The sequence below is a fragment of the Caulobacter sp. FWC26 genome (genome assembly GCF_002742645.2).
GTDB lineage: Bacteria > Pseudomonadota > Alphaproteobacteria > Caulobacterales > Caulobacteraceae > Caulobacter.
The window spans coordinates 1,191,350-1,248,506 of record NZ_CP033875.1; the positions used below are offsets into that span (position 1 = coordinate 1,191,350).

The 57,157-nt window shown below is 67.3% G+C and carries 46 protein-coding genes and 4 pseudogenes (1 of these 50 only partly in view); 23 read left to right on the top strand and 27 right to left on the bottom strand.

Annotation, left to right across the window (positions count from 1 at the left end):
• Window positions 1–503 carry the final stretch of a methyl-accepting chemotaxis protein gene (locus tag CSW63_RS07175; RefSeq protein WP_062095635.1) on the top strand. The gene continues 1,702 nt to the left of window position 1, outside the view, so only the last 503 of its 2,205 coding nucleotides appear in the window; its start codon lies off the left edge, out of view; it ends in the stop codon at window positions 501–503.
• 18 nt (window positions 504–521) lie between these two features.
• On the opposite strand, the gene CSW63_RS07180 is transcribed toward CSW63_RS07175, so the two are convergent.
• Together CSW63_RS07180 and CSW63_RS07185 are read right to left on the bottom strand one after the other, a co-directional pair.
• Window positions 522–1,172 (bottom strand): DUF998 domain-containing protein, encoded by a 651-nt coding sequence (locus CSW63_RS07180; RefSeq protein WP_062095633.1) that lies wholly within the window; start codon window positions 1,170–1,172, stop codon window positions 522–524.
• A 192-nt stretch (window positions 1,173–1,364) separates the two neighbouring features.
• The gene (locus tag CSW63_RS07185) at window positions 1,365–3,080 is read right to left on the bottom strand and encodes a M20/M25/M40 family metallo-hydrolase (RefSeq protein WP_099503856.1); all 1,716 of its coding nucleotides are present in this window, start codon (window positions 3,078–3,080) and stop codon (window positions 1,365–1,367) included.
• Between the two features lie 412 nt (window positions 3,081–3,492).
• Between CSW63_RS07185 and CSW63_RS07190 the strand changes: the two genes are divergently transcribed.
• Both CSW63_RS07190 and CSW63_RS07195 read left to right on the top strand, forming a co-directional pair.
• Window positions 3,493–3,732, top strand: coding sequence for a flagellar basal body rod C-terminal domain-containing protein (locus CSW63_RS07190; protein WP_062095629.1), 240 nt, complete (start codon window positions 3,493–3,495; stop codon window positions 3,730–3,732).
• 24 nt (window positions 3,733–3,756) lie between these two features.
• A pseudogene (locus CSW63_RS07195) lies at window positions 3,757–4,287 on the top strand (DUF559 domain-containing protein); the annotation flags it as partial.
• 92 nt (window positions 4,288–4,379) lie between these two features.
• Here the strand turns inward: CSW63_RS07195 and CSW63_RS07200 are convergent.
• The 3 genes from CSW63_RS07200 to carA form a co-directional block, all read right to left on the bottom strand.
• Window positions 4,380–5,420: an alcohol dehydrogenase family protein gene (locus CSW63_RS07200; protein ID WP_062095625.1), complete on the bottom strand. Its 1,041-nt coding sequence runs from the start codon at window positions 5,418–5,420 to the stop codon at window positions 4,380–4,382.
• Between the two features lie 16 nt (window positions 5,421–5,436).
• Window positions 5,437–6,171, bottom strand: coding sequence for an SDR family NAD(P)-dependent oxidoreductase (locus CSW63_RS07205; RefSeq protein ID WP_062095623.1), 735 nt, complete (start codon window positions 6,169–6,171; stop codon window positions 5,437–5,439).
• 184 nt (window positions 6,172–6,355) lie between these two features.
• Window positions 6,356–7,525, bottom strand: coding sequence for a glutamine-hydrolyzing carbamoyl-phosphate synthase small subunit (gene carA, locus CSW63_RS07210; RefSeq protein ID WP_062095621.1), 1,170 nt, complete (start codon window positions 7,523–7,525; stop codon window positions 6,356–6,358).
• Window positions 7,526–7,854: 329 nt separating this feature from the next.
• On the opposite strand from carA, the gene CSW63_RS07215 reads away from it, so the two are divergent.
• The 3 genes from CSW63_RS07215 to CSW63_RS07225 all read left to right on the top strand — a co-directional run bounded on the left by CSW63_RS07215 (window position 7,855) and on the right by CSW63_RS07225 (window position 11,975).
• The gene (locus CSW63_RS07215) at window positions 7,855–8,133 is read left to right on the top strand and encodes a DUF1272 domain-containing protein (protein WP_062095619.1); all 279 of its coding nucleotides are present in this window, start codon (window positions 7,855–7,857) and stop codon (window positions 8,131–8,133) included.
• A 384-nt stretch (window positions 8,134–8,517) separates the two neighbouring features.
• Window positions 8,518–11,586, top strand: a complete 3,069-nt coding sequence (locus CSW63_RS07220; protein WP_062095617.1) for a TonB-dependent receptor — start codon at window positions 8,518–8,520, stop codon at window positions 11,584–11,586.
• A 245-nt stretch (window positions 11,587–11,831) separates the two neighbouring features.
• Window positions 11,832–11,975 carry a hypothetical protein gene (locus CSW63_RS07225; RefSeq protein WP_127846947.1) on the top strand — a complete coding sequence of 48 codons (144 nt, stop codon included), beginning with the start codon at window positions 11,832–11,834 and terminating at the stop codon, window positions 11,973–11,975.
• Window positions 11,976–11,979: 4 nt separating this feature from the next.
• On the opposite strand, the gene CSW63_RS07230 is transcribed toward CSW63_RS07225, so the two are convergent.
• The 10 genes from CSW63_RS07230 to CSW63_RS07275 all read right to left on the bottom strand — a co-directional run bounded on the left by CSW63_RS07230 (window position 11,980) and on the right by CSW63_RS07275 (window position 24,283).
• Entirely contained in the window at window positions 11,980–13,704 is a 1,725-nt protein-coding gene (locus CSW63_RS07230; protein WP_099503854.1) for a hypothetical protein, read from the bottom strand.
• Window positions 13,701–15,863, bottom strand: a complete 2,163-nt coding sequence (locus CSW63_RS07235) for a DUF4175 family protein (RefSeq protein WP_099503852.1) — start codon at window positions 15,861–15,863, stop codon at window positions 13,701–13,703. The genes CSW63_RS07230 and CSW63_RS07235 overlap by 4 nt, the downstream gene beginning before the upstream one ends.
• Window positions 15,860–17,014 (bottom strand): BatA domain-containing protein, encoded by a 1,155-nt coding sequence (locus CSW63_RS07240; protein WP_062093800.1) that lies wholly within the window; start codon window positions 17,012–17,014, stop codon window positions 15,860–15,862. Before CSW63_RS07240 ends, CSW63_RS07235 begins: the two co-directional genes overlap by 4 nt.
• Window positions 17,011–17,898 (bottom strand): DUF58 domain-containing protein, encoded by an 888-nt coding sequence (locus tag CSW63_RS07245; protein ID WP_062093799.1) that lies wholly within the window; start codon window positions 17,896–17,898, stop codon window positions 17,011–17,013. The genes CSW63_RS07240 and CSW63_RS07245 overlap by 4 nt, the downstream gene beginning before the upstream one ends.
• 8 nt (window positions 17,899–17,906) lie before the next feature.
• Complete coding sequence (locus CSW63_RS07250; protein WP_168193621.1) at window positions 17,907–18,914, bottom strand: MoxR family ATPase; 1,008 nt, start codon at window positions 18,912–18,914, stop codon at window positions 17,907–17,909.
• A 21-nt stretch (window positions 18,915–18,935) separates the two neighbouring features.
• The gene (locus tag CSW63_RS07255; protein WP_062093798.1) at window positions 18,936–19,667 is read right to left on the bottom strand and encodes a DUF4159 domain-containing protein; all 732 of its coding nucleotides are present in this window, start codon (window positions 19,665–19,667) and stop codon (window positions 18,936–18,938) included.
• Window positions 19,668–19,676: 9 nt separating this feature from the next.
• Window positions 19,677–21,008: a TldD/PmbA family protein gene (locus CSW63_RS07260; RefSeq protein WP_062093797.1), complete on the bottom strand. Its 1,332-nt coding sequence runs from the start codon at window positions 21,006–21,008 to the stop codon at window positions 19,677–19,679.
• Window positions 21,009–21,029: 21 nt separating this feature from the next.
• Window positions 21,030–22,661: a TldD/PmbA family protein gene (locus tag CSW63_RS07265; RefSeq protein ID WP_062093796.1), complete on the bottom strand. Its 1,632-nt coding sequence runs from the start codon at window positions 22,659–22,661 to the stop codon at window positions 21,030–21,032.
• 348 nt (window positions 22,662–23,009) lie between these two features.
• Complete coding sequence (locus tag CSW63_RS07270) at window positions 23,010–23,552, bottom strand: hypothetical protein (RefSeq protein WP_062093795.1); 543 nt, start codon at window positions 23,550–23,552, stop codon at window positions 23,010–23,012.
• Window positions 23,549–24,283: a 2OG-Fe(II) oxygenase family protein gene (locus CSW63_RS07275; RefSeq protein WP_099503850.1), complete on the bottom strand. Its 735-nt coding sequence runs from the start codon at window positions 24,281–24,283 to the stop codon at window positions 23,549–23,551. Before CSW63_RS07275 ends, CSW63_RS07270 begins: the two co-directional genes overlap by 4 nt.
• 586 nt (window positions 24,284–24,869) lie before the next feature.
• Here CSW63_RS07275 and CSW63_RS07280 point away from each other — a divergent pair.
• Complete coding sequence (locus tag CSW63_RS07280; protein WP_082749327.1) at window positions 24,870–27,791, top strand: TonB-dependent receptor domain-containing protein; 2,922 nt, start codon at window positions 24,870–24,872, stop codon at window positions 27,789–27,791.
• 98 nt (window positions 27,792–27,889) lie between these two features.
• Here CSW63_RS07280 and CSW63_RS07285 read toward each other — a convergent pair whose 3' ends face one another.
• Complete coding sequence (locus CSW63_RS07285; protein WP_082749326.1) at window positions 27,890–29,383, bottom strand: putative 2OG-Fe(II) oxygenase; 1,494 nt, start codon at window positions 29,381–29,383, stop codon at window positions 27,890–27,892.
• Between the two features lie 115 nt (window positions 29,384–29,498).
• Here CSW63_RS07285 and CSW63_RS07290 point away from each other — a divergent pair, with 115 nt between their 5' ends.
• Window positions 29,499–30,200: an HAD family hydrolase gene (locus CSW63_RS07290; protein WP_082749331.1), complete on the top strand. Its 702-nt coding sequence runs from the start codon at window positions 29,499–29,501 to the stop codon at window positions 30,198–30,200.
• Window positions 30,201–30,316: 116 nt separating this feature from the next.
• On the opposite strand, the gene CSW63_RS07295 is transcribed toward CSW63_RS07290, so the two are convergent.
• Window positions 30,317–31,399 carry an acyltransferase gene (locus CSW63_RS07295; RefSeq protein WP_099503848.1) on the bottom strand — a complete coding sequence of 361 codons (1,083 nt, stop codon included), beginning with the start codon at window positions 31,397–31,399 and terminating at the stop codon, window positions 30,317–30,319.
• Window positions 31,400–31,455: 56 nt separating this feature from the next.
• Between CSW63_RS07295 and CSW63_RS07300 the strand changes: the two are divergent.
• Window positions 31,456–31,560, top strand: a pseudogene (locus CSW63_RS07300) (hypothetical protein); the annotation flags it as partial.
• 13 nt (window positions 31,561–31,573) lie between these two features.
• Here the strand turns inward: CSW63_RS07300 and CSW63_RS07305 are convergent.
• Together CSW63_RS07305 and manD are read right to left on the bottom strand one after the other, a co-directional pair.
• Window positions 31,574–32,323 carry a FadR/GntR family transcriptional regulator gene (locus CSW63_RS07305; RefSeq protein WP_062093790.1) on the bottom strand — a complete coding sequence of 250 codons (750 nt, stop codon included), beginning with the start codon at window positions 32,321–32,323 and terminating at the stop codon, window positions 31,574–31,576.
• Between the two features lie 128 nt (window positions 32,324–32,451).
• On the bottom strand, window positions 32,452–33,663 hold the full coding sequence (manD, locus tag CSW63_RS07310; RefSeq protein WP_062093789.1) for a D-mannonate dehydratase ManD: 1,212 nt from the start codon (window positions 33,661–33,663) through the stop codon (window positions 32,452–32,454).
• Between the two features lie 217 nt (window positions 33,664–33,880).
• Here manD and CSW63_RS07315 point away from each other — a divergent pair, with 217 nt between their 5' ends.
• The 6 genes from CSW63_RS07315 (at window position 33,881) to CSW63_RS07340 (ending at window position 43,147) form a co-directional block, all read left to right on the top strand.
• The gene (locus CSW63_RS07315; RefSeq protein WP_062093788.1) at window positions 33,881–36,025 is read left to right on the top strand and encodes an alpha-glucuronidase family glycosyl hydrolase; all 2,145 of its coding nucleotides are present in this window, start codon (window positions 33,881–33,883) and stop codon (window positions 36,023–36,025) included.
• 277 nt (window positions 36,026–36,302) lie between these two features.
• On the top strand, window positions 36,303–38,762 hold the full coding sequence (locus tag CSW63_RS07320) for a S9 family peptidase (RefSeq protein WP_062093787.1): 2,460 nt from the start codon (window positions 36,303–36,305) through the stop codon (window positions 38,760–38,762).
• Between the two features lie 134 nt (window positions 38,763–38,896).
• The gene (locus tag CSW63_RS07325) at window positions 38,897–40,969 is read left to right on the top strand and encodes an ATP-binding protein (RefSeq protein WP_062093786.1); all 2,073 of its coding nucleotides are present in this window, start codon (window positions 38,897–38,899) and stop codon (window positions 40,967–40,969) included.
• A gap of 104 nt (window positions 40,970–41,073) precedes the next feature.
• On the top strand, window positions 41,074–42,072 hold the full coding sequence (locus CSW63_RS07330) for a methionine ABC transporter ATP-binding protein (protein ID WP_062093785.1): 999 nt from the start codon (window positions 41,074–41,076) through the stop codon (window positions 42,070–42,072).
• Window positions 42,069–42,743: a methionine ABC transporter permease gene (locus CSW63_RS07335; protein ID WP_062093784.1), complete on the top strand. Its 675-nt coding sequence runs from the start codon at window positions 42,069–42,071 to the stop codon at window positions 42,741–42,743. The genes CSW63_RS07330 and CSW63_RS07335 overlap by 4 nt, the downstream gene beginning before the upstream one ends.
• A gap of 53 nt (window positions 42,744–42,796) precedes the next feature.
• Window positions 42,797–43,147: a hypothetical protein gene (locus CSW63_RS07340; protein ID WP_062093783.1), complete on the top strand. Its 351-nt coding sequence runs from the start codon at window positions 42,797–42,799 to the stop codon at window positions 43,145–43,147.
• A 63-nt stretch (window positions 43,148–43,210) separates the two neighbouring features.
• Here CSW63_RS07340 and CSW63_RS07345 read toward each other — a convergent pair whose 3' ends face one another.
• On the bottom strand, window positions 43,211–43,459 hold the full coding sequence (locus CSW63_RS07345; protein ID WP_010920516.1) for a hypothetical protein: 249 nt from the start codon (window positions 43,457–43,459) through the stop codon (window positions 43,211–43,213).
• A 134-nt stretch (window positions 43,460–43,593) separates the two neighbouring features.
• Between CSW63_RS07345 and CSW63_RS07355 the strand changes: the two genes are divergently transcribed.
• On the top strand, window positions 43,594–44,406 hold the full coding sequence (locus CSW63_RS07355; protein ID WP_168193735.1) for a MetQ/NlpA family ABC transporter substrate-binding protein: 813 nt from the start codon (window positions 43,594–43,596) through the stop codon (window positions 44,404–44,406).
• 332 nt (window positions 44,407–44,738) lie between these two features.
• On the opposite strand, the gene CSW63_RS23340 is transcribed toward CSW63_RS07355, so the two are convergent.
• From CSW63_RS23340 to CSW63_RS07370, 3 genes are read right to left on the bottom strand one after another with little or no spacing between them, the layout of a single operon-like run.
• Entirely contained in the window at window positions 44,739–45,467 is a 729-nt protein-coding gene (locus CSW63_RS23340; protein WP_168193622.1) for a hypothetical protein, read from the bottom strand.
• A 50-nt stretch (window positions 45,468–45,517) separates the two neighbouring features.
• The gene (locus CSW63_RS07365; protein ID WP_127846950.1) at window positions 45,518–45,946 is read right to left on the bottom strand and encodes a hypothetical protein; all 429 of its coding nucleotides are present in this window, start codon (window positions 45,944–45,946) and stop codon (window positions 45,518–45,520) included.
• 6 nt (window positions 45,947–45,952) lie between these two features.
• A complete protein-coding gene (locus CSW63_RS07370; protein ID WP_062093781.1) occupies window positions 45,953–46,321 on the bottom strand; it encodes a hypothetical protein in 369 nt (122 codons plus the stop codon).
• 169 nt (window positions 46,322–46,490) lie between these two features.
• Between CSW63_RS07370 and CSW63_RS07375 the strand changes: the two genes are divergently transcribed.
• From CSW63_RS07375 to CSW63_RS07385, 3 genes are all read left to right on the top strand, one after another.
• On the top strand, window positions 46,491–47,207 hold the full coding sequence (locus CSW63_RS07375; protein ID WP_062093780.1) for a GntR family transcriptional regulator: 717 nt from the start codon (window positions 46,491–46,493) through the stop codon (window positions 47,205–47,207).
• A 172-nt stretch (window positions 47,208–47,379) separates the two neighbouring features.
• Window positions 47,380–49,788 carry a TonB-dependent siderophore receptor gene (locus tag CSW63_RS07380; protein ID WP_062093779.1) on the top strand — a complete coding sequence of 803 codons (2,409 nt, stop codon included), beginning with the start codon at window positions 47,380–47,382 and terminating at the stop codon, window positions 49,786–49,788.
• A gap of 166 nt (window positions 49,789–49,954) precedes the next feature.
• Window positions 49,955–51,232, top strand: coding sequence for a CynX/NimT family MFS transporter (locus tag CSW63_RS07385; protein ID WP_062093804.1), 1,278 nt, complete (start codon window positions 49,955–49,957; stop codon window positions 51,230–51,232).
• A gap of 69 nt (window positions 51,233–51,301) precedes the next feature.
• On the opposite strand, the gene CSW63_RS07390 is transcribed toward CSW63_RS07385, so the two are convergent.
• Both CSW63_RS07390 and CSW63_RS07395 read right to left on the bottom strand, forming a co-directional pair.
• A complete protein-coding gene (locus tag CSW63_RS07390) occupies window positions 51,302–51,994 on the bottom strand; it encodes a TorF family putative porin (RefSeq protein ID WP_062093778.1) in 693 nt (230 codons plus the stop codon).
• 245 nt (window positions 51,995–52,239) lie between these two features.
• Window positions 52,240–53,060: pseudogene (locus CSW63_RS07395) on the bottom strand (SDR family NAD(P)-dependent oxidoreductase).
• Window positions 53,061–53,128: 68 nt separating this feature from the next.
• Here CSW63_RS07395 and queF point away from each other — a divergent pair.
• Window positions 53,129–53,584 (top strand): preQ(1) synthase, encoded by a 456-nt coding sequence (gene queF, locus CSW63_RS07400; RefSeq protein WP_062093776.1) that lies wholly within the window; start codon window positions 53,129–53,131, stop codon window positions 53,582–53,584.
• Between the two features lie 6 nt (window positions 53,585–53,590).
• Here queF and CSW63_RS07405 read toward each other — a convergent pair whose 3' ends face one another.
• On the bottom strand, window positions 53,591–53,881 hold the full coding sequence (locus CSW63_RS07405) for a hypothetical protein (protein WP_062093775.1): 291 nt from the start codon (window positions 53,879–53,881) through the stop codon (window positions 53,591–53,593).
• Between the two features lie 36 nt (window positions 53,882–53,917).
• Window positions 53,918–54,535: a nitroreductase gene (locus CSW63_RS07410; protein WP_062093774.1), complete on the bottom strand. Its 618-nt coding sequence runs from the start codon at window positions 54,533–54,535 to the stop codon at window positions 53,918–53,920.
• A 4-nt stretch (window positions 54,536–54,539) separates the two neighbouring features.
• Between CSW63_RS07410 and CSW63_RS07415 the strand changes: the two are divergent.
• The 3 genes and pseudogenes from CSW63_RS07415 to CSW63_RS07425 all read left to right on the top strand — a co-directional run bounded on the left by CSW63_RS07415 (window position 54,540) and on the right by CSW63_RS07425 (window position 56,926).
• Window positions 54,540–55,227 (top strand): annotated as a pseudogene (locus CSW63_RS07415) (NUDIX domain-containing protein).
• Between the two features lie 76 nt (window positions 55,228–55,303).
• Window positions 55,304–56,143, top strand: coding sequence for a serine O-acetyltransferase (cysE, locus tag CSW63_RS07420; RefSeq protein ID WP_062093803.1), 840 nt, complete (start codon window positions 55,304–55,306; stop codon window positions 56,141–56,143).
• Window positions 56,144–56,926 carry a glutaminyl-peptide cyclotransferase gene (locus tag CSW63_RS07425; RefSeq protein ID WP_062093772.1) on the top strand — a complete coding sequence of 261 codons (783 nt, stop codon included), beginning with the start codon at window positions 56,144–56,146 and terminating at the stop codon, window positions 56,924–56,926.
• The last annotated feature ends 231 nt before the right edge of the window (window positions 56,927–57,157 follow it).

The following is a 57,157-nucleotide window of genomic DNA, read 5'->3' on the forward strand; positions in this document are numbered from 1 at the left end:
GCCGGATCAGCGATATCGTGGGGCTGATCGACGATATCGCCTTCCAGACCAACCTTCTGGCGTTGAACGCCGGGGTCGAGGCGGCGCGGGCCGGTGAGGCCGGACGCGGCTTTGCGGTGGTGGCCCAGGAGGTCCGCGCCCTGGCCCAGCGCTCGGCGGAGTCCGCGCGGCAGATCAAGGGGCTGATCGGCGAGTCCGGCGCCAGTGTCGAGGCCGGGGTGGCCTTGGTCGAGCGCACCGGCGCGGCGCTCCACGGGGTGGCCGGTCGGATCGCCGGCATCGACGCTGCGGCCAGCCGCATCGCCGAGGCGTTGCGGGATCAGGCCCGCGACCTCAGCGCCGTCAACACCGAGGTCTCGGAGATCGAACGCTTCACTCAGGAAAACCTGGCCATGGTCGAGAAGGCCCGCGTGGCCGACGAGGCCCTGGCCGGCCAGGGCGCGCGTCTGATGTCTCTGGTGGGACGCTTCCGTCTCGGCGCGACCCGCCGCCGCGCGGCTTAGTTCGGGGGGGGGGCAGGCTCAGGCCGACGCCGTCTCGATCTCGTCCATGATGGCTGCCCGCCAGCCGCGCTCGAGGGTCCACGCCGCGATGCCCAACCACAGCAGGCCCAGGAACGCGTGGCCGCGCTGCCAGTAGCCGACGTCATGGCCTGTGCGGACGTTCCAGACACCGGTCAGCAGCGCGAAGACCAGCAAGAGGCCGAAGAACCAGCCGAGGGAAAAGTGCGCCAAGCGCCGGTAGCCCGGCTGGCCCCACAACGCCCAGGCGGCGAACAGCGGGGCGAACTGGATGCCCAAGCCCACGCCGCAGGCGCGGTGCATCGGGTCGGGCCAATGGAAGATGCCGGCGAACACCGCGCCGAGGCCCGTCAAGGCCACGAACAGGCCGGCGAAGGCCGAGACGACCCGGCGTCCGCCGGCGTGTTCCAGCGCGTGGGTGAACCCTGCGCCGGCGAACAGGCCCGCGATCCCGGCGACGACCATGCCGTAGTTGAAGATTTCGGGCATTGGCGCGGCCGGTCCGCCCAGCTCGCTAATGAACTGAGCGCCGGCGTCAAAGCCTGGAAACAGCCGCTGCGCCAGCCAGACGTCGGCCACCATCAGGGCCGGCGCGATCACGCCGATCTTCAGGTAGGCGCCGGTGCGGGCGGTCAACAGATCAGTCCTGATTGAAGAGACGACTAGAAATCGCGCGGGGCGGCGGCGGGGTCAATCCAGCGCGTCCACCAAAACACCATGTCATCCCGGCCGGACCCCGGCGAAAGCCGGGGGAGAGCCGGGACCCAGGGGCAAGCGGCCGTGCGTTGGCCCCTGGGTCCCGGATAGCCTTTGCGAGGCTTCCGGGATGACAAGCTGAGGCGCCTACTTCGCCGCCGACGGGTGACCGGCCGGAGCGAAGGCGGCGCCGAAGAAGTCGCCCTTCTTCCAGGTCGGGCGGGCCGGCGCATTGGCCAGTTCGCGGGCGATCTCGTAGTTCACCAGGGCGAACTTGGCGGCGGCCTGATAGTCGATCGGCTGCTTCAGGTCGTCGGCCGGGTGGTGATAGTTGGTCTTCAGGAAGGTCGTGAAGGCCTTCTCGCCCCCGTTCTGGAAGCCCGTCATCAGGAACACCGACGGCACGCCCTGTTCGACGAAGCGGTAGTGGTCCGAGCGGGTGAACAGGCCTTCTTCCGGCAGCGGGTCGCCCGACAGGCCGATGCCCAGGCGGTCGGCGGCGTGCTTGACGGCGTCGCCGACGGTCGAGCGGTTGGCGCCGAACGCGATCACGTCGGTGAACGGATACAGCAGGACCGGCATGTCCAGGTTCACGTTGGCGGCGATGTCGGCCTTCGTCACCGTCGGGTTGTTGGCGAAGTAGTCCGAGCCGACCAGGCCCTTTTCCTCGGCGGTCACCGCCAGCAGGATGATCGAGCGCTTGGGGCGCACCTTGCTGTTCTTGAAGCCGCGCGCGACCTCCAGCAGGGTGGCGATGCCCGAGGCGTTGTCCAGCGCGCCGTTGTTGATGGCGTCTTCGCCGGGCTTGGCGTTCGGCTTGATCCCGATGTGGTCCAGGTGCGCCGACAGGATGATCGTCTGGGCCTTCAGGGTCGGATCCGAACCCTCGATGACGCCGACGACGTTGCTGCTCTCGCGCTTCTCGACCGCGGTCTTCAGCTCGATCTTGACCTTGGTGGCCAGCGGGAAGCCCTTGACGGCGCCTTCCGGCTTCTCGGCCTCGGCCATGGCGGTTTCCAGCGAGCCCGCCGCGCCGGCGAACAGCTTGGCCGCGCCGGCCTGGCTCAGCGACGCAAGCGCCGGGGCGCCCGGGGCGCGGATGGAGCCGACGTCTTGGGCGTTGCGCCACACCACGCGCCAAGCCTTCATGCCGGCCACGCCCGCCTTGAACGGACGGCGCTTTTCGCCGCTCGGGGTCGACAGGGTGATGACGCCGACGGCGCCGCGCTTCTCGGCTTCCGCCCGCTTGGTGTTCGGGCTGCTCAGGTGCGCGCGCTCTTCGGTCTGGATCGAGGCCGGGGCGCCGCCCAGCATGACGACGATCTTGCCCTTCACGTCCAGGCCCGCATAGTCGTCGCGGTTACGGGTGGGGTCGACCACGCCGTAGCCGACGAACACCACCGGCGCCTCGACCGTCAGGTCGGTGGCCTGGGCCTGCGGCGTGGGCAGGAAGTCTTCGCCGAACGTGAGGGCCACGGCTTTGCCGTCGGCGCCCGTAACGGTCATCGCGCCTTCGCCCGCCGGGCGGAACGAGATCAGCGGCACGCGCTGGAGGTAGCCGCCGTTGTCGCCGGCCGGCTTGACGCCGAGCAGGGCGTACTGGGCGGCCACATAGTTGGCGGCGATGTCATAGCCACGCGTTCCGGCTTCTCGCCCTTCCAGCAGGTCGTCGGCCAGGAAAGTCATATGGGTCTTGATGATGTCCGCCGACGGGGTGAAGTCAGAGACCGGGCCGGTCTTCTTGGGCGCCTTCGGGGCGACCTTTTGGACGGCGGCGGGCTTGGCCGGCGCCTGCGCCAGGACCGGTTGCGCGACCATCAGCAGGGCGGCGCTGGCGAGCGCGGCGCGACGGATAAACGACATGACTTGAGACGCTCCTCGGGCGTGTAGCCAAAATTATGATTGGTTTTGGAGGCGCGACCGCCCCAATCCCCCGCGGCGCGGACCCCCAAGTCCGCGACGGCGGCGAACCATGTCGACCCTGTGACAGCTTGTCGAGACGGGGGAGTCTGAACGTTTTGTAATCTTGGGCAGGTTTTGGCGTGAAGCGCGGCGTTAGGGTCAGGCGGTTCCGCCCTCGCCCCAACACGCGCACGCCGTGCCCGTGAGCGGTCCGAGGGGCGGAAGATCGCACCTCATCCGAGGGGCTGATCAAACCCGTTGCGGGTTAACGGGCGTCAAAAATCGTCACCGAGCCGTGAATTTTACCATCTCTCCTCGCCAGGGCTTAACCCAACCTATCGGATAACCCCAGGCAAGCAGAGAGGACACTGTCATGCAGGCCCTATCCATTGCCGCCTCGGGGATGCTCGCCGCCGCCGATCGGCTCAGCGCCAGCGCCCAGCGCGTGGCGGCCGGCGAACAGCAGGCCGAGAAGAACGCCGAGCCCCGCGACGTCGACTACGTCAAGGAGCGCGTCGAGCAGATCGGCGCCTCCACCGACTTCAAGGCCAATGCGGCGGTGGTCCGTACGGCCGACAAGATGACCGGCGCCCTCCTCGACATGAAGGTCTGAGCCCGTCCATCCCTTCCGGACTCGTGTCCGGGCGATGGGCTCCCCCGCCGGACGCCTGGCAGCGCCCCCCATTGCCGCGGGCGTCCGGCCGCCGCCTCCCGCTTTGCCCCCTAGTCTTGCGGGAGGCGGCTCCCACTATTTTCAGGCTGAGATTGTTCCTGTATTGTTCTGATCGTGATGGAGCGATCTCGACAACTCGACTTCGCGCGGCGTCTGCGTCGCGACGCGCCTGCGATGGAGCGGGTGCTTTGGCGGCTTTTGCGAGATCGTCGCCTGGATAGCCTCAAGTTCCGCCGCCAACTGCCTATCGGCCGCTATGTCGTCGACTTCGCCCGCCTGCGCCATCGGCTGATCATTGAGGCCGACGGGCCATTTCACGATGCGGCGCGTGACGCCGAGCGTGATGCTTGGTTGTCCGCACAGGGCTTCCGCGTGCTCAGATTCAAGAACGAAGAACTCAACACCCCCGACCGCGTCCTGGGGCTTATCTTGGAAGCTTGCGCCGTTCCCCCTTCTCCCCTTGCGGGAGAAGGTGTCGGCGAAGCCGACGGATGAGGGGTTGATAGACCTCTCCGGAGAGCGCGGCGCGACCCCTCACCCGGCCCTTCGGGCCACCCTCTCCCGCAAGGGGAGAGGGCAGCAGGTCTTCACCCCGGCGTCAGCACCATTTTCAGCGCGCCCGCCTCGCGGCTCTCGAACAGGCGGTAGGCCTCGGCGCCGTCGCTGAGCGCCATGCGGTGGCTGATGTACTTCTCGGGCCGCAGGCGTCCTGAGCGGACCAGCGGGAAGAGCGCCGGCAGTTCCTCGGGCACCGAGCAGGTGCCGACCCGGAAGGTCAGGCCCGCCCCGAAGGCGCGTTCCAGCGGGAAGGCGAAGCGCTTGGCCTGCTGCACGCCGATCACCGACACCACGCCCCGCGGCCGCACCAGACGCAGGGCCGCGTCGACCGTCGCCTCGCCGCCGACCGCCTCGATCACGCAATCCAGGCCGCGACCCTTGGTGTCTTCGCGCACGCGCGCCAGGGCCTCGTCGGGATGCAGGGCGATCGCGCCGGCCTCTTGCGCCAGGGTCCGCCGGGCGGGCAGGGGATCGATGGCGTAGACGACGTGCGCGCCCATCACATAGGCGCTCTCCACCGCCATCAGGCCGATGGGGCCAAGGCCGATCACCGCCACGCTTGAGCCCGGCCGCACCTCGGCGTTGCGGGCCCCGAACCAGGCTGTCGCCAGAGCGTCGGTCATCATCAGCGCCTGGTCCATCGAGACGCCGTCGGGCACCGGCACGGCGTTCATGTCGGCGGCCGGCACGCGCACGGCCTCGGCCTGCGAGCCCTGCAGCCGCGCCGACAGGCCATAGCAGGCGCCTTCGGCGTTCTCGCAGGTCTGGATCACGCCCGACAGGCACGAGCGGCAGCGTCCGCAGCCCACGGCGGCCGGCAGCATCACCTTGTCGCCGACCTTCAGCCGCTGGACGCCGCGCCCGACCTCGACCACCTCGCCGACCGCCTCGTGACCGACGCAGAACCCTAGGTCCTCCGAGAAGCCATGGCCGTGATAGATGTGCAGGTCCGAGCCGCAGATCGAGCAGGCGGTGACCTTGACGATCGCGTCGCGGTCCGACTGGGGCGTTGGATCGTCCATGCTCTCGTAGCGGACGTCACGGGCGCCGTGGTAGCGCAGGGCTTTCATCGTCTCTCTCCCCCCCCTAAAGCGACAGGCCGCCGTCGACCACGAGGGTGTGGCCGGTGACGTAAGATGCGAGCGGCGAGGCCAGGAACAGCGCCGCCCCGGCCATGTCGGCGGGCGTGCCCATCCGGCGCTGCGGGATGGTTGCGAGCGCCCCGGCCAGACGTTCGGGATTGGCGGTGGTGACCTTGGTCAGCTTGGTCTCGACGAGGCCCGGCGCCAGGCCGTTGACCCGCACCCCCTCGGGCGCCCAGGCCTGGCCCAGGGTCTTGGTCAGGCTGATGGCTCCCGCCTTGGACGCCGCATAGGCCGGGTTGCCGATATTGGCCTTCAGGCCCGAGATCGAGCTGACGATGATCACGCTGCCCTGGCTGGTCGTCAGGGCCGGCTTGAAGCGGCGGGCGCAGGCCATCAGGCTGTCGAGATTGACCGCCATCACCCGGTCCCAGCCGGGCCGCTCGAACTCGCCGCGCTTGTAGACGACGGTCCCCTGGCAGAGGACCAGGACGTCCAGCGTCTGGAACGGGGCGGGGGCGGCGTCGATGGCGTCGGGATCGCCGACATCGACCTGGGCGTAGGAAAGGCCCGTCAGGTCAGAGCCCTCGGCGGGGTCATAGTCTTCCGCGCTGGCCCGCGTGCCCCAGACGGCGACTTCTGCGCCCCGCGCCTTGAACGCGTGCGCGATCCCGTTGCCGATCCCGCTGGATCCGCCCACGACCAGCACGCGCTTGCCGGTGAAATCGGTGTCGTTCATCCCCGCGTCCTCCCTTTTTCAAAGGATAGGCGCGGGTGACGTAGGGGAGGTCAAAACCCTTCCTGATGACAACGCGCGTGTCAGCAGGTCCAGGTTTCGTAGAGGCCGCAGCAATCACCCTCGTCATCCCGGGTCGGCTTCGCTGCGGCCGGGATGACGAGGAATGGTTGTCTCGAGAAGTCTCTTACGCCTTCGCCTGATCCATCAGGCCCGCAAACCGCTCGAACAGGTACAAGCTGTCGGTCGGGCCCGGAGACGCTTCGGGGTGGTGCTGGACCGAGAACACCGGCTTGTCCTTCAGGGCGATGCCGGCGTTGGTGCCGTCGAACAGCGAGACGTGGGTCTCCTGCACGGGGGCGGGCAGGGAGCTGCTGTCGACCGTGAAGCCGTGGTTCATCGAGACGATCTCGACCTTGCCGGTGGTCAGGTCCTTCACCGGATGGTTGGCGCCGTGGTGGCCCTGTTCCATCTTCACAGTCTTGGCGCCCAGGGCCAGGGCCAGCATCTGGTGGCCGAGGCAAATGCCGAAGATCGGCTTGCCGCTGGCGACCAGCTTCTGGATCTCGGGCACCGAGTACTGGCCGGTGGCGGCCGGGTCGCCGGGGCCGTTGCTCAGCATCACGCCGTCGGGGTTACGGGCCAGGATGTCCTCGGCCGAGGTGTTCGCCGGCACCACCGTGGCGCGGGCGCCGACGTGGGCCAGCGCGCGCAGGATGTTGCGCTTGACGCCGTAGTCGACGACCACGACCTCGTATTTGGGCTTGTCGAGCTTGGCGTAGCCTTCCGGCCAAGACCACAGGCCCTCGTCCCAGGTGAAGGTCTGGGTGGTCGAGGCGTCCTTGGCCAAATCGAGGCCTTCCAGGCCGGCCCAGGCCTTGGCCTTGGCGACCAGGGCGGCGAGGTCGAACTTGCCCTCGGGCGAGTGGGCGATGACGCCGTGCGGCATGCCGGTCTCGCGGATCTTGCGGGTCAGGGCGCGGGTGTCGATCCCGGCCAGGCCGATGACGCCACGGTTCTTCATCCAAGCGTCGAAGTCGCCATTGGCGCGCCAGTTGGCCTGCGCGGTCGGGACGTCGCGGAACAGGGCGCCGCGGGCGGCCGTCTCGGCCACGCCGGTGATCTGCTCGACGTCCTCGATGTTCGTGCCGACATTGCCCACGTGCGGGAAGGTGAAGGCCACGATCTGGGCCATATAGGACGGGTCGGTCAGGATCTCCTGATAGCCCGTCATGGCGGTGTTGAAGCACACCTCGCCGACCGCGTCGCCGACCGCGCCGCAGCCCACGCCTTGCAGGATCGTGCCGTCGGCCAGGGCCAACACGCCAGTCACGCCGGGGAGAAGGTCTTGGGACATTCTATGCAGCGCTCCTGAACGCGGTTAGGCCCGGAATTGGGCGGACAATTTCGCAAAAAGGCGGACCCGGGGTAACCCCCATCCGGCCCCCGCGCGGCGGGGCGTCTCCTTGCAAGAAAGCGGACGGGCTTTGGGCCCGTCCGCCGCGCAAACGGCGCGGTGTCTAGGGGCTATGGGGGAGGGGGTCAACCCCTGTCGATCACGCGCTTTCGTCGCGCCGCCACATTCCCGTGATCGGTGAACGCCGGGCCTCGCCTCGAGGTGTCAGAAACCCTTATGGTGCAAGGCTTCCAAGCCATCGAAGCGCGACGATCACGGGAGGACGACCCATGCTCGAGTTGCGTCCTAATTGCGAGTGCTGTGACCGCGATCTGCCGCCGTGCAGCCCGGCGGCTCGAATCTGCACCTTCGAGCACACCTTCTGCGCCGCGTGCGCCGAGGCCTACGACGACCGCTGTCCCGATTGCGGCGGTGGTCTGGTGGCGCGGCCGATCCGGCCAGAGAGCCAACTCCACCGCTATCCGGCGTCGCTGCGGCGCGTGACGCGCGGACGCCTCATAAACCGAACGCCGCGCGGGCTTGGCGATCAACCTGCCGGGCGCGCCTGAACGGTCCTTGAGGGGCGATACTCGTTGCCGTCCCTCAAATGGCCTGGACACTGGGTGGAATATACCCGGCGAACCTCGTCAATTGGTCAGGACGATTGGCCCGATCTCCAGCCTGATCGCCGCGCTCAGGCGCCGGCCACAGAAAACGGAAAGTGCGGCTCGCGGGCGGAAACTCCGTCGATAGTGCCCACAAAATCGCTGTAACTGGACGTGTGACGTCGGCCTTCGATGTCTGCTCCCGGTGTCAAAAGGTCTGACCTCGATGTCAGATGTGTTGACGAACGCGTCGTTTTGCGAGAGGGTCTGGTAGCGCTACCAAAATGTGAGCGCCAAAAAGCAAGGCTGCTCGTCTTCAAGCGGGCTTTCGGGAGGAAGGGGATCTCAATGCGGAAATTCGCTATGGGCGCGCGTCTGCGCCGCGCCGCGCTTCTGGGCGCTACGATGCTGTCGGGCATGATCGCTGTTGAAGCACATGCCCAGACCGCGCCGGCCGCCGACGACGCCGTCGACGCGATCGTCGTCACGGGCTATCGCAAGAGCCTGGCGCAATCGACGGTCGCCAAGCGCGAAACTACCGGCTTCGCCGACGCCATCTTCGCCGAGGACATCGGCAAGTTCCCCGACTCCAACATCGCCGAGTCGTTCAACCGCGTTCCCGGCATCACCATCACCCGCGACATCACCGGCGAAGGCGTCAACGTCGCCATCCGGGGTCTGGGCAGCAACTTCACCAATGTGACGCTGAACGGCGCCTCGATCGCCGTGGCCTCGTCGGGCGCGACCGACGCGCAAGGCACCGACCGCTCGGTCGACCTCAGCTTCTTCCCGACGGACCTTTTCACCAAGCTGACGGTGAACAAGAGCTATTCGGCCAGCCTGCTGGAAGGTGGCGCTGCGGGTAACATCGACATGCGCTCGGCGCGTCCGTTCGATCGTCCCGGCCAGCACCTGAGCATGAACGTTCAGGGCGTGAAGGCCGACGGCGCCAAGCTGGGCGGCAAGGGCTCGCTGATCGCCAGCAAGACTTGGGACAATTTCGGCGTCCTGTTCGGGATCTCGGGCCAGCGCCTGAAGACCGACACCCGCGGTTACGAAACCATCGGCTACACCAATCCGAACCTGTCGGCCGCCCAGTGCGGCGCGACCAGCGGCTGTAATCCCACCGGCGGCGGCAACTGGACAATCCCGGGCACGGTTCCGGTCGGCGCGGGCGGGGGTCTGGTGGCCGGCACGGTGATCGACCGCGACTTCCTGCTGTCCAAGAACCCCGGCGCGACCATCCAGCAGATCGACAACGGCCTGTTGCCGCGCATCGGCCGCCCGTCGGCCTCTTACGGTAACCGCGACCGCATCAATCTGGTCGGCAGCCTGGAGTGGCGTCCGAACGACGACGTCAACTTCTATGTCGACGGCATGTACGGCTACAAGAAGACCGACCTGATCCGCGAAGACATCATGTGGATCGTCCGCAACGGCGCGGTCATTCCGCTGAACACCAAGTACGACAAGGCCGACTGCTCGACCGGTTGCACGGTGACGCAGGGCACCTACGCCAACTCGAATTTCTTCCTGGAATTCCGTCCCTATCTCGAAAAGACCGAGCTGTGGGGGATCAATCCGGGCGGCGAATGGCGCATCAACGACAAGCTGAAGTTCGAGGCCCAGGCCAACTACACCAAGAGCAACTTCCACCGCGAAAGCCCGACGTTCGGTCCGGTCACCGCGCTGGGCGTGGGCACGACGGTGGAATACACCGCCAACCCGACCGGCGTCCCGACCATCAAGAGTAGTGTCGACCTGAACAACCCGGCCAACTTCGTCTGGACCGGCGGTCGCGTGAACATGCAGGACGAAAAGCGCTGGTACGAGACCAAGGGCGCGCGCGCCGCGCTCACCTGGGGCGACCAGGCTCTGAACCTGAAGGTGGGCGCCAACTACGACGACATCTCGCGCACCATTCGTGGCTACGATAACAGCCAAGCCTGGCAGAACGCGACCTGCGGCAACAATCCGAACATCTTCCTGCCCTCGCCGAACGGGCAGCCGCCCTGTCAGGGCCTGAACCAGCCAGGCGCCGCGCCGGCCGGCTATCCGACCTATCCGGGCTACGGCACGGGCTACACGGCCGGCCAGACGACGCCGCTCAGCTATGGCGGCTCGCTGATCCCGACCACGGCGATCGCCAGCTACCTGAAGCCCGGTCCCGCCGGCTTCGTCACGGTCGACTGGGACAAGGTCAAGCAGGCGTCCAAGTACGACCAATTCCACGACAACACACCTGAGACCGGCGGCTCCAACACGGGCGCCAGCGGCGGCTACATCAACGAGAAGAACAGCGCGGCCTTCACCGAACTCAACGGCGTGACCCAGGTGCTGGACAGCGACCTGCGCTTCAATGTCGGCGTCCGCTATGTCCGCACCAAGCAGACGATCGGTGGCCGTGTCTCGGTGGCCGATCCGCGCAACGCGCCGGCTTCGGGCGCGCTCGCCGATGGCGCGCGCTACCCGAACATCACCAACTTCGTCTACACCGAGAACACCTACTCGAAGTGGCTCCCGGCCGCGAGCATCGCCTATGATGTCAGCGAGCGCGCCGTTGCCCGCGCGGCGGTGTCGGAGACGATGACCCGCCCGGACCCGGCCGCCCAGCTACCGGGCGTCAGCTTCGGCGCGCCGTCGGCTGACCAGGCCACGATCGGCAACTCGGCCCTCAAGCCGTACTTCTCGAAGAACATCGACCTTGGCTTCGAGTTCTACACCGGCCAGGAAGGCCTGATCGCGGTCAACGCGTTCCGCAAGTCGATCACCGGCTTTACCCAGAACCAGGTGACCACCCAGCCGTTCGCGGCCCTGGCGCAATACGGCATCACTTACGACACCCTGAACGACACGCAGAAGACGGCCATCAACTCGCGCGGTGGCCCGACCCAGGCCCAGGTTCAGGTCCAGTCGCAGATCAACGTGCCCAACAAGCTCACGATCAACGGCCTGGAGTTCCAGTGGGTGCAACCGCTCGACTTCCTGACCAGCCGCTTCGGCGTCGAAGGTCTGGGCGTCAACGCCAACGCCACCATCGTCGACCAGACCAGCAACGGTCCGGCCACCGCGCTGGGCGTGGCCAAGTACACCTACAACCTGACGGGCTACTACGAGCACAACGGCGTCAGCCTGCGTCTGAGCCATGTGTTCCGGAAGGGCTCGCAAGTCAGCGGCCTGAACCAGAACGGCATCGCCGCCGCCGCCCTGTTCTCGGACGACTACAAGCAGACCGACTTCTCCTCGACCTACGACCTGGCGAAGATCTTCGGCCTGAACAACGCGCCGCAGGTGACCTTCAACATCACCAACCTGACCAACGAGTCGCTGCGCTCGTACTTCCAGTACGACAACGCGACCTTCACCTACTACAAGCCCGGCCGCCAGTACGTGCTGGGTCTGCGGATGAGCTTCTAACTTTCTAACCCCCCGCCCGGCGGCGCCGGCCTTTCCCGGCGCCGGCGGGTCTACTTCTCGACTGCTCGGCCCTTCTCCTCCGGGCTGTTGCGGTGTTCCACGGCGCGCTTCCCCGCGAAGCGCGCCGCTCTTTTTTTGGGGGAGCGGGGCGTCGCGCGGACAACTTGTCGCAATCGGTTAGGGCTTCCCGATTCAGCTTCGTTAACACCTTCCGGGCAAGCTCCACCGTGCAAGGAGCAACGTCCATGGCCACCGCCGCCAACCCATCCCCGGTCAAGGTTTCACCCCCCGCTCGCTCGGCTCTCACGCTTGGCGAAACCCTTCTGCACATGGCGCTTTCGGCGGCGATTCCCATCAGCGCGGTGGTCTTCGTGGCGCTGACCTTCTAGGTCGTCACCGGCGCGTCGCGCGCCGTTCCAGCCACCATAGCATCCCCAGTACCGCCAGCAGGCCAAGGGCCCAGGGCCAGGGCGAACCCGGCGTCTGACGCGCGGCGCGCATCGGTCCTGCGGCCGACGTCTCTATCAGCCTTTGCGTCGCCGCCCGCGCCTCCGCCTGCGCTAGCGAGGGCGCGGCTTCGGCGGGCTGTACGTAGAGCGCGCTGCGGCGATCCCCGTCGACGACCGTCCGCCAGCCCGGGCCCGCCGGCCAGTAGGCCGCGCACGCCCCTGGCGTTGCGCGTGGATCGATCAGCGGCCGCCGCGTCGCGCCGTCGGATTCGACCACGCTGAGCGCCGCTTTCGCCCCGCACAGGGCGACCCGTTGGCCCGCCCGCGCCAGACCCGCGACATGGACCCCCGCCGCGTCGCCGGGACGGGCCACGGCCGAGAACAGCTCGCTCCACAGCTCGCCATGGCGGTCGGCGCGGCCGGTCAGCACCAGGGCGTAGCTGTCGGCCACGGTCCATAGCGCCACCCGGCCCTGGCCGCGCGCGCGCCAGGCGGCCAGCGGCTGGCCGTCTTTGGTCACCGCCAGGGGAACGCCGCCCGAGGTGGTGGGCAGGATGTCATGCCGGTTCACGTCGGAGTTCGGGCCGTTCAGCCGCACGGCGCGGAGGCCGTCGGCCTCAGCGGTCGGCAGGCCAAGCATCGCCCAGTCGCGGCGCACGGCGTCGGACAGCGGACCGCTGGGCCGCAAGACCAGGCCAAGGCCCCCGCGCACGGCGCCTTCGATGGCGGCGCGGTCCTGGCGGTCCAGGGACTCCCAGCGGCGGTCGTCGATGACCAGCAGGTCCACCGCATCCAGTGTGGCGCGGGTCAGGGCAACCGGCGCGTCGCCCAACTGCACGCCGCCGCCCAGCGAGACCTCGAGGTTCAGGGCGATCCCGGCGTCCTGGGCCCAGCGGCGCAGGTACTTGGTCTCGGCGCTCGGCGCCCCGGCCAGGACCAGGACGCGCGGGCTGACCGGCGCGCGGGCCTCGACCGGGATCTCGACATGCTCGACCTGGCGGCCGGCGGCGTCGCGCAGGCGCAGGTCGAACAGCACCGGCCCCGCCGCCCGGGCTGCGCCTGACAGGCTGAAGCGCGCGCCGGCCTTGACCTCGGCCTTGTCGACCACGGCCCCAGCGGGATCCAGCAGCTCGACCACGCCGGCCTTCAGCGCGCCGATCTCGCCGCCCACGCTGAAGCGGGCGCCGGGCGCGACGGGGGCGGGCAGGGCCAGGGCGACGATCCCCTTGGGCGGGGCGGGCGGGGCGAAGGTCGCGGGGCGGTCCAGCGGGATGCGGTCGCGCGGCGACAGGCCATGGCCCTCGATCCGCAGACGGCCAGGCTCGGGATAGAGCCGCAAGGCCGTGGCCAGGTCCGGAACCCGGATCGCGCCGGCCGCGCGCGCCGCTTCGGGCAGGGCCACGACGACGTCGCCCGAGGCGGGCAGGCGGGCGCTCGCCCCCTCCGTCAGCACCACCAGCCGTCCGGGCGCGGTCAGCACGTGCGGCGGGAACAGGGTCAGCCACAGGAGAGCGCCGGCGGCGACCTGCAATCCCGCCAAGGCGACAAGGCGCCAGGTGGGACCCCGCTCGGCTGCAGCGGCGGCGCGGCGGCGCAGGGCCAGGCGCGTCAGGCTGGCGACCAGCGCGCCGATGATCACGGCCAGGGCCAGGAGCGAAAGACCGGTCATCGCAGGGCGTCCAGATACAGCCGGCCGCGCGGGTCGACGGGCGCACGGCGCTGCACGCTCGGCGTCGGGCGCTCCAGCGCGGTCCACAAGAGGGCGCGCAGCTTGCGCCGGCAGTCCTGGCATTGGGGCTCGTTGCGGACCGTGTCGATGGCGGCGCTCAGCGACAGGGCGTCGGGTAGGCGGGCCGCATTGGTGCCGACCCAGCGAGCCAGGGCGTCCAGGTTCGGCGGTGCGGCGGCGCCCGTTTGGCCCAGGGCCCGCCAGGCCTCGACAGCGGGACTGTCGGCCGGATCGCGGACCAGCGGCGCCAGACGCCCGGCGACAATGCCGTCGCGCTTGCCGCTCATCCGCCGCGACAGGTCGATCGGCGGCAGCTTGGGCGGCGTGCGGGCCAGATAGATCCGCGTCGCCTGCTGGGCGGTCTTCAGCAGGACGAGGGCCCGGTTGGCGTGCGGCAGGGCCGCCTTGACCTCGCCCTGACGCAGGGCGCGCTCGGAGTCCCACATGGCGTCCAGCGCCTGGGCCAGGGTCGCGCGGGCGCTCGGTGAGAACAGCGTGGCCGCATCGCCCGTGTCGTGGGCGTGGCCGAACTGGGCCAGCAGCTTGTCCATGTCGCCCAGCGGGGAGCCGTCGCTTTCCGCGCCATGGTCGTGGCCGTCACCCGGACTATGGTCATGGTCGTCATGCGCCTCGGCCTTGGCCGCCGGGGCGGCGGGGCCGTCATTGGTCGGCAGGTCCAGAGCCGGGGCGTCGCTGGTGGGCAGGGCCAGGCCCACCCCGCCGCCGCCGCCTTCGGCCTCCTCGCCCATGAACTGGCCATAGCGCAGGCGCAGCTGGGCCTGGTCCTCGCCAAGGCCGTTGGCGCTGTCCATGAACTTGTCGGCCGAGATCCGGGACTTGCGGGCGAGGAGGGCTTCCGCGTCGATGATGATCTGGCGCTGGCTGCGGAAATAGACCGGCAGGATCTTGCGGGCCATGCCCTCCAGGCCGTCGACCGGCGGCGGGTCGTTGGGCCAGCGCAGGATGACGCTGGGCCCCTCGACCGTCTGGGCGGCGGGCTGGCGGTTGTCGCGGACGATCAACTGGACGATCAGGTCGCCGCCACGCTCCAGGCCTTCGCGGGCCAGGTCCAGCGACACCGGGAAGCGCTTGAGCCGCGCGTCGCCGAGGCCGACGACCGAGAGGATCCGCTCGGTGGTGGTGATGTTCTCGCCTTCGCCCTTGGTGACGGTGATCTTCAGGGTGGCATTGGCGGCGACGCCGTAGTCGTCGCGCGCCTCGAACACCGGGGTCCAGCGGGTTTGGCCCGGTTCGACGAAGGTCAGGGCGGTGGTCGGGGTGACGACGCGGACCACCGGCGGGGCGTCGGGGATCATCTCCAGCCGGTGCAGCCGCTGGCGGGGCAGGCCCGGCGCTTCGATCCGATAGAGGGCCGAGCGCTCGAAGCTTCGCGCGCCGGTCCAGCGGCCGCCGTCGCGGCGCAGGGGCAGGCCGGCCTCGCCCGGGAAGGTCAGAGTCGTGGCGTCGGGCTGAGGCAGGAAGCCCAGGCTCCAGACGACCTGTGAGCCTGCGGGCGCTCTGACGTCGAGGCTGCTCTGCTCGAACGGGCGCTGGCCGGTATAGGCCGGCGGGGTAATCCGTAGCCGCGCGCCGGTCAGGTGCGGGGCGGCCAGAGGCGCGGGCGCGGCGGCGCCTTGGCCTTGTCCGGTCTCGCCCGGCGCGGGCCACAGGGCGGCGGCCGCGATGACGAGCGCGCTGAGGCCGACCGAGACGGCGATGGCGCGGGTCGACCAGGCCGGACGCAGGTCGAGGGCGGCGGCCTCTTTCAGCCGGTCGCGAAGCCGCGCCTGCTGCAGGGCCGCCAGGCCCGTCAGGGTCTCGGGCGGCGTGAAGAGAAGGTCGCTGCTGTCCTCAAGCCCCGGCGCCTGGGCGTCGAGGGCGGTGGTCAGCCAGGCGCGGTCAAAGCGCTGCGTGCGCCGCCAGCCGGTCCAGGCGAGAGCCCCCAGGCCCGCCGCGCCGACGGCAAGAGTCCCCAACGGTCCGGCCAGACGCCATGCCGCGACGCCACCGGCCAGAACGGCGGGCGCGCCGACCGCCAGGGTGTCGAGCACCACGCGCAGGCGGGCGGCGCGGGGCAGATGGGCCAGGACGGCGATCATGCCAGCACCGCGCGGTTTCGGCGCGTGGCGAGCCAGCGCTCACCAGCGAACAGCGCCGCGATCAGCACCGCCAGCCAGGGGCGCAGGTCGAGCGGATGCGGATTGAAGGCCAGAGCCGGAACCGTTTCGCCAAGCGCCGGCGCATAGTCCTGGGCGGCGACGCGGGCGGGCGCGGGCGGCGGGTCCAGCAGGGTCCACAGGCGGTCCGGGAAGTCGGGCTCGACCAGGGCGGGCAGGTTCTTGGGGGCCAGCGGGCGGGTCAGTTGCAGCACGCGGCCCTGGCCATAGCGGCCTTCGACGGCCAGCGGCTCCGCCAGAGGGTCGCGCCAGACCACGGTCTTGGGCCCCTCGACGGGGGAGGGCGCGTCGTTGGCTAGCAGCACGACGCCGCCGCGCTCGATCCAGGACAGCGCGGCGTCCGACAGCGGCGCGCCCGACAGCCAGATCAGGGTCTGGGCGCCGCTGGGAAGAGGCTGGTCGACGGGCGCGGCGTCGAAGGCGGGCGCTTGGTCTGGCCCGGCATAGGCGCTCGCTGCAGCGCGGAAGAACTGGACCGCCTCGGCCCGCTCGGCGGCGTAGCGAACCACCAGGGCCGGCGGCGGGCGCTCAGGCTTGGCGGTTGGCGTCGCGGTCGCTGGCGCGACCTTCCAGGTGACCTTGCGCGACAGCACGAGCCGCCCGCCGTCGGCGTCGAAGACCGGGGGGACGACCAGGGTCAGCGGCGCGCCCTCCGGGAGCTCGGCGTCGAGCTGGCGGATCAGGCTTGTGAGGTCGGCGGTGGCGGGCGGTGCGGCGCGGTCGGCGCCGGGGAAGCCGGGCGCCAGCCAGACGCGGCGCGCGCCGTCATCCGGGACCTGAGCGGCGTCGATCCCCGGAGCGAGGGCGACCACGGGACGCTCATCGCCGGTCGGCCGCAGCACCGGGCGGGCCAGGGCGATAGCGACGGCCACGATCAGCGCGATCCGCACCGCCAGCAGCAGGCGCTCGTCCAGCCGCAGGCGCTGGACGGGCTTGGGATTGGGGTTCAGCCAGCGCAGGGCGGCGAAGTCGATGGTCTTGGTCTCGGTGCGCCGGGCGATATGGATCGCCAGCGGAACCGCGACGGCCAGCAGGGCGGCGAGCGCGGCGGGCAGCAGCAGGGCGGGGATCATCGGACCGCCGCCGCGCGGGCCAGGGCCTGGATCGGCCCGTCAGGATCCTGGTCGGCGAAGTGTTCGGCGAAGCGCACGCCCCGGCTTTCCAGACGGGCGCGCAGGGCCGCGCGGGCCTCGCCAAAGCGCTTGAGGAAGTCGGCGCGCAGCGATCGGCCGTCGCCGGGCAGCTCGGCGAAGCTCTCTGGATCGCGGAACCGAAGCGAGCTGTCGAACGGAAAGTCGCGCTCGTCGCCGGTCAGGAGCTGGACGAACGACACGTCGCGGCCCGAGGCGGCCAAGCGCTCGGCGGCGGCGACGCAGGCCTCGTCGAAGCCGTCGGTGATGAAGATGACGAGGTCGCCGGGCGCGATGCGCTCGCCCAGGGTCTTAAGGTCACGCTCCCAGTGCGGCGCGCCGCCGGGCTGGAGCGGGCTGATCTCCAGGCGGATGCGGTCGCGCTGGCGCTTGTCGCCTGACGGCGCCAGCACCAGCGGCCCCTTGTCCTGGGCGACGACGAGGCCGAAACGGTCGCCTTGCAGCAGGGCGATCTCAATCAAGGCCGCAGTCAGGCGGCGGGCGGCGTCGAAGCGGGTCCAGGTGGGGCGCGCCAGATCGGCCTGGGCCATCGAGGCGCTGGCGTCCAGCACGATCCAGATCGCCACCGGACTCTCGCGCTCGGCGTCGCGGACGAAGAACTTGTCGGACCGCGAATAGAGCTTCCAGTCGATGCGTCGCAGGTCATCGCCGCGCTCATAGGCGCGGTACTGGGCGAACTCCATCGCCCCGCCGCGATTGCGGCTGGCGTGCGCGCCGTCGCCGACCAGCACGGCGGCCGCGCGGGGCGCCAAGGACAGGCGTCGCAGGCGGGTGCGCAGGTCCGGAGGCAGGTCGAACGGCGACATACGCAGGTTCAGTCGCGGGCGGGGGCGGGCAGGGCGGCCAGCAGGGCGGCGACCACGTCGTCGGTCGTCTTGCGCTCGGCCTCGGCGGCGAAGGACAACAGGATGCGGTGGCGCAGCACCGGCGCGGCCAGGGCCACGACGTCCTCGCGGGTGGCGGCCAGGCGTCCGTGCAACAGCGCGCGGGCCTTGGCGGCCAGCACCAGGGCCTGACCGGCGCGAGGACCGGCGCCCCAGCGGACATAGTCCTGGATGGCGGGCGGGGCGTCCGGGCCCGGACGCGTGGCGCGGATCAGGCTGGTGATCCAGGTCAGCAGGCCGTCGCTGACATGGGCCTGGCGCACCCACGTCTGCAGCTCGACGATATCGGCGCCGGTCATCACCGCCTTTGGGGCCTCAATCGCGCCGCCCGTGGTCAAGGCGAGGATCGCCCGCTCCTCCTCGGCGGTGGGATAGCCCACGCGGATGTTCAGCAGGAAGCGGTCCAGCTGGGCCTCGGGCAGGGGATAGGTGCCGGCCTGCTCCAGTGGGTTCTGGGTGGCCAGCACGAAGAACGGCTCGGACAGGGCGTGGGTGACGCCGGCGTAGCTGACCTGGTGCTCCTGCATGGCTTCCAGCAGGGCGGCTTGGGTCTTGGGCGGGGTGCGGTTCAGCTCGTCGGCCAGGAACAGGTTGGTGAACACCGGGCCCTGCTGGAAGCGGAAGTGGCGATGGCCTGTGCCGTGGTCTTCCTCCAGCACCTCGGTGCCCAGGATGTCGCTGGGCATCAGGTCGGGCGTGAACTGCACGCGGCGGAAATCCAGCGACAGGGCCTGGCCTAGGGTGCGGACCAAGAGGGTCTTGCCCAGGCCCGGCACGCCCTCGATCAGGCAGTGGCCGCCGGCCAAGAGGCCAATCAGGAGCTGCTCGACCACCTCGTCCTGGCCGACGATGGCCTGGCCGATGGCGGCGCGCAGCTGCGACAGACGCTGAAGCTTGCCCGCGATCTCGGCTTCGGTAGGGGTCATGGTCATAGGCAATCCGAACAGAGAAGGAGGCGATCAGGCGGTGAGGGCGTAGAGGACGATGTTGACCGCGAACTTGGTGTTGTCATCGGCCAGGAAGCGCTTGTTGCGCCAGTCGTAATCCCACTCGCAGCCGTAATCCTTGTTGCTGTAGAGCACCCCGAGGCGCCCGCCGACCTCGATGCCCTTCAGATAGTCGTGGACGAGATCATCGCCCCAGCCGTTCAGCTCGAAGCTGGTGGCGGGCGGTCCGTCGAACTTGAAGAAGTTGCGGTAGATCAGGTGGTCGTTGGGCAGCTTCCTCAGGGCGTTCGCCCCAAACAGCTTCGCCATCTGGCGCTCGAACGACTTGGCGAACAGGCCGTCGATGTCGTGGTTGCAGTCGTCGACGAAGACGAAGCCGCCGTTGCGGACATAGGTCTTGAAGTTCTCGGCCTCGGCCGGGCTGAACTCCACCAGCTTGTGGCCCGCCAGATAGCAAAACGGTGCGGTCAGCATGGCCGGGTCGGAGAGCCGAACGACGCGTTCCTCGGGATCGACCCGCAGGGTGGTGTAGTCGACCAGCGAGGTCAGGATGTTGGCCGGCATGCGCTGGTCGACGTCCCAGTCGCCGCTGTCATAGCGCAGGCGCGTGAACCAGAAATCATAGGCCGGAGCGGCCCCAATTGCGGCCTTGGGAGACGATGGGAGGCTGGCCAGCCAACCTCCCATCGCACCGCCCGCCAGCAGACGCAGACACTCTGAACGGGTTACGCGACTGCTGGCCATGGGTGTGTGTCAGACGGCGTCCGACAGCGAGGTGAAGGTGAAGTCCCGCACCCGCATCGGCGGGATCATGTACTTCATGCCGCCGCCTTCGCTGACGCGGACCGGACGGCCCAGGTCGTCGATGTTGTTCAGCATGATCACCGGCGACTCGTTGAAGCGGAAGTTCTTCACCGGGTACTTCAGCTGGCCGTTCTCGATGTAGAAGGTGCCGTCGCGGGTCAGGCCCGTCAGCAGCACGGTCTGCGGATCGACCATCCGGATGTACCAGGTGCGGGTCACCAGGATGCCGCGCTCGGTCTCGCGCACCAGGTCGGCGGTCGACTTGGTTCCGCCCGACATGATGATGTTACCCGGGCGGCCGACGACCTTCTTGCCCTGCTTCTGCGCCCAGTAGGGCGAGTACATCAGGTTGGCGATCTTGCCGTTCTCGACCATGGCCATCTTCTCGCGGGCGCGGCCCGAGCCATCCCACGGCAGGACGGCGAGGTCCGGATGCCACGGGTCGGAGATGAAGCTGACGCGCGGGTCATAGACCTGCTCGCCCAGCTTGTTGCCGCCGCCCTTCTTGGACAGGAAGCTGCGGCCTTCGTCCGCCGAGCGGGCGTCGAAGAAGTTGAACATGAACGAAATCAGGCCCGAGGCGGCGGCCGGCTCGAGGATGACCGTGTACTTGCCCGGCTCCAGGGCCTGGGCCTCGGCCGAGGCGCTGGCCTTGCGCATGGCGATCTCGATGTCGCTGGCCGGCTTGAAGGGCGTGGAGTCCTGTAGGTTGCGGGCGACCCAGCCGGAGCCCTTGCCGTCAGCGGTGCGGACGGTGCAGGTGTAGTCCATCTCGGTCGAGCGCTGATAGCCGAACGCGCCCTTGCTGTTGGCGAAGGCCACGAAGTTCTGCTCGTCGTTCAGGAACCCGGCCGCGATCAGGTTCTTGGACCGGCAGGGCGCGATCGACGCCATGGCGATGTCGGCGCGCTGCTCGGGCGTAATGGCCGCCGTGGCCGCGCTGAAGGTCGAGCTGGGCTTGTAGACCTGCTTCTCGACCGCCGGGACGAACTCGGGGTTCTCTGGCGCCAGGCGGGCCAGCTCCTCGGCGCGCTTGACCGCGCGGGCCAGGGACGCATCGGAGAAGTCGTTGGTCGACGACGTGCCCACCCGACGGCCGAAGGCCACCGAGACGCCCAGATTGGTGTCGCTGACCACGCCGCTGGTCGAGACGTTGTTCAGCGCGAAGCGGATATTGCCTTCGATCGAGCCCGTCAGCTGGGCGGTGCATTCGTCCGCCGTCGAGAGCTTGATCACCTTGTCGAGGATCGTCTTGGCCTCGGCTTCCGTCATGATACCCATGATGTGTCTCCCTCGATCCGCTTAACCGAGCGAGCGCGCGGTATTGATGACGTTGATGCCGTCGAACCGGGTGGTCGACGAACCGTGGCTGACGGCCGAAACCTGGCTAGGCTGGCCCTTACCGTCGAAGAACGAGCCGAACAGGCGGTAGTCCCGCTCGTCGCAGATCGCCGAGCAGGCGTTCCAGAATTCGGGCGTGCGCATCTGATAGGCGACGTCTTCCAGCGGCTGGGTGATCTTGCCGTCCTTGATCTCGTAGAACAGCGTGCCGCCGAACTGGGCGTTGTAGCGCTGCTGGTCGATCGAGAACGAGCCGCGGCCCAGGATGTAGATGCCGTTCTCGACGTTGCCGATCATGTCGGCGAGGCTGAGCGGCTTCTTGCCGGGCTCCAGCGAGACGTTGGGCATGCGCTGGAACTGCACGGTCGACCAGGAGTCGGCGTACGAGCAGCCGTCGCTCTCGGTCTTGCCCAGGATGTGGGCCTGATCGCGGGTGGCCTGATAGTCGACCAGCTTGCCGTTCTGGATCAGCGGCCAGCTCTTGGTCTTGATGCCTTCGTCGTCATAGCCGACGGCGCCCAGGCTGCCCGGCTGAACCTTGTCGGCGACGACGTTGACGATCTCGTTGCCGTACTGGAAGCGGTCACGGCGCTTGTCCAGTGTGGCGAAGCTGGTGCCGGCGTAGTTGGCCTCGTAGCCCAGCACGCGGTCGAGCTCGAGCGGGTGGCCGATCGACTCGTGAATGGTCAGGCCAAGGTGGTTGGGGTCCAGCACCAGATCGTAACGGCCCGGCTTCACCGACTTGGCGGTCAGCTTCTCGCGCGCCTGGACGGCGGCGGCTTGAGCGTCCTCGACCATGTCGTAGGACTTGTTGTAGCTGATAATGCCGTTGGGCGAGAGGACCTTATCCTCGGCCTTGGGGTCCAGATACTCATAGCCCATGCCCATCGGGGCCGAGAGGCCTTCGCGCGAGCGGAACTTGCCGGTGGCCTTGTCGATCGCAGTGACCGTGAACGGCGCCCAGACGCGGTGGATGTCCTGGTCGATGAAGGAGCCGTCGCTGCTGGCGAAGTACTTCTGCTCGTTGATCAGGAACAGGCTGGAATTGACGAAGTTGGCGCCGGCCTTCAGGGCCGCGCCGTTGACCCGCATCAGCAGGTCGACCTTCTCCTGCAGCGACACTTCCATGCCGTTGCGGCGGATGGGCGTGGCCCATTTCACCTCGCCGACGCCCTTGGTCGGGGCCAGCTGGACCGGCGCGGTCTGGTTCTTGGCGTTCGCCTTGGCGATGGCGACAGCCAGGCGGGCCGTCTGGGCCACCGACTCCGGCGACATGTTGTTCGTGGCGGCGAAGCCCCAGGCGCCGCCGGCGATGACGCGCACGCCCACGCCGCTGGACTCGGTGTTGGTCACGCCCTGGACGTTGGCCTCGCGCGTCAGGATGAACTGACGCAGGTAGCGGCCCACGCGGACGTCGCAATAGGTGGCGCCGGCGGCCTTGGCCGCGGTCAGGGCGGCGTCGGCCAAGCGCTTCTTGACCGCCACGTCCATGGTCTCGATCAGCTGTTCGGCGGCGATGGCCTGGCCAAAGCCCGGCAGCAGCACGCCTCCGGCGCCGATGCCGCAGGCCGCGAGGAACTGTCGTCTATCCAAGGTGTCTCCTCCCAGGTGGCCCACGATCTGGGCACGCTATCGCCCTGTTCCGGGCGCGCCGGAATCTCACGCGGGAGAAGTTCTGTGCTGACTAGCGTCAGAGGTCAAATATTTCTCAAATGTAATGTTTCGGCGCGCTTAGTTTGCACGCGTGAAGTAATTGTTCGCTGATCTGGTAGGAAACGTGCCTTCCCTGAAGGAAAAGGCTCCATAGGCGCGGAAAGCGGGCGCGATTTCAGGGGCAAGCCTCGATCCTTCAGCGGCGTACTGGGCGCTGGGCGGCTTGTTTTGGAGGCAGTTCTCGCCTGCCGCGCCCACGGATGGGGCGGCGGCTCTGCGAGGCGGGTCTCAGCGCACCCCGGCCGCGTTGTCGCGCCGCACGCGGATCGAGGGCTGGGAGCCGATCTTCATCATATAGCTGCCCATCGCCGCCTTGCGGACCTCAACCGTGCTGCCGGGCTTGGGCGGCTTGCTGAGGATTTCCTGATCGATTTGCCGCCAGACCGCGCCATCCTCAAGCGTCACGACGAGACGACCCTCGGCGTCCGTGCGCGCGGCCTTGACGACGGACTGAAGCTTTTCGGTCTCCGCCTTGTCGGCCCCGCGATCCAGGATCGACAGGGTTGGCAGGTCCAGGCCGAACGCCTGACGACGGGCGGCGCGGGCTGTCTGCTTGTCGATGATGATGACCTCGCCGGTCTCTTGCGCCTTGGTCACTGACTGGGCGGCCTTGTCGTAGCAGGCCAGGCGCTCGCCGTCGGCCTTGATCGCGCTGCAGGCCTTCAACGCCTTGATCACATCGGGCTCAGGCCCGGACTGGGCCAAGGCGACGCCGGCCGACAGCGTCAGGAGCAGGACAAGGGCGGGACGCAGCATGACAGTGTTCCTCACGGATCGTCGTTCTTTCCACCCAGCAGCCAGCCGGTCAAGGACAGCCGCCTGGCCTCGGCGTAGCTGGCCACCTGGGCCACCGAGTGCGGCGTCGGCACCTTGAACAGGGTCAGCACGTTGAAGCCCGGCGCGAGGCCACGCGTCACGTCGCCGCCGGCGTCATGAAACAGCAGTTGACCGCCCCAGTCGGGTCGCCAGCGGCGGGTGAAGCCCAGGGTGAAGGCGGCCAGGCGGTGGTCCTTGCGGTGGCTGTCGTCATGCACGGTGAGGAAGTCGCCGGGACGATAATAGGACGCCTGGACTCGCACGCCGCTCACTTCGGGAGCGCCGATGATCTGACCGCCGAAGTCGAGGAAGGCGCGGCTCTCCAGGAACTCCGTCGCCCGGTGGATCGGCGCGGTCGGCGCGCGCGGATACTCGTCCTGCAGCGCGTAGGACATGTGAACGAACGAAAAGCCCCGGGCGGCGCGCTTGAGGGCGCATTGCAGGAACTGTCGCACCTGCGCCTCGCCGAACTTCTTGATGACTTCCGGCGTGATGACCAGCGTTTCGGAGGCCTCGTCCGGGGCGGCGATGTTCCAGGTAAGTGACTCCATCAACCCAGCGACGGCGTCGGCGTCTTGCGGCGTCAGGAAGACGGGAATCTGCACGTGGCCGTCACGCGCGAAACGCTCCGCCAGGGCGTCGATCGGCAGGTCGGTGTTGATTCTCAGCGGCGGGTGAAGGGGCATCGGAGCTCGGATACGCGACGGAAAGGCGGGCTGCAGCCGCCCTGCGTCTATTCAAGCGTTGCTTCTGGCTGCGGCGCAACCGCGCGCCGATCAATCATTTCCCGATCGACGCGCTTCAAGGCCGAAACAGGTGTTTCAAGAGTAGCGCAGACCGCATAACGCCCTCTAGCACTGACACAACCGGTGGCGGCTGTTGGTGGGGCATGATTTTCCGGGCCAACACGCGGCGCCACAGTTGTCGGCGAAGGGCGGCCGATGGCGTCGAAGCGGGTCTACTGAGCGCAAATTGTCGCTCAGCCTACCGGCGCCGGTTAGATATTGTTCGATGTTTCCCGTCGGAAACGTACATGTAACGCCTATGCTTCTTGCCCGCCCGGGATTTCCTACCCTCGCCACGCCCGCGCGGACGCGAATGTGTCGCATTTGAGACACTGGTGCGAATTTCTTGCTACTCGGACACGCGCCGCCGTTGACCAATTCCGTTGGACAAAGCCTACCTGCGGCCAATGCCCGTTTCGTCACAGAACCGGGGGGGAGCGTTCGTCCCGTTCGGGCGGGATAACGCCGAAGCTTTTGGAGGTGGAATTTGTTGGGTTTTGTTAGCCGTCGAAAGAGCCTGTTGGCCTCTTCCATCCTGTGCGGCGTCATGCTGCCGGCCGCCGCTGCTTGGGCGCAACAGGCTGAAGAGCCCGCCCAGGTCGAAGAAATCGTCGTCACCGGTTCGCGCATCGCCCGCGCCGACCTGACCTCGTCGAGCCCCGTCGCCCAAGTCGGCGCGGTCGAACTCAAGAACTCTGGCGTCGTCAACACCGAAAACCTGCTGAACACCCTGCCGCAGGCGGTTCCGGGCATCACCTCGACCGTCAACAACGGCAACAACGGCACCGCGACCGTCAACCTGCGTGGTCTGGGCTCGGCCCGCACGCTGGTGCTGGTTGACGGCAAGCGCCAAACCCCGACCACGTCTGACGGCGTCGTCGACCTGAACCTGATCCCGACCGCCTTGATCAAGGGCATCGACGTCGTGTCGGGCGGTGGCTCGGCCGTTTACGGTTCGGACGCCATCTCGGGCGTCGTCAACTTCATCCTGAAGAAGGACTTCGAGGGTCTCGAGTTCTCGGCCGGTTACTCGGAAACCGACGGCGGCGAGGCGCCGATCTATTCGGCCGACCTGACGATGGGCGCCAACTTCGCTGATCGTAAGGGCAACGTCGTCCTGAGCCTCGGCTACAACAAGCGTGAAGCCCTGACCCAAGGTCAACGCGGCGGCATGCTGGCCACCGCCTGGGGCGACAATGCCGCCCGTAACGGCCTCGTGCCCTCGGGCTCGGGATCGATCGAGCCCGGCCGCGTCGACGCCTTCGTCGCCGGCCGCTTCGCCACCCTTCCGGGCGTGGCCAACAGCGCCGCGAACTCGGCCATCTTCACCAACAGCGGTGACGTCCGCCTCTACAACCAAGCGACCGACACCTACAACTTCGCGCCGGTCAACTACCTGCAGACCCCGCAAGAGCGTTACTCGGTCACCTCGCTGGCCAGCTACGAAATCAAGCCGGGCCTGACCGCCTACGCCAAGGGCAACTTCGTCAACTCGAAGGTCGTGACTCAGCTGGCGCCCACCCCGGTCGGCAACCGCATCTTCCGCTTCACGCTGGACAACAACCCGTTCCTGACCGCAGCCGCAAAGACTGCGCTCAACAGCTTCGGCTCCAGCACCTCCTACTCGATCCCGGCGTCCAGCCCCTGGGTCACGGGCACCTACACGGACGTCGACACCGACGGTGACGGCCTCTACGACACCGTTACCGGCGTGTTCAACAAGCGCCTGAGCGACGTAGGCCCGCGCGTCTCGAAGTACAACTTCTTCGGCTACCAGATGCAACTGGGCCTGAAGGGCGACATCGAGGCTATCAACGGTGGCTTCGACCTCTACTACCAGTACGGCGCCACCCACGGCAGCAACGCGCTGCTGGGCGACACCAGCCTGGCCCGCATCCAACAGGGCCTGCTGCTGAACGCCGCCGGCACCGCCTGCGCCGATCCGTCGGGCGGCTGCGTCCCGGTGAACATCTTCGGCAACGGCACCATGTCGGCCGCCGCCGCGAACTTCATCAAGACGCGCATCAACTCGTCGCAGGACTACAAGCAGCAGTTCGGCGGCTTCACCATCAACGGTGACACGGCCAACCAGTTCTCGCTGCCGGCCGGTCCGATCGGCTTCGCCGTGGGCTTCGAATATCGCGCCGAAGAGTTCGACTTCAACCCCAGCCAAGACCTGGCCACGGGCAACCTGACCGGCTTCAACGCCAGCCCGGCCGTCGCCGGTCGCTTCGACGTGTACGAAGGCTACGCCGAAGTGCTGGTCCCGCTGTTGAAGGACCTGCCGCTGGTCAAGTCTCTGGACCTGGAACTGGCCGGCCGTACGTCGGACTACACCGGGCAGCCGAAGGCCGTTCAGACCTACAAGGTCGCCGGCAACTGGAAGGTCTTCGATGACCTGATGCTCCGCGCCTCGTACAACAAGGCGATCCGCGCTCCGTCGGTCAACGAACTGTTCTCGCCGCAAGGCAACAGCTTCCCGACCTCGACTGACCCGTGCTCGGCGCGTGGCGCTCCGACCGCCGCGATCCGTCAGGCCTGCATCAACTCGGGCGTGGCGGCGAGCGTCGTCGGCGTGATCAACGCCAACCAGCAGACCCAGACGCTGTCGGGCGGTAACCCGAACCTGCGTCCGGAAGAGGGCAAGACCCTCACGGCCGGCTTCGTGTACACCCCGTCGTGGCTGTCGGGCTTCTCGGTCACGGGTGACTACTTCGATATCGAAATCACCGACGCGATCGCCAGCTTCGGCGGCAGCACCGCGAACGTGATGAACGTCTGCTACGGTCCGCTGGTCAACGGCAACCCGAGCTCGCCGTACTGCCAAGCGATCGTTCGCTTGGCTAACGGCTCGATCGACTACGTCTCGCTGACCGCGAAGAACGTCGCCACCGTCAAGACCTCGGGCTTCGACATCGGCGTCACCTACCGCACGACCATGGAACAACTGGGTCTGCCGGACTGGGGTTCGCTGGCGTTCCGCTCGCTGTACACCAACACCTGGGAGCGCACGACGATCCCGGATGAGGTGTCGACCCCGATCAAGTGCGCCGACAAGTTCGGTACGCGCTGCAGCAACCCGACTCCGCGCCACAAGCTGCGTTCGACCATGAACTGGAAGATGAACCAGTTCGGCCTGAACGTGGTGTGGAGCTACCTCGACGACGTTAAGGACGACAATCCGGGCGCCCTCTACACCGTCGAGCGTATCGGCGCGAAGAACTACTGGGATCTGTCGGGCGACTGGAGCGTCAACGACAACCTGGCCTTCACGGCTGGCGTGCGTAACCTGACGCAAGAAGCCTATCCGATCCTGGGCGGCAACGCCTCGCCGTCGAACAGCGGCTACCCCGCCGCCTACGACGTGCTGGGCCGGACGTTCTTCCTGAACGCCCGCCTGCGCTACTAATCGAGGCGTCCCCGCCGTTTCGGCGGCGGGGAACCCTGATTTCGAAGGCCCGCCTCAAGCGATTGAGGCGGGTTTTCTTTTGGGCGATGGCTTGCGCCTCAGCGCGGAACGACGTCGAAGGCGATCGTCAGGCGGTGGTCGGCCTCGGTGAACGGCTGGGTGCCGTGCCACAGGCACGAGGGGAACAGGGCCAGGGTCCCGCGCTCGGGCTTGATGAAGTGCTCGGCCTCGAGCGTCGGCCGCGTCAGACACCCCGGACGGCCAAAGCGGAGCCAGCCGGCGCGCGTGGTCTCATCGTCAAACCGGCCCGGCAAATCCAGATAGAAGGCCGACGAGATCCAGCCGCGCGGATGGACGTGGTCAGCATGGAAGCCCTCCGACCGCAGCCGCACAGACCAGCCGCCCGCGAAGGCGAAGTCGGATGACCGCCGTCGACGGATCGGGTCCTCGCCCGGGCCAAGCGCCTCCACATACCGCGCCACCGCCTTGCGCGCCGAGGCGAAGAAAGCCTGCACCAGCGGATCGCGCGAGCGGTCCAGCGACGGAACCTGGCTGCCGCCCCGCAGCGATTGGTTCAGCGGGTGGGTCTTCAGGTCGTGCAGTTGCAGCATCCGGTCGCGCAGGGCGTCGAGGAAGGCGTCGAGGCTCTCCCAGCCGTCCGGGGTATCGAGCTTGTCAGTGCGCACCAGGGCCGCGTAGTCGCGGAAAAGACCGCCGCGCGGGTCGCCGGTGATCCGCCAGGCGGTGTTGCGTAGCACCAGGGCGTACTGATCGTCGGGCGCCGCCGCGACCAGGGACTCGGCTACCTGTGCGGCGGCGTCGGCGTCGCCGTGGGCCAGCAGGGCTTCGCACAGGACGGTCTGGCTCTCCGGCGCGGCCGGCGCCAGGCGCGCGGCCTCCCGGGCCTGGGACAGCATCCGCGCGGGGTCGCCCACCGCGCCCGCCGCGCGCGCCGCCGCGATCCTTAACCCCAAGTCGCCAGGCGCGCGGGCCAGGGCATCCTCCAGCGTCGCGTCGGCCCCGGCGTGGTCGCCCGCGAAGGTCAGGACATTGCTTCGGATCGTCCACAGATTGGCGTCAGCGGGATGTCGGGCGAGGGCTCGGTCAAGCCCCCCGAGCGCGACCTCGGCGCGGCCCGAGCGCATCCAGCGCAACTGGGCGAGGTTCAGGTGGACGGCGGCGTCGTTCGGGCGCGCGGCCAGAGCCCGTTCGAACGTCGCTTCGGCCTCGTCATAGCGATGCAGCGCCTGCAGCGCCTTGCCCAAAACGAGTCGCACCTCGGGGACGTCCAGGCCCAGAGCGATGGTCTTGCGGGCCGCGCCCTCGGCTTCGTCGTCCAGAGACAGATCGCCCAGCGTGGCGGCCAGATTGTACCAGGCGAAGCGGTCGCCGGGCGCTCGAGCCACGGCGCGGCGGTTGAACGCCAGGGCCTCGTCGGTCCGGCCTAAGGCCTTCAGCGCCGCCGCGTGGACCATCAACAGACCGGGCGAGGCCTGGGGCAGGGCGGCGGGGGGCGTGGTCAGCCTCAGGGCGTCGGCGGCCCGCCCGTTGTCGACGAGCGTCCAGGCCTGGTTGGTGACGAGATCGGTCATGGCGCGCCGCAGTTTGTATCGTTCCAGTCTTTGGCGCTCTCGGCGGCGGACCACAACCGCCAAGGCGCGTAAATTCCCCGAGGACCGTCTGGCGAGCGCCTGCTATGGCATGGCCATGAGCACGATCACGACCGTCGGCGTCGACGCCGACGACACCCTGTGGCACTGCGAGAGCCTGTTCCGCCTGTCCCACGCCCGCTTTCTGGAACTGTTGTCCGAGCACGGCGACCCCGAGAAGATCGAGGCCCAACTGACGGCCGTCGAGAAGCGCAATCTTCGGGTCTACGGCTACGGGGCCAAGGGCTTCACCCTGTCGATGATCGAGACCGCGCTGGAGGTCACCGACGGTCAGGTCGACACTCGCGTGATCCGCGAAATCCTGGCCGTCGGCCGCGAGATGCTGACCGAGCCGATCGAGCCGCTGCCGGGCGTCGAGAACGCGCTCTCGGCGCTGTCTGACCGCTATCGCCTGATCCTGATCACCAAGGGCGACTTGCTGCACCAAGAGCAGAAGCTGGCTTCGTCGGGCCTGGGCGATTACTTCGTCGCCGTCGAGATCGTGTCCGAGAAGGACGCCAGCACCTACCGCCGGGTCTTCGACCGCTACGGCACGGGCCCCGAGCAGGCGGTGATGGCGGGCAACTCGATGCGCTCGGACATCCTGCCGGCGCTGGAGGCCGGCTGCTGGGGCGCCTTGATCCCGTACCCGCTGGTCTGGTCCCACGAGGCCGCCGAGGCGCCCGTGGGGCATGAGCGGTATGTGGAACTGGGCAGCATCAGCGAACTGCCGACGTGGGTGGAGGGTATTTCGCGCTAAAGCGCCCCCTCCGTCACGCGGCTACGCCGCGCGCCACCTCCCCCGCAAGCGGGGCAGGAGGGTGTCATCCTCCCCCGCGGAGCGGGGGAGGTGGCCCGGAGGGCCGGAGGGGGCGCTCAAGCCCGCTTCTTCCCCAGCTTCGCCAGCCAGTCCCGCGCCGGGCGTTCGAAGAACACCAGCGACAGATAGGCGATCGGGAACAGGGCCACGACCCAGAACAGCACCCACAGGCGCATCAGGTCGCCGTTCAGGTTCCACATCCCCAGGCCCACCCAGGCCAGGCCCATCTTCAGGGCGATGGGGTGCAGGAGGTAGAGGCTGAACGACAGCTGCGCCCACGGCGCCAGGCGCTGGCTGACTCCGCCCTGCGCGCCCTTGGCGTCGGCCGCCACGCCCAGCAGGCCGATGGCGTAAACGACGAACAGCAGGATCGTCCGCTCCACGCCGGCCCACGAGGCGATCAGGTAAGCGCCCAGCAGCGGCCACATCAGGAGGTTCGGACGCGGGATCTTCGCCAGCCGGTCGCGCAATTGGAAGGCGGCCATGCCGATCAGGAAGCCGGGGACCGCGCGCAGCACGCCATAGTCCCAGGTCCACTGGTGAAAGGGCCGATCGCCATGGGGCGTCTGCAGCATCACGACGATCGAGGCCAGGGCCACCGCCAGGGTCACCCATGGTCCGCGCGCGGTGAGCAGGAAGATCAGCGGCAGGGCTAGGTACATCCCCATCTCGGCGCTGATCGCCCAGCTGACAAAGTTCCAGGTCTGCGAATGGCAGACGCCCCAGGCGTGGATGAAGACGATGTTGGGGACGATGCAGGACACGTCGTAGCGGCGCGGGTCGCGGTCCTGGATCCAGCCTGCGGCGCCGGCGGCGGCCACGGCGATGAAGACCAGCATGGTCGCCCAGTGCAGCGGCCCCAGCCGCGCCACCCGCTTCTGGATGAAGTCGCGATATTTGGCGAAGCTGGTCAGGCGGCCGGTATAGATCGCCGCCATCACGTAGCCGGAGATGAAGAAGAACAAGTCGACGATCAGGCTGAACGTCTTGATCGTATCGTCCGCCCACTGCCACTGGCCGTCCAGGTTGATGAAGCGGTTGAAGTGGAACACCACGATCATCACCGCCCCAACGATGCGCAGGGCGTCCAGATGCAGCATCTGGTCGGAATCGGGTTGGAGCGGGGGGAGCTTGGGCATGGCGGAGTGGTGGGGCCGACCCTCTCCGTGGTCAAGTTGCCCCTTGTCCAAAATGTTGTCATCCCGGCCTTAGCGTAGCGGAGAGCCGGGACCCAGGGGCGACCGCAGTGCGCCGGCCCCTGGGTCCCGGATCGGCCCTACGGGCCGTCCGGGATGACACCCGTTGGAAAACCTTCAGATCGCCACCCGCTTGGCCATGGCGTTGCGGCGGGCGTTGGTTTCCTCCTGCGCGCGTTGGACCGCCTCGGTTTCCGTTGCGTGCAGCAGATGATCGATGACCCGTTCCAGGTGGTCGCGCATGGCCTGGCGGGCGGCGGCGGGGTCGCGGGCCTTGAGGGCGTCGACGACGCGGCGATGCTCGGCGATGCGGGGCTCCAGGCCCATGCCGCGCGCGCGGGCCAGGATGTTGCGGGCCAGGGGCGAGCGGTTACGCCAGTCCCACAGGTTCTCGATCGTGGCGATGATCGCGCCGTTGCCGGTGGCGCGGGCGATGGTCAGGTGGAACTCGCGGTCGGCGTCCTCGCCTCGGATCTCCTCCTCTTCGTGCATGCGGGTCAGCAGCTCTTCGAGCAAAGCGATATGGTCGTCAGTGATTGAGGTCGCGGCCAGGGCGGCGGCCTCGCCCTCGAACAGGCGACGGGCCTCGATCAGCTCGAAGGCGCCGATCTCGAGGTCGAGATCGGCCGAAGGCCGCACGGGCCGCACATTGCCGGTGACGTAGATGCCCAGCCCATGGCGGGCCTCGATCATGCCCAGCATTTCCAGGGCGATCATCGCCTCGCGCAGGGTGGGGCGCGAGACGCCAAACTGCTCGGCCAGCTCGCGCTCGGTGGGCAGGCGATCGCCCAGCTTGTACCGGCCGGCCTCGATGTCGTCGGCCACGGAGTCGGCGATCTTGCGGTAGAGCTTGACGTTGTCAGACATGGCGATCGGGCTTGAGCAGGCGCTTAAAGACGCTCGGCGGACGTAGGGAGAAGCGAATCCCTACCACGCCGCACGACGCTGAAGAGCCTCATTTTTGGCGCACATCGTCGCGGAGGTCAGACCACGCCTCACCAGTCGTGCATCGATCCGTCGAGGCGACGCGCGATCGGCAGATAGGCGCGCTGGTAGGGGTATTGGGCGGCGAGATCCTCGTCGATGTCGACGCCCAGTCCAGGCGCATCGCCCGGATGCAGCATGCCGTCCTTGAACGTGTAGGCGTGCGGGAACACCGCGTCGGTCTCGGGCGTGTGGCGCATGTACTCCTGGACCCCGAAGTTCGGGATCGACAGGTCGAAGTGAAGGGCCGCGCCCATGCAGACAGGCGACAGGTCGGTGGCGCCATGGCAGCCGGTGCGCACTTGGTAGAGGTCGGCGAAGCTGGCCAGCTTCTTCAGGTGGGTGATCCCGCCGGCATGGACGACCGTGGCGCGGATATAGTCGATCAACTGCTCTTCGATCAGTTGCTTGCAGTCCCAGATCGCGTTGAAAATCTCGCCGACGGCCAGGGGTGTGGTGGTGTGCTGGCGGATGAGGCGGAAGCTGGCCTGGTTCTCGGCCGGGGTCGCGTCCTCCATCCAGAACAGGCGGTAGGGCTCAAGATCCTTGCCGAGCCGGCCGGCCTCGATCGGCGTCAGGCGGTGGTGGACGTCGTGCAGCAGGTGGACGTCGTCGCCCAGCCGGGCGCGCGCGGCCTCGAACAGGGCGGGGGTCGAGCGCATGTAGCGCTCGGTCGACCAGATCGTCTCCTTGGGCAGATCGCTGTCGGCCGGTTCGTAGAAGAACTTGTCCTTGGAGACGCCATAGGTCCCGCTCATGCCCGGTACGCCGGTCTGCAGGCGAATGGCCTTGTAGCCCTGCTCGGCGTAGACGGCGGCGTTGTCGAGGGTCTCCTCGATCGTCTCGCCGTTGGCATGGCCGTAGACCATGACGCCCGAGCGGCAGGCCCCGCCCAGCAGCTGATACACGGGCAGGCCGGCGAGCTTGCCCTTGATATCCCAAAGCGCGGTGTCGACGGCGGCGATCGCGGCCATGGTGACCGGGCCCCGACGCCAGTAGCAACCGCGATAGAGATACTGCCAGATGTCCTCGATCTGGTGGGCGTCGCGGCCAATCAGGCACGGGATGACGTGCTGCGTCAGATAGGCCTCGACCGCTAGCTCGCGGCCGTTCAGCGTGGCGTCGCCGAGGCCGTAAACGCCCTCGTCGGTGATGATCTTCAGGGTGACGAAGTTGCGCCCCGGACAGGTGACGATGGTCTTGGCGGCGATAATCTTGGGCATAGGGACGCTTCGACCTTGTTGAGACACCGCACGGGCAGGGGGCGAAAGCCGCGGCGCGCGGCTTGCCGCGCGTGCCTCCGATCTCCTCCCTGCCTATCGATGTACCGGTACCATAAGACTTGTCAACCCGGTGGTCTGACCACTATGACAGGGTGTCCCGACCTTCTTTGGGGCCAGACAAGAATGTTCGCGTGAACATCGCGAGGGAGTGAAACCGATGCGCCTGCTGGCCCTGATCCTCGGTCTTGCGATACTGGCGGCTCCGGCCGCGCGCGCCGAGGACGGTTATGACCTATGGCTCCGCTACAAGCCGGTCGAGGGCGGGGCGCGCGCCGCCTACGCCGCGCGCGCCGGCGCCATCGCTCCGGTCGCCGACACCCCGACCTTGGCGGTGGCGCGCGCCGAACTGGAGCGCGGCCTGACGGGCCTTATCGGCGCGCCCGCTTCGGCCGCCGCAGGCTCGCGCGACGGCGTCATCCTGCTGGACGCGGGCGCGACGTCCGCCGTCACCAGTCTGGGCCTGCCCCTGAAGGCGCTGGGCGAGGAGGGCTACCTGATCCGCACGGTGATCGTGGGCGGCAAGGCCACCACCGTCATCGCCGCCAACCGCGACATCGGCGTTCTCTATGGCGTCTACCGCTATCTCTCGCTGATCCAGACCGGCCAGAGCGTCGACAAGCTCGACATCGTCTCGGTCCCCAAGGTGAAGCTGCGCATGCTCAACCACTGGGACAATCTGGATCGCCATGTCGAGCGCGGCTATTCGGGACAGTCGATCTTCGACTGGTGGCGGCTGCCGGGCCATGTGGATCCGCGCATGGTCGATTACGCCCGCGCCAACGCCTCGCTCGGGATTAACGGCACGGTCCTGAACAACGTCAACGCCAAGGCCGACAGCCTGACCGCGCCGTTCATCGCCAAGGCCGCGGCCCTGGCAGACACCTTCCGGCCCTACGGGATCAAGGTCTATCTGTCGGCGCGCTTCTCGGCTCCGATGGAGATCGGCGGCCTGAAGACCGCTGACCCGCTGGACCCGGCCGTGCGGGCGTTCTGGAAGGCCAAGGCCGACGAGATCTACAAGACCATCCCCGACTTCGGCGGCTTCCTGGTGAAGGCCAATTCCGAGGGACAACCGGGTCCGCAGGACTATGGTCGCACACATGTCGACGGGGCCAACATGCTGGCCGATGCGGTGGGACCTCACGGCGGCGTCGTGTTCTGGCGCGCCTTCGTTTACTCGCATGAGCAGCCCGAGGATCGCGCCAAGCAGGGCTATAATGAGTTCAAGCCGTTCGACGGCCAGTTCCGCGACAACGTGGTCATCCAGGTCAAGAACGGCGCGATCGACTTCCAGCCGCGCGAGCCGTTCCACCCGCTGTTCGGGGCCATGCCCAAGACCAACCTCGGCATGGAGTTCCAGATCACCAAGGAATATCTCGGCTTCTCGACCCACCTTGTCTATCTGGGCCCGCTGTTCGAGGAGACCCTGCGCTCCGACACGATGGCCAAGGGCAAGGGCTCGACGGTCGCCAAGGTGATCGACGGCGCGCTGGACGGGCGCAAGCTGACCGCCATGGCGGGCGTGGCCAATATCGGCTCGGACCGCAACTGGTCGGGCTCGCAGTTCGACCAAGCCAACTGGTACGTCTTTGGTCGCCTGGCCTGGGATCCGGAGGCGGGGACCCGCGCGATCGCGCAGGACTGGACCAAGATGACCTTCGGCGCCGACCCGCGCCTGGTGACGCCGGTCGTGGACATGATGATGGGCTCGCGCGAGGCGGCGGTGGACTACATGACGCCGCTGGGCCTGCACCACCAGATGGGCGAGGGGCACCACTATGGTCCCGGTCCCTGGGTCAGCGGCGGTCCGCGCGCCGACTGGACCAGCGTCTACTACGCCAAGGCCAGCGAGACGGGCATCGGCTTCGACCGCACCCCGACCGGCAGCAACGCCACGGCCCAGTACGCGCCCGCTGTCGGGGCCTGCTACGCCGACCTCAAGTGCGTCGACGAGAAGGACCTGCTGTGGTTCCACCACTTGCCCTGGGACTATCGACTGAAGTCGGGCGACACCTTGTGGGACGGCCTGGTGAAGCACTATTCGCGCGGCGTGGCCTATGTGGACGGCATGGAAACGACTTGGGCGGGCCTTGCCCCTTATATTGACGCGCCGCGCCACCGCGAGGTCGCCGATTACCTGAAGATCCAGCGGAGCGAGGCCCAGTGGTGGCGCGACGCCTCGATCGCCTGGTTCCAGACCTTCGCAAAGCGCCCGCTGCCGACGGGAGAGGCGGCGCCGGCTCAGTCGCTGGACTACTACAAGAGCCTCAAATTCCCATGGGCGCCGGGGCACGGAAAATAGGCTGTACAAGGCTGTGTCATCCCGAGAGGGTCTCGCTCGGGATGATTTCCGTTTCAGCCGGGCGTGATGCTGATCGGCGTCAGCATTTCGCGCCGGAAACGATGTGGCGCCGCGGAAATCGAATTCTGCGGACCGCAGCAAAAAATGGTGTGCAAATCGCGCGCTTTCGCCGGAAGTGCGACTGAAAATGGTTCCCTCAGGGCGGCGCCCTGCATAATCATGCCCCTTGATTGATGCGTCGGATCCACGGCGCGCGTTTCAGGTGAGGGGCCTTTCCATGTTCCAGACGTCTTTCCGGCGCCGCGCGCTCGCGTTGGCGGCTTCGGTGGCATTCGCGGCGCTGTCGTCGGGCGCCGCCCTGGCCGCCGACGGTTATCAGGCGCCGCCCGCGCCGATCGCCCAGATCCTGGATGCGGCTCCAACCCCGGGCGTGTCGGTCAGCCCCGACCGCAAGGTCCTCGCCCAGTTGGGTCGCGAGAACCTGCCGTCCATCGCCGCCGTGTCCGAGCCCATTCTGCGGTTGGGCGGCTATCGCATCAATCCGCGCAACAACGGCCCGATCGAGGCGCGCGCCGCCTGGATGCACGCCCTGACGCTGCAGGACGTGGCGACCGGCAAGACGCGGGCGGTGGCCCTTCCCGCCGGCGCGCGCTTCCTGTCGCCCAGCTGGTCGCCGGACGGCGGCAAGATGGCCTTCGTCATGGACGCCAAGAGCGGCCTTGAGCTGTGGGTTGTCGATGTGAAGGCCGCCACCGCGCGCAAGGTTTCGGACATCGCCGTCAGCGGCGTGTTCGGCTCGGGCTATGACTGGCTTCCGGACGGCTCCGGTTTCCTGGTGCAGGCCGTCGTGGCGGGCCGGGGCGCGCCGCCGGCCAAGGATCTGACGCCGGCGGGGCCGACGATTCAGGAGTCCAAGGGCCGCACGGCCGCCATCCGCACCTATCAGGACCTGCTGACCAACGCCCATGACGAGGCGCTGTTCGACTACTACTTCACCTCGCAATTGACCCGGGTGGACCTAGTCGATGGCAAGGCGACGGCGGTCGGCAAGCCTGGGGTGATCTCGGGCGCCAGTATCTCGCCCGACGGCCAGTACGTGCTGACCAACCGCCTGAAGCGCCCCTACAGCTACCTCGTCCCGGCCAGCCAGTTCCCGACCGAGATCGCGGTCTCGACCATCGACGGTCAGCCGGTCAAGACTCTGGTCGACCGCCCTCTGGCCGACAACCTGCCGGCCGCCTTCGACGCCGTGCCGACCGGCGTGCGCTCGGTCTCCTGGCGCGCCGATGCGCCGGCCACCCTGGTCTGGGCCGAGGCGCAGGATGGGGGCGAGCCGCGCAAGAAGGTGGCGATCCACGACAGCGTCTTCATGCAGGTCGCGCCGTTCGAAGGGGCGCCGACCAAGCTGATCGACCTGGAGCAGCGCTATCGCGGCATTGAATGGGGACGCGGCGACGTGGCCCTGCTGACCAGCCGGTGGTGGCAGACCCGTAACCAGAAGCTCATCCTGATCGATCCGTCGAAGCCGGGAACGGGCCGTGTCATCGTCGATCGCAACTATCAGGATCGCTACAACGATCCGGGCCGGGCTCTGACCCGTCGTGACGCGCGTGGCGAGGACCTGTTGCACTTCACGCCGGACGGCAAGTCGGTGTTCGTGGTCGGCGACGGCGCCTCAGCCAAGGGCGAATTCCCGTTCGTAGGCCGCATGTCGCTGGCCGATGGCAAGGTGATCAAGCTCTGGCAGGCGCAGGCGCCGTACTATCAGGTCCCTGTCGCCCTGGCCGACGAGGCGGGCAAGACGGTGATTACCCGCCGCGAAAGCGCCAAGGAGCAACCCAACTACTACATTCAAGCGGTTGCTCCGGGCGCCAAGGCCAGGGCCCTGACCAGCTTCCCCGACCGCGCGCCGCAGTTCGCCGGCGTCACGAAGCAGACCATCACCTACAAGCGCGCCGATGGCGTGACCCTGTCGGGCGTGCTCTATCTGCCGGCGGGTTATGACAAGGCCAAGGACGGTCCGCTGCCGCTGTTGATGTGGGCCTATCCGGCCGAGTTCACCGATGCGGCCGTGGCCAGCCAGACCGTGCACGACGGCAACCGCTTCACGCGCCCAGGGGGCACAAGCCACCTGTTCCTTCTGACCCAAGGCTACGCCATCCTCGACAACCCGGCGTTCCCGATCATCGGCCAGAACGGCGCCGAACCCAACGACACCTACATCCAACAACTGACTGCCGACGCTCAGGCGGCGGTGGACGCGGTGGTCGCCTTGGGCGTGGCCGACCGCGATCGGATCGCCGTGGGCGGGCACAGCTACGGCGCGTTCATGACCGCCAACCTGCTGGCCCATACCCGACTGTTCCGAGCCGGCATCGCGCGTTCCGGCGCCTACAACCGCACCCTGACGCCGTTCGGCTTCCAGGCCGAGCAACGTACCTATTGGGAGGCGACCGACACCTATACGAAGATGAGCCCGTTCACCTACGCCCCGAACATCAAGGACCCGATCCTGCTGATCCATGGGGAGGCCGACGACAACTCGGGCACCTTCCCGGTGCAGAGCGAGCGCTTCTACGCCGCGCTGAAGGGCGCGGGCGCGACGGTGCGCTATGTGACCCTGCCCAATGAGGCGCATGGCTATCGCGCGCGGGAGTCTACCGGGCATACCCTCTGGGAAATGAGCCAGTGGATGGACAAGTACGTGAAGAACGCGCCCAAGCGCCAAGCCCAGTAGTTCAACGCCGCCCCGCCGATGTCGGCGGGGCGGCGTCCGCGCCGTTGTGTCGCGCCCCCATCCCCGCGTTGGAAGGCGCTATCCGATCGCCCCTTCACGCCGCCCATGGCAAGGTCGCGCCCGGAGACACCACCATGAGTCGAACGACCGCTCATCGCGCCTTTCTGCGGACGATGAATCTCATCGCCGGCGGCAAGCCTCTGGCGCTGGCGCTCAAGGCCATTGTTCAGGCCGTGGAGGCCGAGGACCCCAAAATCCTCTGCAGTATCCTGTTGCTGGACGCTGAACGCCGGCGACTGCTGCTGGGCGCCGCGCCCAGCCTGCCGCGCTTCTACAATGAGGCGATTGAGGGTGTGGAGATCGGCCCCTCGGTGGGCTCTTGCGGGACAGCGGCCTATCTGGGGCGTCGGGTGACCGTCGATGACATCCAGTCCAGCCCGCTGTGGATCGACTTTCGGGATTTGGCGGCGCAGGCGGGTCTGGCCGCCTGTTGGTCCGAGCCGATCAGGACATTCGATGGGACGGTGGTCGGCACATTCGCGATCTATCACCGCGAGATCAGTGCGCCAGACAAGGAAGACATCGCCTTCATCGAGGCCGCCGCTCAACTGGCGGCGTTCGCCATCGACCGGCGACGCGCCGAGGAGGAGCTGGCGGCCAGCGAGGCGCGCGCGCGGCTGGCGGCCGAACAGGCCCTGGAGACGGCGCGGAACCTGTCCAGCTTCTTCGACGTGTCGGCGGATCTGCTTTGCATCCGCGACCTGGAGGGGCGGTTCGTCAAGGTGAACCGGGCCTGGGAGGCGGTGCTGGGCTATCCGGTCGAGGCCCTGGAAGGCGCGGCCTTGCTGCCTCTGCTGCACCCGGACGACGTGGCCGGCACTCGCGACCACATGGCGCGCGCCGAGACCGACGGAGAAGTCAACGGTTTCGTGAACCGCTACCGGCGCGCGGATGGGTCCTACTGTCCGCTGGAGTGGCGTTCCCGACGGTTCGGCGACCTCTTTTTCGGGGTTGCGCGCGACGTCACCGAGCGGCTGCGGATCGAGGCGGAGATGGCCGAGGCCCGCGACGCCGCCGAAGCGGCCAACCGGGCCAAGAGCGACTTTCTGGCCAATATGAGCCATGAGATCCGCACCCCTTTGAACGGCGTCATCGCCATCGCCGCGGCGCTTGGCGAGACGCCGCTGACGCCCAAACAGGCCGAAATGGTCGACATGATCCGGCGCTCGGGCGAGACGCTGGAGCGTCTGGTCTCCGATATCCTCGACGTTTCGAAGATCGAGGCCGGCCAAATCACCATCCAGACGCACGCCTTCGACTTGGGCGCCCTGATTGACGGGCTGCTCGATGTCACGCGGCTGCGGGCCAAGGACAAGGGTGTGGGCGTTCGCCTGGAACGGAGCCCGACAGCGACCGGCGGCTTTCTGGGCGACAGCGTGCGGATCGGTCAGGTGCTGAGCAATCTGCTGTCCAACGCCGTGAAGTTCACTGACCAGGGTGAGGTGGCGGTTCGAGTCGAGGTGGACGAGGCGGGCGAAGGTCTGGTTCCGCGTCTTTGCGTCGAGGTCGAAGACACGGGGGTTGGCTTCGACGCGGACAAGGCCGACATGATCTTCCAGCGCTTCAGTCAGGCCGACAGCACGATCACGCGCCGGTTCGGCGGGTCGGGTCTGGGCCTGTCGATCAGCAAGACCCTGGTCGAGATGATGGGCGGCGAGATCACGGCGCGCTCCAAGCCTGGCGCAGGGAGCCTCTTCAGGGTGGTTCTGCCGCTGAACCGGGCGGCGCTGGCGCCGGACGCCGAGGCGGATACGGCCTCCCCAGGCGTCTGGGGCGAGGGCCTGAAGGTGTTGCTGGCCGAGGATCACCCGATCAACCAGCGCGTGGTGCAACTGATCCTCGAACCGTGCGGCGCCGATGTGACGGTGGTCGAGAACGGCGCCCAGGCGGTGGCGGCCCTGACGTCCCAGGCTTTTGACGTCGTCTTGATGGACATGCAGATGCCGGTGATGGACGGGCTGGCGGCGACGCGGGCGATCCGGGCGCTGGAGGGGGAGGGCCGGAGGACGCCGATCATCATGCTCAGCGCCAACGCCATGGCCAGCCATCGTCTGGATGCGCTGCAGGCCGGGGCTGACCTGCACGTAGCCAAACCTGTGACGGTCGCGTCCCTTCTGGACGGCATCGGCCAGGTGATGGCGCGCTGATCCGGCTGAAGGGCGTTGGTTTTCCTTCACCTTTGCCGAGCAAACGCCTAAATCGAGCGGCTCGCGGCCTGAGGGTCGCCGAACCCCTGCTTGGACTTGGCCTTGTGATCACCTTCCAGGACGTCTCCAAAACCTACGGCCAGGGCGGCCAAGCGGCGCTGCGCGAGGTTTCGCTGTCGGTGAACGCCGGCGAGGTGTTCGGGGTCATCGGAGCCTCGGGCGCGGGAAAGTCCACGCTCATCCGGCTGATCAACGGCCTTGAGACCGCCACCTGCGGCAAGGTCATCGTCGACGGCGACGACGTGGCTGCTCTGGGCGTCGAGGGTCTGCGCGCCTTGCGCCGTCGGGTCGGGATGATCTTCCAGCACTTCAACCTGCTGTCGGGCAAGACGGTCGCTCAGAACGTCGCCTTCCCCTTGAAGCTAGCCGGACGCCCGACCGCCGAGGTCAAGGCGCGCACGGCCGAACTGCTCGAACGCGTCGGTCTTTCCGCCCACGCCACCAAGCACCCGGCCCAACTGTCGGGCGGCCAGAAGCAGCGCGTCGGCATCGCCCGCGCCCTGGCCACCAATCCCAAGGTCCTGCTGTGCGACGAGGCCACCAGCGCGCTGGATCCCGAGACGACCGAGCAGATCCTCGACCTGATCTCTGGCCTGAACCGGGAGCTGGGCCTGACCATTGTGCTGATCACCCACGAGATGGACGTCGTCCGCCGCGTTTGCGACCGCGTCGCCGTGCTCGACGCCGGCCGCGTGGTGGAGGAGGGCGCGGTCGAAGAGGTGTTTCTCCATCCGGCCAGCGACACCGCCCGTCGCTTCGTTCGCGAGGCCGAGGGCGACATCGCCGCCGCCCCGGGCGTCGGCGGCCGCGTGGTGCGCCTGACCTTCAAGGGTGAGGCGACCTACAAGCCGGTGCTGGGCGAGGTGGCCCGCGCCACCGGCGTCGACTATTCGATCCTCGGCGGTCGCATCCATCGCCTGCGCGAGACGCCCTATGGCCAACTGACCCTGGCCCTGACCGGCGGCGACGTCGCCGCCGCCATCGCCCGGTTCCAGGCCGCTGGCGTGCGCGTGGATGCGCTTTCCGGGGAGACCGCCCAATGAGCGCCTCGACCATGACCTTCGCCAATGTCGACTGGAGCGAGATCGGCCAGGCCACGCTGGACACCCTGGCCATGCTGGGCGGCTCGATGGTGCTGACCGTGGCGGTCGGCCTGCCGCTGGGTGTCATCCTGTTCCTGACCGGCAAGGGCCAGATGCTGGAGAACCGGCTGGCCAACGGGGCGCTGTCGCTGCTGGTCAACATCCTGCGCTCGGTGCCGTTCGTGATCCTCCTGATCGTGATGATCCCGCTGACCGTGGCGCTCGTCGGCACCTCGCTGGGCGTGGCCGGCGCGATTCCGCCGCTGGTGGCCGGGGCCGCGCCGTTCTTTGCGCGCCTCGTGGAGACCGCCCTGCGCGAGGTCGATAAGGGCGTGATCGAGGCCAGCTTCGCCATGGGCGCCAAGCGGCGTCAGGTTGTGCTGGGCGCGCTACTGCCCGAGGCGCTACCGGGCCTGGTGGCCGCCGCGACGGTGACGGCGGTGGCCCTGGTCTCCTACACCGCCATGGCCGGCGTGGTCGGGGCTGGTGGTCTTGGCGATCTGGCCATCCGCTTCGGCTATCAGCGCTTCCAGACCGACGTGATGGTCGTCACCGTGGTGCTGATGCTGGTGCTGGTCCAGGTGCTGCAGATGATCGGCGACGCGGTGGTGAGGAAGGTGTCGCATCGGTGACCCGCCTCCGCCCGCGCCTTGCGGGTGAGGAGGATTGCGGCCAAGAACGCGCCATGAGCGAGACGATCGAACACTCCGACCCCCACTGGGACGCCGCCGTCGCCGAGAGCCTGATCGGCAAGACCCTGCTGATGAACCTGACTTTCGTTGACGACGAGGGGGACGTGCAGGAGCGCCAGCAGTTTTTCGGGGTGGTCATCGACGCCACCGAGCACGAGGGCATCGTGCTGGACCTTCTGGGCGAGCACGATGGCGACACCTACACCCTGCCGCCGCAGACCTCGGCGATCCAGAAGGCCGAGGCGGACGTGACCAGCCTCGCCGGCGACAAGCCCGACTTCGTGGCCAGCTGGATCATCCAGGGACCGCCGGACGTCGCCAACGATCTGGACGAAGAGGTCTAGGCTCGAGAATCAAACATTTAGAGCCCTTTAGCTCTAGATGATCCCATCTAAAGCTAAGGGGCTCTAGGCCTGGTCGAACGGGAAGGGGAGGCGACCGGCCTTGAACAGAATGTCGGGGTTCTCGTCATAGTCGCCCAGCTCGACGTCGGCGGTGGCTGAGAACGCAACAACACCTTCGCGCAGGGGCGCCAGTCGCTCGGCCTTGCGTCGCGCCTCTTCCGCCGTCTTGCACCCGATTTGCTGCTCGGCCTTCAGTCCCTTGCCGCGTCCGGCGACATAGGCTTGCACGATGTGGACGGTTTCTTTGGCCATCCCCATCCAGGCGACCTGTTTGAACGTAACGTCAAGCGATCTCGGGGGAGGGGCTCGGGATCGCCCCAGGAAATCTGATTTCCCTCGCCGCCCCCGAGCGGGCAAAACCCTACCTCTCAGATCGTCTTGTGGAGCTGTTCATGGTCGCCCGCCGCGCTGTTATCGTTCTCGGCCTCGCCGCCATGTCTGTTGCGGCCTGTAGCCCGAAGGCGCCAAAGGCCAGCGATCCCAACACCCTGACCGTGGCGGCCACCGCCGTGCCGCATGCCGAGGTGCTGGAGTTCATCAAGCCGAAGCTGGCGCAGCAGGGCCTGAACATCGACATCAAGGTCTTCAACGACTACGTCCAGCCTAACACCCAGGTCGCCGAAAAACGCATTGACGTCAGCTACTTCCAGACCCTGCCGTATCTGGAGAGCTTCAACCGCGACAAGGGGACCAACCTGATCCCGCTGCAGGGCGTCCATGTCGAGCCGATCGGGACCTATTCGGCCAAGTGGAAGTCGATCGCCGAGGTCCCTAACGGCGCCACGATCGCCATCCCGAATGACGCCTCGACCGAGGGCCGCGCCCTGATCCTGCTGGCCAAGAACGGCGTCATCGCCATCAAGGACCCCAAGAACCCGCTGACCAGCCTGCGCGACATCACCAGCAACCCGAAGAACCTGAAGTTCAAAGAGTTGGAGGCGCCAGCCCTGCCTCGGGTGCTGAACCAGGTCGACCTGGCGGTGATCAACACCAACTACGCCCTCGACGCCAAGCTGAACCCCAGCAAGGACGCCCTGATCATCGAGGACAAGACCAGCCCTTATGTGAACTATCTGGTCGGCCGTCCCGACAACAAGGACGACCCGCGCGTCAAGAAGCTGGCGGCGGCGCTGACCACGCCGGAGGTTAAGGCGTTCATCGAGCAGAAGTACGCGGGCGCGGTGGTTCCGGCGTTCTAGGGAGCGGAAGCCTCTTCGGGCAGGGCAGGGAGCGCGTATCGGGCTGTCATGAGGCCCGAATGGGTGGTGGGCAGTCTCCGGCACCCATAAACCCGACCTTCCCGGCGAATGCCGGGACCCAGATCGAACCCACCGAAGCTCATTCTAAAATCGCAGCGGCTAGGCGCGTCATACCCAGCCGTTGCGGCTGAATCTGGGCCCCAGCATTCGCCGGGGAGGTCGGGAAAAAGGCCGCAAGGCGGACTATTCGAACGCCCGCTCAGGGTGGAAAACGGACATTGCGCACCGGACGAGTGCGCGACAGTCCAAGGTCCTATCGGCCCGAGGTCGATCTACGAGGACGGCTTGACGCTGCCAGCCACTGCATCTCGCACTAGCGAGACCCAAGGATCAGCGGAGCCTCGCACCGGAACGTTGGCGGGTCCCGATACAGAGAGCGCCTTGCCTTGAAAGGTGATGCTTACTGGAGCTTGAAGTAGCCGCCGATCAGCGTCCCGGAACACGAGATAGAGCGCCCCTTGAAAAGCAGTCACTTCGCGCAGGCAACTTCCTGGCCCCGGCCAGGCAGCAAGATCTTGCTGCTGCAGATAAAATTTTAGATCTGAAATTTTTGAAGCTGAGGAGCCTTTGACCCAAGCGCGTGGCTGCTCACCGTCCATGACAAATGCGTCGCCGCCGTCACCCTTGAGATGCTCTACGACACGATAATGTATGCGAACCCCATCATCCCATTCCGCGCGGGCCATCTTTAGCGCTTCTTCTATTGTCTTGGGCGCCTCCGGGCCGCTTCCAATCCAAGCGGCCCACCCATCTGGCGTGCGGGTGCCGACTTCGTAATCGTCGGTGAGAGCTTCTACCCTCACCAAATCAATATACGCGGCTGAAGCAGCCATTTGCTGGGCGACGCGCGCTGGGTCGAGGCGAATTTTGGTTGGCCAACCTGGTGATGGCGTACAGGCCAGTGCCAAGCCAGACGGAAATGCAGCGCAGATCGCTAGAGCACCTAGCCACGCGGCTGGGCTGATCTTGCGGGTGCGGGGTATCGAATGATGGATACTCATATCAAGACGATAGCCGACAATCAGACGGTGCCAACTTCCGAAAGGGGTGGTTAGCGGCCCTCTGCCGCACGCGCACTGATCGCGTCGTAAGCTGCTGAGGCTGACGCCGTAACTGCTTTCCAGAGCGGGTCCGTTACATACTCGTCGTTTCCGCCGTGAGGCAATTTTTGGACAAGTCGATCGAGCGCGTACTTCACAGACTGGACTAGCGCCACCTCTGCCGTGTCGAATAGATAGACGCCGACGGCTTTCTCATCGAAATCATGATCGTCGAAGAAGAAATGCATTACCTGATCCACGTCTGAGATCAGGCCCTGCTGTGCCTCAGCGCGCCAGATCGGTCGCGGGTCTGGGGTCGCGATTTCCTCAAGATAGGCTATCAACTCCGCCCTGATCCACGGGTAACGCAAATCGGCCCAACCAGGTGGAAAGTCCTCCTTCATGGGCACGAGGCTAAGGTCAGGAGCGGTCTTTCTCAATATCTCTCAAGGGTTGGGGGCGGACCCTAGCTCGTCACCACAAAGCGCATCTGTCCAGACCTGAAAGCGGCAAACCACGCCTTCGTACTCGATGGCGTCGAGCACTTCCTGCAGTGCTTCCTCCGAGAGGGCGATCCTTTGCGCCGAAGGTAGCGCCTGCTCCTCTGCGCCACCCTGATAGATGCTGAGATCGGTTCGAGTGATCCAGTCATCGCCGCGCACTTCAAAAGTCTCGACATTGCAGACTACGGCGTCTCGCGTCCGTGTGTACGCCGCAAACTCTTTGAGCCTATTGACGTCATCAAGGGCGATGCCCTTGCCAGATTGGCTGTTTTGGAAAGCGGCTTCTAGCCCGCCGACCTGATGTTGGCTCATGCCCACAACATCGTCCGTCTTTGCAAGGTCCGCAACGGGTCGTGAACAGTCTCCAACCTTCCCCCATAAACCCGACCTTCCTGGTGACACGTCAGTGCGGAGGATCCAACGTCTGGCGTTCCCTGACATTTCACCCTACCTATCAGCGACCGCTGCTTACGGATGCTCCATGGCTTCGCCGTCGCTGAAATCGCCCGCCGGTCGTCGACTGGTGCTGGATGTCGCCAATTCCTCTGGCCTGGAAGACTGGGCGCCCGAGCTGCAGAAGACCAAGGTCTATGAGCGCATCCTCCTGGACCTGATCCTGGGCGAATTGCCGGCCGGAGCACGCCTGGACGAGCAATCGTTGGCCGCGCATTACGATACGGGTTTGGCGGGCGTCCGCGACGCCCTTGGGCGTCTGGCCCTGGAAGGCCTCGTTATCCGCCGCGCGCGTTCTGGCACCACGGTGGCGCCGCTGGACCTGGTGGAGCTGCGCCAGGGCTATGAGGCGCGCGTCCTGATCGAGCCGCATTGCGCGCAACTGGCCGCTAAAACAGCCAGCAAAGCCGAAGCCCAGGCGATGTACGATGTCTTCGCCGACGGGGAGGAGGCCGCGAGGACCTGCGACCTGCCGGCCCTGGTGGCGATGGATCTGCGGTTCCATGCCGCCGTCGCCCGCGCCTCGGGCAATCTGGCCCTGGCGCGAATCCTGATCCCCCTGCAGCACAAGGCCGCTCGCTTCTGGGTGTTCTCGTTCAACGGCGCATCTGAGCAGAACCTCCTCGATGAGATCGAGGAGCATCGTCAGGTCGCGCGCGTGATCGCCAGCGGCGACGCCGAGGGCTCGCGGCGGGCGATGCTGCGTATTCTCGACGTCCAACCCGAGGCCGATGCTCGATCCTAGATCGCATCGTCTGCTGTCTTCGTCCTAGGGGGATCGTTCCCTTTACGTAAGCTGCAGCATTCAGGTCACACTCCTTTCGCAATCTCTTCTGAAATGTCAGAAGGCATTTTGACGAAGATCAAGAGATCCCCAGATATCGGCCCGTGAACACCGGGGTTCCCGACCCGGCGCCGTGAAGGTTCGATCCATGTCGTCTAAGCGCATCCTTCTGTCCGCCAGCCTCCTGGCCCTCATCGCAGCGTCGCCCGCTCTGGCGGACACGCAACTCTCCGACCGCGTCGACGCGGTGGTGATCGTGGCGCGCGACAAGGCGGGCCTTCTGGAGAAGCAGCCCAGCCAGACGGTGTTCGGGATCGACAAGCCGCTGATCGAGACCCCGCGCTCGGCCAGCCTGGTCAGCGACCTGACGCTGGAGCGCTACGGCGTTCTGACCCTGGACGGCGCCACCAAGGTCGCGCCCGGCACGCACACGGCCAGCTTCTATGGCGTGCCTGGTTCGTTGAACATTCGCGGCACCCTGGCCGAGAACTACTTCCGCGGCTTCAAGCGCGTGGAGAACCGGGGGACCTATTCCACCCCGATCGGCGGCGCGGCTCGCCTCGAGATCCTGCGCGGCCCGCCAACACCCGTCTATGGCGCGGGCAAGGTGGGGGGGCTGGTCAACTTCATACCCAAGTCCGCCCGCGACGAGGGCCGGTTCTTGGTCGAACCGGAAGGGGAGGTGACCGCCACCATCGGCAGCTACAACAAGAAGCTGCTCACGGCCCAGTTCGGCGCGCCCGTCAGCCTGGGCCCGGCCCAGGGCGGGGTCTATGTCTACGGCGAGGCCGAGGACAGCCACAGCTTCTACAAGGGGATCTATCCGCGTCATCAGACGCTGGAGGTCTCGGCTGATTTCGATCTGGGCGGCGGCTGGAGCACCGCTTTCGGCGGTATGGCTTTCCGCTCGCGAGGGGACGTGCAGACGCCGGGCTGGAACCGCCTGACCCAGGACCTGATCGACAACCGCACCTACATCACCGGTCGCGATACGACGCTGAAGGACAGTGACGGCAACGGCCGGCTGACGCCCAACGAGGTGGGCTTCTATCCGTACGCCAGCGCGCTCTACATCCCGTACTACGGCTTTTTCAGCACCGATGCGGTCCATACGCTGGACGTCGGCGTCGGTACCACAAAGCTGGACCGCCGCACGGTCTATATCAGCCCCGCCGACTTCTCGAAGACTGACACCCAGACGCTGTACTTCGATCTGGCCAAGGACCTGGGCGAGGATCGCGCGCTGAAGCTGCAGCTGTTCCACGACCGTCAGGACAACAAGCGGTACGTCTCCTACGGCTATCCGTCGGCGATCGACGCCAAGGTCAGCGAGATTCGCCTGACCTACGCCTTCCCGACCACTGTCGGCCCGGCCAGCGCCCGCACCCTGGTCGGCGGCTCCCATCGCTGGTTCGAGGGGCGGCGGCGCGAAAGCTACAACAGCGGCATGATCGCGCTGGACCGCCGCGACATCAGCTTTGGCGCCACGCCGACCGACATCATCGACAGCCCGTTCGACGACGAGCCGGGCGGCGTGGGTCTGAAGTGGGAGAACGACAACCGCTCGACCTGGAAACAGACCGGCGTCTTCGTCACCTCCGACATCGATGTCGGCGCCCTGAACCTGATCCTGGGCGGGCGCTGGGATCGCTACAGCGTCGAGAGCCAGGACACCGGCTTCCTCAGCTACACGGTCACGGGCCGCAAGACAGCCGAGCGCAACAAGGCGACCTGGAACGCCAGCGTCACCTACAAGCTGCCGATCGGCCTGATGCCCTACGCCAGCTACGCCAAGGCTGCGGCGCTGGAGATGAGCCAGGGCGGCGACATCGCGCCGGGCCTGGTGGCTGATGGCTCGTGGCTCTCCAGTTCGGATCTCGCCGAGGCCGGCGTAAAGTTCCAGCTGCTGCGCGGAACCCTCATCGGTTCGCTGGCGGCCTATCGCCAGAACCGCACCCAGATCACCGGCGCCATCGCCCCGCCCACCGTCCAGGGCACGCGCGCCAAGGGCGTCGAGCTGGAGATCCGGTGGCTGGCGTCCGAGCGGCTGTCCTTCACCTTCGCCGGCAACAACCAGCGCACGACGATCAAGGGACCGGACACCTCGTTCCAATACATCCCGGCCTACACCGCCGGCGTGCCGGGCGCGCAGGCCTATGGCGGTTCCTATGTGGTGTGGAGCTTCGCCGGCCTGCCGGGGCGGAGCGGCGACTACGCCTACACCCTGACGCCGAAGTCGGTGCTCAGCCTGTACGGGACCTATACCAGCAAGGGCTATGACTGGGGCCAGGCGGGGGCGACGTTGGGCGTGAGCCATGTGGGCCGCACCTCGGGCGCCGTTCAGAACGCCGTCCGCTATCCGGCCTATGAGGTGGTCAATGCGTCGGCATATGTGACGCGAGGGGCGTACACCCTATCGTTCAATGTCGATAATCTGTTCGACACGTTCTATTTCACGCCCGACGCCGACACCTACGCCAACCTCGGCGCCTTGCCCGGCAAGGGGCGTGAGTGGCGTGCCACCCTGAAGCGGACCTTTTGATGATCGAGCTATTCTTCCTCCCCCGTAGCGAAGCGTGCGGGGGAGGTGGCGCGGCGCCGAAAGGCGACGTGGCGGAGGGGGCGCTAGCGGCCGCACGACGCCCCCTCCGTCGCGATGCAGTGCATCGCGCCACCTCCCCCGTTTCACGGGTGAGGAGGCGAGGATGATGATCGACACCGCGTCTCGTTTCCGTCCCTGGTCGCTCTTGGCGGCGTTCAGCCTGCTGCTGTTCCTGATCACCGCCTCGACCTACGGCTCGCTGGGTGTGGTTCTGCCCGCCATGATCGGCGAACTGAAGTGGAGCTTTGAAAAGGCGTTCCTGGGCTTCTCTGTTCTGGGCGTCTTCACCGGCGCCTCGTCCTGGCTGCCGGCGATCCTGATCCGGCGGATCGGCGTCCGGGGGACCCTGCTGGCGGGCGCGGTCGTGCTGGCCGGCGGCTTCTTGGGACTGGCCAACGCCGAGAGTCTGCTCAGCTATTATGTTGGGGCGGCGGCGTGCGGCGTCGGCTTCCAGATGGCCGCCCTGATCCCTGGGACGCACGTGCTGTCGTCGCTGTTTCGCCAGCGCGCGCTACCGTTCGGCGTCTACTTCACCTTCGGATCGCTGGGCGGCGCCGCCGGGCCCTGGATGGTGCTGACCCTGATGGGCGCCAGCGGCGGCGACTGGCGGGCCTTCTGGATCGTACAGGCTGTTCTGGCCGCCGTCGTCGGCGGGATCTGCGCCCTGATGGTCGGCGGCCCCAAATGGCTGGCGGCGGCCGCTCACGAGGTTGATCTCGAGGTCGAGCAGGCGGCGCGGCAGGCGCCCGCCACTGCGCGCGTCTATCGGACGGCGCACGAATGGAGCGTCCGCCAAGCGCTGCGGACACCGCAGTTCTACATCCTGGTGGCGGCCTATTTCTCGCACCTGCTGGTCGGGGTCACCGTCGCCAGCGTCTCGGTCTCGCACCTCACCGAGCTGGGCGTCGCCGCTGGCGTGGCGGCCGTCGCGGCTGGGGCTTTGGCCGCCAAGATGCTGAGCCTCGAGGCCCTGATGCAGACCCTGGCGCGCCTTGCAGGTGGCGCTTTGGGGGATCGGGTGGATCCGCGCTGGCTGCTGGTCTTCGCACAGGGAATGCTGGTGGTCGGCCTGCTGGCCCTCGCCCGGGCGACCACGCCCGCGCTGATGCTGGTCTATGCGATCGGCACCGGTGTCGGGTTCGGCCTGACCGTTCTGGCCGTGACGGTGCTGCTGCTGAACTACTACGGACGCCAGAGCAATCTGGAGCTCTTCTCCCTGACCTGTCTGGTCGGCGCGGTGTCGGCGGCTGGGCCGTTCATCGCCGGCGCGATGCGCGACCGGCTGGGCAGTTTCACCCCGACCTTCGAACTGTTCGCCGCCGTGACCGCCGTAGTGTTCGTGGCGGTCCTCGTGATGCGCCCGCCGCGCGCGCCGCAGGCGTAGGGTTCAGAGCACAAAAAAGCCGCCCCGGGGGAGCCGGGGCGGCTTCTCTGTCTACCCTGTGTTCGGCGCTTAGAAAGCGGCCTTCAGGCTGACGACCAGACGGCTGTCATAGATCTTGCCGAGGCTGTGTTCGTCGGTGTCGTGGTAGCGCAGGTCGGCCGACAGCTTGTCGGTCAGGGCATAGGCCACGCCCACGTTCCAGGTGTTGTAGTCCTTGTAGTTCTTGATCGACTGGTGGCCGACGGCGCCCGACAGGGTCAGCTTTTCAGCGACCGGCATGGCGGCGTTGGCTTCGAAGTACGTCGCGTCGCCGCCCTTGCCCGGGTATTCCGGCGAATAGTACACGGCGGCGCCCAGGGTGGCCGGGCCGAAGGTGCGCGAGGCGGCGGCCTTCAGTTCGACGTAGCTGTAGGAGCCAGGCGTCAGGCCCTTGTCCTTGCTGTAGCCGTAGTACAGCACGCCGAAGTCGAGCGAGGTGTCGCCCACGGTCGGCTTCACGCCAGCGTAGAAGTCAATTTCGGTTTTCGGGTCGTTAGCGCCGAAGTCGACGTTCGACGCCCAGACGCCGGCGTAGCCGATGCCGTACGACAGGTCGATGCCGCCTTGGAGGGCCGGATCTTCTTGAGTTTGGCTCACGCCGCGGAAAACGTAGTCGCTCGTGACGCCGACATTGTACGAAGCCTTCAGCTCCTGGGCCGAAGCGGCGCCCGCGAGGGCGAGCGTGGCGGCGGCGGCGGCCAGCGCGATCTTCATCGAGTTCATAGTTCTATCCCCTTATCTGTGCCGTCAGCCAGGTTGGTTCCCGGCCCCCGACTGCGCCTGCAAGCGCATTTGCGTCCCTGTTGGATTAGTCGGGGACACGTCTCTAAGTGCAATCGGGCGGTGGCGAACGCCAGTCAGAAGGGCGTGTGTGGCCTAAACTTTGGGCGATGTGTGACGATTTTGCTTCAATGCAGGCGCATGGGGGCAACATGCGCCCGAAAAGCGAATCCGGCTTGGCTGTGTCTTTACCGCATGGAAAGGCTTGCGCCCCCGAGATGCAGCCCCCCATCGACCAGCAGGGTTTCGCCGGTCACGTGCCGCAGGCCGGCGACGCCAGGAAGACGGCCGCTCCGGCGATGTCCTCGGCGGTGGAGGCGACCTTCAGCGGCGTCGCTGCGGCCGCGCCCGCCCGCAGGCGCTCGACGCGCTCGGCGTCCATGGCCTTTCCGAACCAAGGTGTGTCGATGAAGCCGGGGCAGACGGCGTTGACGCGAATGCGCGGCGCCAGGGCGCGGGCCAGGGAAAGGGTCATGGTGGTCATCGCGCCCTTGGAGGCGGCGTAGGGCACCGAGGAGCCGTTACCCACCACGCCCGCGATCGAAGAGGTGTTGACCACCGCGCCGGGCTGGGGCGCGGCTTCCAGCAGCGAGCGCGCGGCGCGAACCATCTGGAACGCGCCGACGACATTCACCGAATAGAGGCGCAGGAAGTCTTCCGCGTTCACCGCGTCGAGGTCGGCGTGGTTCGGGGCGAACTTGGTCATGCCGGCGTTGTTGAACAGCGCGTCGATCCGGCCCGAGGCGTCGGCGGCCGCAGCGATTCTGCGGCAATCCTCGTCGTTGGACACATCGCCCTGCGCCAGCGCCGCCTTGGCGCCCTCGGCTTCGACGAGTCTTGCGGTCTCTTCGGCCTCTTCGGCGCTGCGGGCGAAGTTGATCACGACCAGACCGGCGCCGCGCCGGGCGGTCTCTACGGCGATCGCGCGGCCAAGGCCCGTAGAGCCGCCGGTGACCACCACGGTGAAGCCTTCGAAATCCCGTCCCGACATCGTATCTCTCCCGAACATCTGTTTGCGACCTTGTAGCGGGGCGCCACGCGCTTGTCTCGCGGGGCGGGGAGGCCTAAATCGCGCCGATGACCGATCTGAACGTCACCCAGCTGGGCCGCGTCGTCGACGCGCCCGAAAGCCCCGAGGCCGCCGTCCTTGAGCGCGTGCCCAATCCGCAAAGCGACGTGCTTTATCTGGCGCGCTTCGTCGCGCCTGAGTTCACCTCACTGTGCCCCGTCACCGGCCAGCCCGATTTCGCCCACCTCGTCATCGACTACGCGCCCGGCGACTGGCTGATCGAGAGCAAGTCGCTGAAGCTCTATCTGACCAGCTTCCGCAATCACGGCTCGTTCCACGAGGACTGCACGGTCAAGGTCGCGCGCAAGATCGTCGAGATCGCAGAGCCGCGTTGGCTAAGGATCGGCGGCTACTGGTATCCGCGCGGGGGCATTCCGATCGACGTGTTCTGGCAGACAGGCCCGGCGCCGGAAGGCCTGTGGGTGCCCGACCAAGGCGTCGCGCCCTATCGCGGCCGAGGTTAACCCAGTCTAACGCTTCGCCAGCCGCCGACGGTTGGCTCGCACTTTCTTGCGCAGATGCGCCAGGGAGCCCGCCGCAATGGCGGGCCCGGATGCGCCCAGCTGACCGGTCATGGCCAGTATCGGCAAGGTCACGCTGGTCGCCATCTTCTCGCCGACCATCCGCTGGGCTTCGGTTTGTGCGGCCGCGCCGCCGGCGGCGAGCTTCACCACGCGCAGGCCAATCACGGTCGAGGCTTCCATCCCGAGGGACCAGAAATCAACGGCCAGGCTCGTCCAGGGGTCTCTACGCTTGGCCATGGGGTGTCCTCGTTGTTCTGAACGAACGCGGCGACCCTAGCGAGGGCTCCATGCGGTGGTGATCGACGCCACATCGGGGCGCGCGCGCTCCTGCGGCTGCTCGGTCGCCGTGCCCAGATACAGGTAGCCCGCCACCTGCTCGCCGTCGGCCAGGCCCAGGATCGCCGTGGCGCGCGGATCATAGCTGTACCAGTCGGTGATCCAGTTGGCGCCCCAGCCCAGGGCGGACGCCGCGAGCAGGAGCTGATGGCAAACCGCCGAGGCGCTCTGACGCTGCTCCCACTCAGGGATCTCGCCGGGGATGTGTCGCGAGACCACGGCAATGCAGACGGGCGGGCGGGTCAGCTTGCGCAGGGCCGCGGTCGCCTTGGTCGGGTTGGCTTGGCTATCGGCGAGGGCAGCGATGCGTTCGGCGAATGTGTCCTTGGCCTCGCCCTTCAGGATGATGAAGCGCCAAGGCGAGAGCTTGCCGTGGTCGGGCACGCGGGCGGCTATCCGCAAGATATCGGCCAGTTGGGCATCGTCGGGTCCGGGCGCTGTCAGGCTCATGGCGCTGGCTGAGCGGCGCTTGGCTAGGAAGGCCACGACCTCGGGCGCGGTCTCGACCGGCAGGGTCTCGCCAAACGCAGGGGCAGGGGGAACGGAACCGGCCAAGACGATGTCTCCGAAGCGTTGTAAGCCGCAGACCTATGGCCGCAACGCGGTCGCGACAAGGGATGAGCGCATTGGCCGATGACTCCAAACGCAAGCCCGATTGGCTCAAGCCGCACGGAAGGCCCTGGGGGGTGACCTCCAGCAGGGTGGTCTACGATAATGCCTGGATCACCCTGACAGAGTATCAGGCGATCGCGCCGACCGGTCGGCCCGCGCTTTACGGCAAGGTCGGCTTCAAGAACCAGGCGATCGGGATCGTGCCTTTGCACGACGACGGCACGGTCACGTTGGTGGGGCAGAACCGCTTCTCCCTCGCCAACTATAGCTGGGAACTGCCCGAGGGCGGCGCGCCGCATGGCGAGGATCCGCTGGATGGCGCCAAGCGCGAACTGGCCGAAGAGGTGGGGCTGCAGGCGTCCGACTGGCGTCTGATCCTGCGTATGGAACTCTCCAATTCGGTCACCGACGAGATCGCCTACGGTTTCCTGGCCATGGGCCTTTCACCCACACAGGGCGAGCCGGACGAGACCGAGGACTTCGCCGTCGCGCGCGTGCCCTTCCGCGAGGCGCTCGACGCAGCGGCCGCCGGCCATATGCCCGACGCAATTACAGTGGCGTTGTTGCTGAGAACGCACCATATGGCGGTGCGAGGCGAACTGTCGGCCGATCTGGCCGCTCTGATCCTCGCATAGAGCGCGGTTCGCCGGGCTAGAGCATTTTCAAAAAGGATGCGCTATGCTCGTCTCGCGCCTGGGAAGGGAGAGCCCGATGCCGAAGCATCTCGAGGTGGTGACGTCCGACACCGAAACGCCGGTGTGGGTGGCGTTGCGTAATCAGGCCGAACACGCCGCCAAGGCCGAGCCGGCGCTGGCGTCGCTGCTGAACGCGGTGATCCTCAGCCACGACAACCTCGCCGACGCGCTGACCTTCCAGTTGGCGCGCAAGCTGGGCGACCAGGAAATGCGGGCGATGACGGCGCGTGAGTTCGCCGCCGACGCCTTCGAGGATGATCGCACGATCGTCGAGGCGGCCGAGGCCGACCTGAAGGCGGTGTTCGAACGCGACCCGGCCTGCAAGGGCTATGTCCAGCCGTTCCTGTTCTTCAAGGGTTTCCTGGCGCTGCAGACCCACCGCGTGTCGCACTGGCTGTGGAATCAGGGCCGCGAGACCCTGGCCTTCTACCTGCAGAGCCGCTCCAGCGAGGTGTTCCAGGTCGACATCAACCCAGCCGCCAGGATCGGCAAGGGCGTGTTCATCGACCACGGCACCGGCATCGTCATTGGCGAGACGGCTGTGGTCGGCGACGACGTCTCGATGCTGCATGGCGTGACGCTGGGCGGCACGGGCGCCGAGCGCGGCGACCGCCATCCCAAGATCGGCAAGGGTGTGCTGCTGGGCGCCGGCGCCAAGGTGCTGGGCAACATCACGGTCGGCGACTACGCCAAGGTGGCTTCCGGCTCGGTGGTGCTGCGGCCAGTTCCGGCGCACTGCACGGCCGCCGGCGTGCCCGCGCGCCTCGTCAATTGCCCCACCTGCGAAGAGCCGGCCAAGACCATGGACCACACCCTGGCCGAGACGGTCTACTCGCCCAACAGCTACGAGATCTGAGTGAAGCGTCTTTTGCGCCGTTTCGGCGGCCTGATCCTGGCCGCCGTCATCGGGTTTGCCGCGCCCGCGCTGGCGGCCCCCGCGCCGGTGGGCGGCTACTCGATCGTCAAACGCTATCCGCACGATAGTCAGGCGTTCACCCAGGGTCTGTTTTATCGGGATGGCTTTATCTTCGAGAGCACCGGCCTGCGGGGCCGCTCGTTCATTCGCAAGTGGAGCCTGGAGACCGGCGCGATCGAGGCCGAGCGCACCGTGGATTCCCGCTACTTCGGCGAAGGGATCGTCGACTGGAAGAACCGCCTCTATGAGCTGACCTGGACCGACCAAGTCGGCTTCATCTACGACATCGACAGCTTCGAGAAACTCGGCGAGTTCAGCTATCCGGGCGAGGGCTGGGCTCTGGCCCGGGACGACAAGCGGATCATGATGAGCGACGGCAGCGCCTTCATCCGTTTCCTTGACCCCGAGACGCTGAAGGAGACCGGGCGCGTCCAAGTCACCGACGACGGCGTCCCGGTCACTAATCTCAACGAACTGGAGTGGGTGAAGGGCGAACTGCTGGCCAATGTCTGGCAAACGACCCGCATCGCCCGCATTGATGTGACCACGGGCCGGGTCAAGGGTTGGATCGAACTGGGCGGTCTGTTGAAGGAGGCGGGCGTCACCGGCGACCGCGACGACGTGCTCAATGGCATCGCCTACGATCCCGCCAACGACCGGCTGTTCGTGACCGGCAAGCTCTGGCCCGCGCTTTTCGAAATCAAACTGACCGAAGCACGTTAGGCGGTGGAACCGTATTTGGGGCGGGGCGTTTCCCTGACGTCCGCCCCTCTACGCCCCCCCGACCTAGTGGGCGGACCTGGGCCCTGGCCGCGAGACGCGCCGGGGCCCAAATCATATCCGCCCTGTCCTTGTCCTTTAGCCTTGGGGCGCGCAGGCGCCGACGGCGGGCCTGTGCTTAAGAGATATCTGTTCGGCTTGAGGCGCCTTTGTCTGCGCCAGACCATAAACAAC

Excerpts from the sequence above, each read along its gene's own strand:
- CSW63_RS07185 (WP_099503856.1), bottom strand. The coding sequence starts at position 3,080 with ATGTCGTTTATCCGTCGCGCCGCGCTCGCCAGCGCCGCCCTGCTGATG.
- CSW63_RS07190 (WP_062095629.1), top strand. The coding sequence starts at position 3,493 with ATGCAGGCCCTATCCATTGCCGCCTCGGGGATGCTCGCCGCCGCCGAT.
- CSW63_RS07200 (WP_062095625.1), bottom strand. The coding sequence starts at position 5,420 with ATGAAAGCCCTGCGCTACCACGGCGCCCGTGACGTCCGCTACGAGAGC.
- CSW63_RS07205 (WP_062095623.1), bottom strand. The coding sequence starts at position 6,171 with ATGAACGACACCGATTTCACCGGCAAGCGCGTGCTGGTCGTGGGCGGA.
- carA (WP_062095621.1), bottom strand. The coding sequence starts at position 7,525 with ATGTCCCAAGACCTTCTCCCCGGCGTGACTGGCGTGTTGGCCCTGGCC.
- CSW63_RS07215 (WP_062095619.1), top strand. The coding sequence starts at position 7,855 with ATGCTCGAGTTGCGTCCTAATTGCGAGTGCTGTGACCGCGATCTGCCG.
- CSW63_RS07220 (WP_062095617.1), top strand. The coding sequence starts at position 8,518 with ATGCGGAAATTCGCTATGGGCGCGCGTCTGCGCCGCGCCGCGCTTCTG.
- CSW63_RS07225 (WP_127846947.1), top strand. The coding sequence starts at position 11,832 with ATGGCCACCGCCGCCAACCCATCCCCGGTCAAGGTTTCACCCCCCGCT.
- CSW63_RS07230 (WP_099503854.1), bottom strand. The coding sequence starts at position 13,704 with ATGACCGGTCTTTCGCTCCTGGCCCTGGCCGTGATCATCGGCGCGCTG.
- CSW63_RS07235 (WP_099503852.1), bottom strand. The coding sequence starts at position 15,863 with ATGATCGCCGTCCTGGCCCATCTGCCCCGCGCCGCCCGCCTGCGCGTG.
- CSW63_RS07240 (WP_062093800.1), bottom strand. The coding sequence starts at position 17,014 with ATGATCCCCGCCCTGCTGCTGCCCGCCGCGCTCGCCGCCCTGCTGGCC.
- CSW63_RS07245 (WP_062093799.1), bottom strand. The coding sequence starts at position 17,898 with ATGTCGCCGTTCGACCTGCCTCCGGACCTGCGCACCCGCCTGCGACGC.
- CSW63_RS07255 (WP_062093798.1), bottom strand. The coding sequence starts at position 19,667 with ATGGCCAGCAGTCGCGTAACCCGTTCAGAGTGTCTGCGTCTGCTGGCG.
- CSW63_RS07260 (WP_062093797.1), bottom strand. The coding sequence starts at position 21,008 with ATGGGTATCATGACGGAAGCCGAGGCCAAGACGATCCTCGACAAGGTG.
- CSW63_RS07275 (WP_099503850.1), bottom strand. The coding sequence starts at position 24,283 with ATGCCCCTTCACCCGCCGCTGAGAATCAACACCGACCTGCCGATCGAC.
- CSW63_RS07285 (WP_082749326.1), bottom strand. The coding sequence starts at position 29,383 with ATGACCGATCTCGTCACCAACCAGGCCTGGACGCTCGTCGACAACGGG.
- CSW63_RS07290 (WP_082749331.1), top strand. The coding sequence starts at position 29,499 with ATGAGCACGATCACGACCGTCGGCGTCGACGCCGACGACACCCTGTGG.
- CSW63_RS07295 (WP_099503848.1), bottom strand. The coding sequence starts at position 31,399 with ATGCCCAAGCTCCCCCCGCTCCAACCCGATTCCGACCAGATGCTGCAT.
- CSW63_RS07305 (WP_062093790.1), bottom strand. The coding sequence starts at position 32,323 with ATGTCTGACAACGTCAAGCTCTACCGCAAGATCGCCGACTCCGTGGCC.
- manD (WP_062093789.1), bottom strand. The coding sequence starts at position 33,663 with ATGCCCAAGATTATCGCCGCCAAGACCATCGTCACCTGTCCGGGGCGC.
- CSW63_RS07315 (WP_062093788.1), top strand. The coding sequence starts at position 33,881 with ATGCGCCTGCTGGCCCTGATCCTCGGTCTTGCGATACTGGCGGCTCCG.
- CSW63_RS07320 (WP_062093787.1), top strand. The coding sequence starts at position 36,303 with ATGTTCCAGACGTCTTTCCGGCGCCGCGCGCTCGCGTTGGCGGCTTCG.
- CSW63_RS07325 (WP_062093786.1), top strand. The coding sequence starts at position 38,897 with ATGAGTCGAACGACCGCTCATCGCGCCTTTCTGCGGACGATGAATCTC.
- CSW63_RS07335 (WP_062093784.1), top strand. The coding sequence starts at position 42,069 with ATGAGCGCCTCGACCATGACCTTCGCCAATGTCGACTGGAGCGAGATC.
- CSW63_RS07340 (WP_062093783.1), top strand. The coding sequence starts at position 42,797 with ATGAGCGAGACGATCGAACACTCCGACCCCCACTGGGACGCCGCCGTC.
- CSW63_RS07345 (WP_010920516.1), bottom strand. The coding sequence starts at position 43,459 with ATGGCCAAAGAAACCGTCCACATCGTGCAAGCCTATGTCGCCGGACGC.
- CSW63_RS23340 (WP_168193622.1), bottom strand. The coding sequence starts at position 45,467 with ATGAGTATCCATCATTCGATACCCCGCACCCGCAAGATCAGCCCAGCC.
- CSW63_RS07370 (WP_062093781.1), bottom strand. The coding sequence starts at position 46,321 with ATGAGCCAACATCAGGTCGGCGGGCTAGAAGCCGCTTTCCAAAACAGC.
- CSW63_RS07375 (WP_062093780.1), top strand. The coding sequence starts at position 46,491 with ATGGCTTCGCCGTCGCTGAAATCGCCCGCCGGTCGTCGACTGGTGCTG.
- CSW63_RS07385 (WP_062093804.1), top strand. The coding sequence starts at position 49,955 with ATGATCGACACCGCGTCTCGTTTCCGTCCCTGGTCGCTCTTGGCGGCG.
- CSW63_RS07390 (WP_062093778.1), bottom strand. The coding sequence starts at position 51,994 with ATGAACTCGATGAAGATCGCGCTGGCCGCCGCCGCCGCCACGCTCGCC.
- queF (WP_062093776.1), top strand. The coding sequence starts at position 53,129 with ATGACCGATCTGAACGTCACCCAGCTGGGCCGCGTCGTCGACGCGCCC.
- CSW63_RS07405 (WP_062093775.1), bottom strand. The coding sequence starts at position 53,881 with ATGGCCAAGCGTAGAGACCCCTGGACGAGCCTGGCCGTTGATTTCTGG.
- cysE (WP_062093803.1), top strand. The coding sequence starts at position 55,304 with ATGCCGAAGCATCTCGAGGTGGTGACGTCCGACACCGAAACGCCGGTG.